The organism is Legionella drozanskii LLAP-1 (assembly GCF_001467585.1).
Classification (GTDB): domain Bacteria; phylum Pseudomonadota; class Gammaproteobacteria; order Legionellales; family Legionellaceae; genus Tatlockia; species Tatlockia drozanskii.
Window position 1 is genome coordinate 247355 of sequence record NZ_LNXY01000031.1, and the last position, 48568, is coordinate 295922.

Genomic DNA, 48568 nt, shown 5'->3' on the forward strand with positions numbered 1-48568 from the left:
AGAATTATTTACCAATACAAAAGCTAGAGAAAATGCGCCCCAATAAATCATCTGAAGAAAATTCCCCAGTAATTTCGCATAAGGCTTGATGGGCAAGGCGTAAATCTTCGGCAAGTAATTCACCGGCTCTTAACTCAGTGAGTTGTAATTGGCCGGCAAGCAAAAAAGCTTTCGCTTGATCCAAGGCTTGTAAATGACGTCGGCGGGCTAAGAACAGCCCCTCCGCTGGTTGATAACCGACTAGTTCTTTAATTTTTTCCTTTAAGGCCTCTAATCCTTGTCCTGATTTCGCAGAAAGGAAGACCTTATTTTCTTCGGTTGTTGGTTTTATATTGCTTACATCAATTTTATTAAAGATCTGAATAATAGGGACTGAGGGGGGTAGCGCAGTCTTAATTTCTTCACTTAACTCAGTGCAAACTGGGCTATTTACATCGATAACCATTAACAGACAATCAGCGCGGCTCACTTCTTGCCAAGCACGTTTGATACCTTCTTTTTCAACAAGATCGTCACTTTCTCTTAGACCGGCGGTATCAACGAGATGTAAAGGAATATCGTCGAGCAAAATATGTTCTCGCATTACATCCCTTGTCGTGCCAGCCACATCGGTCACAATTGCGACGTCGCGTCCCGCTAAACAATTGATTAAAGTAGATTTTCCGGCGTTAGGGCGACCAGCAATAACCACCGATAAACCTTCGCGTATAATTGCCCCCTGGCTGGCATTCGTACGAATATCACTTAGTTCCTGCAATACGTCATTTAACATAGCGGCGACTTTACCGTCACTTAGGAAATCAATTTCCTCTTCTGGAAAATCAATGGCAGCTTCAACAAATAATCGTAAATGAATAAGTTTTTCATTGAGTTCGTTGATTCTTTTGGAAAAGTCACCTTGAAGCGATCGGACTGCCATGCGTGCAGCGGTTTGAGAACTTGCATGAATTAGATCAGCGATTGCTTCGGCTTGGGTTAAATCGATCTTGTCATTAAGAAAAGCACGCTCTGAGAATTCGCCAGGTCTTGCTAACCGTGCACCTAAAATCACCGTTTCATTCAATAGATTATCTAAAACTACAGGTGCACCATGTCCCTGAAATTCAACCACATCTTCGCCGGTGAAAGAGTGTGGCGCTTTAAAATAAATCATTAGCCCATTATCAAGTATTTCATTCTGCGAATTAATAAAGGAACAATAAGTCGCTAATCGTGGGCTAAGAGTTTTATTGCCGTTAAGTAGTAGCGCGATGGGGTACGCTTTGGGACCAGAAAGTCGCACAATCCCCACTCCACCGCGACCGGGTGGAGTGGCAATTGCTACGATTGTATCATTTTGCATCATTTGCTGAAATTAGGGTTTTCTTCTTGGGGCGATCATCGCTGTACTTACGGGTAATGTACCATTGTTGCAAGATTGACAGCGCATTGTTGACTATCCAGTATAAAACCAATCCTGCTGGAAAATTCCAAAACAACGCGGTAAACAAGATAGGTAAAAACATCATGACTTTTGCCTGCATCGGATCAGGTGGTGCAGGGTTTAAACGCTGTTGAATCAACATCGTTGCGCCCATGATAATCGGTAAAATATGATAGGGATCAGCCACAGCTAAATCTTTTATCCAGAAAATAAAAGGAGCTTGTCTTAATTCCACACTTTCTAATAACACCCAATAAAGAGCAATGAATACAGGAATTTGAATCAGGATAGGTAGGCATCCACCTAAAGGATTGACCTTTTCCTGACGATACAGCTCCATGGTTGCCTGACTCATTTTAGCTTTGTCATCACCATGTCGTTCACGCAAGGCCTGCAATTTAGGTTGCAACTTACGCATACCTGCCATAGATTTATAGCTGGTAGCTGATAAACGATAGAAAGCCAGTTTAATCAACACAGTGACTAATACAATCGACCATCCCCAATTCCCAACGACTGAGTGAATTGCTTTCATTAACGAAAACAAGAGTGATGATAAGAACCAGAGCCAGCCGTAATCAACAGTCAAGTCAAGTCCTGGTGAAATTTCTTTTAATTGAGAAGTAATTTCAGGACCAACGTATAAACTTGAACCAATCTCTTTCTGTGCACCAGGTTCTATAGTGAGAGGTTGGCTAACAGCTCCAATTGTATAATCACCGTCAGCAGCTCGCGTATAGAATAAATTATGGCTATCGCTTTTTGGAATCCAGGCACTGACAAAATAATGTTGCTGCATAGCAATCCAGCCACCTTGCGCATTCACATCCAGATTTGCCTTAGTCATGTCCTTAAAATTAACTTTTTTGTAACGTTGTTGTCCGGGATTAGAGTAGGAAGCGCCGGTATAAGAACCAACATGGAAAATACTCGATTTATCTTCTTGTGGTGAAGTTCGCAACAACTGGGTATTCATATACCCTTTCCAAGGGGTTGTTCCTTGGTTATCGATTACATAGTTCACTTGAACCAAATAACTGCCTTTGGTGAAAGTAAATTCTTTTTTGACGGCTAAGCCCTCAGCTGTTTTACCGTTTAAAACCACTACTAACTTATCTTGACCCGGAGCCAATTGATATTGCTGTTGAGCAGAGGTAAAGCCAAAATCAACATGTTTTACCTGGTTATTATTAGTAAATAAACTAGAGTTCGCAACGTAACGTTCACCTGCTTGATTTTGTAAAAGGGTTATTGGCTTATCTTTTTCATCGACACTCACAGGATAATCAAGTAATTGCGTATTGATTATGTCGCCTTGCTGCAAATCGATGCTTAAATCAATCACATCGGTTTTCACGCGAATAGGCTGGGTGCTTGGGGAGTTCGTCAGTGAGGTGTTTTGTTCAGGAGCCACTTCTTGATTTGGTTGATTATTCGGAGTGTTAGTCAGATTGGGCAATAGGCTACCTTGATTAGCAGTCGCTGTTGTTTGACTTGTTAATTGGCGGGGAGTTGGCGGATAATCATGCTGCCAATTCATCCAGAGGGAATAGATAACCAGCGCCAAAGCTGCGTACAAAACTACACGTCGTATATCCATTAAAACTTCTCTTCGTTAGGTGATACTGGGTCATAGCCACCCCTAGCCCAAGGATGACATCGTAATAATCGGCCAACTGCTAGCCATAAGCCTTTGAAAATCCCAAACTGCTTGATTGCTGCAAGGGCATATTGCGAGCAACTTGGATAATAGCGGCAACAGGGTTTCATGATAGGGCTAATACAAAATTGATATAAAACAATAGGTATGCAAATCAGGCTGCGTATAAAGCGATTAATTTGTCCCATATTTTACCTAATCCGGCAATAATTGTCTTATTTTCTTTTTCTGCTAGACCGTGCCTTGCTAAAAATATCACGTCCATTGCAGGTAATCGAGTTGTACGAAAAGTTTCCCGTATTAAGCGCTTCATGCGATTCCTATCATGTGCTTTGGGTATCATTCTTTTCGATATTGCTAATCCTAGTCTGGCATTCCCCAAAGCATTTATACGGCAAAGTACAATAAACTCTGGGGTAACCAATTTTTTTGCTTGTGCAAAGACGTGATCATAGTCGCTTTTTTGTAGCAACCGCCGCGTTTTGTCAAAACAATCCACTTAAGCTGATAAACGCTTACGACCTTTTGCGCGACGACGCTTAAGAACTAAACGGCCACCGCGAGTTGCCATGCGTTGTCGAAAACCATGATCGCGTTTGCGCTTCAAGTTACTTGGTTGAAATGTGCGTTTCATGATGAACCTGTTGTTAATTAATTTTTAAGGTTGGCAATGATAGGAAACTTTACATCTGCTGTCAAATAAGCACGCATTAATTCTTGAAGTTTCTTTTTTGCTCAATTACGCTGGCCAATAATTATAACTTAGTTAAACTTTTTATTTTGTTCTTATTATATAGTTTTTGATTTCTGTTGATTGTTTTATAAAAACTAATAAAAACATGATTTTACAGTTTTTTAAATGTGTAGATAAACTCTGTTTAATGTCGTTGTTAAGATCTGTATAACTTAGACCTATTAAAAAATTGCCTAGTTATCCCTCTATTCATCCCCTACCTTTTCCCTGCTTATACATAGCTAACCAAATCAGGTAAGCTTCTTTTTTGCTCAATAAAGGTCGATATGTCTCTGGTAAAATGATTTAATTTTTTATTCTATCTGTGGATAACTCTGTTTTTTTATACCTGGCTCGGTATAATTGGTCCTTTATCGCTAAATTTGGGGTGGCATATAACTGCAAATTTAAGTCTAAGTTTGAGTGCTATTGCTTTATAGACTCATTCTTTGTCAATTTTAATGCATTTCCCTGTCATGCTTGAGAGCTATTTCATTAAGCATAAGTTCGGTAGTAATATAACTTTGATTTTTGTGGCGTGTTGCTAATTTTATTTTGGCCTTGTGTGAGGAGTTTTTGTGTTTGAAGATGTTTGGAATAAATGCCGAGAGCTTCTTGAGGAGGAATACTCGCCGCAACAATTCAATACCTGGTTACGTCCTTTGCAGGCTGAAATTCATGAGACTGGTCTTGTTTTATTAGCTCCTAATCGTTTTGTTGTCGACTGGGTAAAGCGCAATTTTTATTCCCGACTTAAAGAATTAATTAGCCAGATTGGTGGAGATGCTTGCACTTTATTAAGTATAAGTATTGGTACAAAAACAGCCGAGCCCGTTAGTGTGGATAGTCAACCTGCTAAAGTGACGACAAGCATTCCTAAATCCTCACCTAAAAATACGGCTGACTATAAAAATAGTTATCTTAATAAGAAGTTTGTTTTCGATAGCTTTGTTGAAGGAAATTCAAACCAACTTGCTCGTGCGGCATCTTGGCAGGTAGCTGAACGTCCGGGGGATGCTTATAACCCTTTATTTATTTATGGTGGAGTAGGGCTAGGAAAAACTCATTTAATGCATGCTATTGGGAATACGATTTTAAAGAACAATCCTGAAGCGAAGGTACTTTATCTTCATTCTGAGCGTTTTGTTGCCGATATGGTTAAAGCTTTGCAAACTAATTCAATTAATGAATTTAAACGTTTTTATCGGTCCTTGAATGCGCTTCTAATTGATGACATTCAGTTTTTTGCTGGTAAGGATCGATCTCAAGAAGAATTTTTCCATACTTTCAATGCCTTACTTGAAGGTCAACAACAAATTATTCTCACCAGTGATCGTTATCCCAAAGAAATTGAAGGCATGGAAGAGCGACTTAAATCTCGTTTTGGTTGGGGATTAACTGTAGCTGTTGAGCCGCCTGAATTGGAAACGCGTGTTGCTATATTAATTAGCAAAGCTGAGCAGTCTAACATTGATTTGCCTTATGAGGTCGCTTTTTTTATTGCCAAGCGCATACGCTCCAATGTTCGTGAATTAGAAGGGGCCTTGCGTAGAGTTATTGCGAATGCTCATTTTACAGGTAAACCGATAACTATTGATTTTGTTCAAGACGCTTTGCGTGATTTACTTGCTTTGCAAGACAAATTAATCACGATAGAAAATATTCAAAAGACTGTGGCGGAATATTATAAAGTAAAAGTGGCAGACTTGCTTTCTAAACGTCGTAGTCGTTCGATTGCCCGCCCTCGCCAGATGGCAATGGCTTTAGCAAAAGAGTTAACCAATCATAGTTTGCCTGAGATAGGTGATCATTTTGGTGGCCGAGATCATACAACCGTTCTCCATGCATGCCGAAAAGTTAAGGAGTTAATCCAGGATGACAATGATTTTGCTGAGGATTATAAAAACCTGATGCGTACTTTATCATCGTGATTTGAGACGGAATATGTTTGATCTAACACTTACAAAAGAGCAATTACTTAGCCCCTTGCTTACGGTTGCAGGAGCAGTGGATAAAAAACAATCATTGGCTATTTTGTCCAATATTCTACTCCGTTTTTCTGATAATCAGTTGGTATTAACTGCCACTGATTTGGAAATGGAGATTAGCGCACGAATTAATTGCGAAGCGAGCCAGAGCCCTAGCCAAATCACAATTCCCGCAAAAAAATTTATTGATATCATTCGCTCTCTCGATGACGAAGTCAGTCCGACAATCTCTATGAAATCTGGAATCGTTATTATCAAAGCCGGTCGGAGTCAATTTAAACTGGCAACCCTACCTGCTGATGATTTTCCCTCCTCTGAGACTGAGCTGCATGAAGTTGAATTCTCTCTTCCCCGAGTCGCACTTATTCACCTTTTGCAATCCACTCATTTTGCCATGTCTCAACATGATGTTAGGGTGTTTTTAAATGGATTGCTTATTGAGTTAGATGCGCAAACCATTACTTCGGTTGCTACGGATGGACATCGAATGGCCGTATGCAAGTTGCCTTGTGAACTTAATTTTCCTCATCAGCGATTTTTATTGCCCAAAAGAGGGGTGCAAGAAATTTTGCGTTTATTAAATAATGTTAATGATGAGAAAATCGATATCGCAGCAGGCAAAGCCTATTTTAAACTATCTACTCAGGAATATACCTTTCAGTCTCGATTGATCGACGCCCGTTTCCCACCTTATTCAAAAGCAATTCCCCGTAATCAAGATAAATTTGTTCTTATTGATAGGGATTTGCTTAAACGTTCTCTTTCACGCATCGTTATTCTGGCTCATGAAAAATCGCGAGCAGTGATGCTGCATATGCAATCGGGTGCCTTAACACTTATTGCCAACAATCAAGAACAAGAAGAGGCAACGGAAACTTTGGAAGCTCATACTGACGGTAATGAGTTAAAAATTGGTATTAATGCAAGTTACCTTCTTGATGTGTTGAATTTTGTTGGCGAAGGACTTGTTCGGTTATCAATGTCAACTACCGATAGTAGTATATTGGTTGAATCCTTACAGGATGAACTCTATCAATATATTATTATGCCTATGAAACTATGATTCTTGCTCAATTGCATATTCAAAATTTACGGAATATTCAATCCGAACGATTTAATCTTCATCCTCATATTAATATCATTGCAGGACCAAATGGCTCAGGAAAAACATCGTTTCTTGAGTCAATTTATTTATTAGGAACTGGACATTCATTTCGCACGCGAGAAATTACTCCTCTCGTTAGTCATAATACAGATAGTTTAGTTGTATTCGCTCGAACCAATGATGAGCAATCCATTAGCATTCAAAAGTCGATCTCTTCCCCAACACAGGTTCGATTAAACAATTATCCTTGCCAGAGTAGCAGTGAACTCGCCCATTTCCTTCCTTGCCAGGTTTTTTATCAGGATCTTTTTCAAATCATTGATGCGGGTCCCTCCACTCGTCGCAGTTTATTAGATTGGGGATTGTTTCACGTGGAACCTAGTTATCATCTTTTATGGAAAAATTATCGACGATCGGTAAAACAAAGAAATAGTTTACTTCGACAAAGAACCAAACAAGAAATGGTTAAACCATGGGATTTAACTCTAGAACAGTTAGCCAATAAACTTGACGTATTGCGAGCAGAATATTTTCGTAAATTAGATGAAGAATTTAAAAAAATTCTACCTAGATTAACCGATCTCGAATGTAGTTTAAGTTATTACAAGGGTTGGGATAGAAAAGGGACTAATAAATCCTTATCGCAGATTTTAGCTGATTCCTTCCCGACAGATTTATCAAGACAATTTACTCAGTATGGGGCACATCAGGCTGATATAATAATTGAATCCCAGGATTATCGAGTTAAGCAATTTTTATCACGTGGACAACAGAAGATCATACTCATTGCATTAAAACTAGCTCAAACAATTTTGATGTCGCAGCCATGTGTTTTTCTTTGCGATGATTTGTCATCAGAACTGGATAGTAATCATCTTTCTTCACTTTTTGAGTTAATTACAACAATAAAAGGCCAATTTTTTATAACGGCAATTGATATTAAATCATTGCCTCTGAATTTAGATTCGCAATCTTTTGTATCTTTTGCCCTGAGATAAGAAACAAGTGTTTCACGTGAAACACATGCTAAAGAAAAAATTGCTATTCGTTTAGGATAAATTCAAATGTCGGCAAACACAGAACAAAAATCAATCCTGTGTTCGCGACACAACAACCAACCAGTAGATAGGTTTACATCAATGGTATGTTCATCAATGATATGAAACATTTTCTACCATTTCTAACTCCAACTGTATAATAAAACTCCTAAATTTTTGCCAAACTAGAGACAGACTACTTTTAATTGACATGTCTCTATCGCAGAGATTAAAATGGCCTGATTTTTGTCAATATCAAGGTGTTTTAATGGGAACAGGCTCAATAAATATTGCCTTATCAGATATTGCCGCTGCCACTAAGCGTTACTCTCTATTAAGAATATTGGGGTGGCAGGATATCCGTCAGCGCTATAGACGTTCGGCCTTAGGACCTTTCTGGTTAACAATCAGTATGGGCATAATGATCGGCACCATTGGTGTCGTGTTTGGGCAAATTTTTAACTCTTCTCTCAGAGAATTTTTACCGTTTTTATCGATTGGTATTATCCTTTGGGGTTTTTTTTCTGCGATTATTACAGAAGGATGTACCGGATTTATAACAGCAGAAGGAATTATTAAACAACTCCCTCTTCCTTTATTTGTCCATATCTTGCGTATGATTTGGAGAAATGTGCTGATTTTAGGACATAATATTCTTATTTTTCCCTTAGTACTTTTAGTCGTAGGGAAACCTTTACACTTAGTTGCGCTGTTAAGCATTCCTGGATTTTTGCTGGCTTTAACAAATCTTATTTGGGTAGCTCTTCTTTTAGCGACTATTTGCACTAGGTATCGTGATTTTGCACAAATAATTTCGAGCATGCTACAAGTCATTTTCTATTTAACTCCAATTATGTGGATGCCAAATCTCTTACCTCCTGGTAAGAGTTATTATTTTTTAGAATTGAATCCTGTAAATCATTTATTTGAAATTATTCGTGCTCCATTACTCGGTCAGGCTCCTGCCTTAACGAATTGGATCGTATCAATAATTTTAGCGTTCGTCGGATGGAGTGCGACTCTAGTCATCTTTAGTCGTTATAAGCGCCGCATCGCCTACTGGTTATAAGAAAGAAAAGCTATGGCTTCTATTGAATTTAATAATGTTAGTGTTGATTTCCCTATTTACAATACTAATAGTCGATCGCTTAAAAAACGATTGATGCAGGTTGCAACGGGTGGTCAGTTGAATGCAACTGAACAGGGAGTTGTTGTTGTTCGCGCATTAGAAGGTTTAAATTTTACTTTGAATGATGGCGATCGTGTTGGACTAGTTGGTCATAATGGTGCTGGAAAAAGTACTCTACTTCGCCTACTAGGTGGGGTCTATGAGCCATCCAGCGGTAGCATTCTGACTAAAGGTGATATTGGTTCACTTATTGATATTTCTCTGGGTATTGATCATGAATCAACCGGTAGAGAAAATATTTATGTTCGTGGCGGTCTTCTGGGAATGACAAGAGCAGAGATTAATAAACATCTTACTGATATAATTGAATTTTCTGAATTGGGTAATTTCATTGATGTGCCGGTGCGTACCTATTCGACAGGGATGCATCTTCGCTTAGCGTTTGCTGTATCAACAATCCTACGTCCAGAAATTTTAGTAATGGATGAATGGCTTTCAGTCGGCGACGAAAATTTTAAACGCAAAGCAGAAAAGAGAATGGAAGAAGTTGTTCAAGCCACAAATATTCTTGTCGTTGCGAGTCACTCTCGTGAGCTGATTTTAAATCTATGCAATAGAGTGATTTGGCTTGAACATGGAAAAATTAAGATGGATACTGATCCCCAGTCAGCAGTGGAAGCTTATTTTGGCGTATAATCGTAATATTTTTTACATGGATAATAATGAACAAAGCATACCGAAAAAGGACTGAAATTGGCGTTGCGTTTTCATCAGGTTTAAACTGTTTACTAAGCAAAGAGATAGCTATTAACCATGAGCAACAAAATCCACTATCTTTAGGTGGATATCATGACCCTGAGACCTTTTTTTATCGCACAAAATTAAAAAAAATGCTGCGACCAATGATTCGGTCAATATACCGCAGTTTGAAGCAAATCATTAGACCAATTACTTTTAGAGTACATCATTATTTTACTGCAGAATTAAATCAAAGGTGTATGCACCTACAAAGCATGACGATTATTCTCCAGCAATCGCTCGAGACGATGAAGCAGGAGATGCAGCAAATATCAACCTTTATCAATGTGCAAAATAAACAAATACTTGCATCCCAATGTATAAAAAAAAGAAATGAATCCAGTTCACTAAATCGTAAAACTCAAGCAGAGATAGAAAGTTTTAGGGCTATTCTCATAAATAATCCCAATGTTGCACTTATTGTAGAATTTGATCAATCACATCTTAAGCGTACTAACCACAGTACAAAACAGTGGCTTAAAGCATTTGAAGATTTGAATTTATGTTATAAAGTCATTAACGAAAAAACAAAGGCTCTCGAAGATTGCTCTGTTTGGCAATTAGAAAATAGAGAATCGGCAAATCTTTTCTTTGCCCGTAAAAATTCAACTGCTTGGGAGAAAACAGCAGTATGAAAAAAGGTATTATTATCATAGGTGCTGGTGGTCATGCTAAAGTGTGCATTGAGTTATTGCGTTCGATGGGTGAAGAAGTTAGTTTTTGCATTGGGAACGATGGATCTGCCGATTTATGTTTAGATATACCTGTTTTACAGGGAGATAATCATCTGAACATTCTACATGAAGAAGGTTATTCACGAATATTTATTGCAATTGGTTCAAATTATTTAAGAGAACGTCTGGCAACTATGGCAATGAACGAGGGATATATATTAGTGAATGCGATTAGTCCTCAAGCTATTATTTCTCCCAGCGCTCGCCTTGGTTCAGGTGTAGCAATCATGGCTGGCGTGGTGATAAACGCAGAAGCAAATATTGCAGATTTGGCAATTATCAACACAGGAGCAACGGTAGATCATGATTGCCAAATAGCAAAGGCGGTACATATAGCTCCGCAATGCGCTTTAGCTGGCAACGTAAAAGTGGGAAGCCAAAGTTTTCTTGGTGTTGGCTCTAAGGTAATTCCCGAAATTGAAATCGGCGAAAAAGTTATTCTTGGTGCTGGAACTGTAGTTATTTCAAACATAATAAATGGGGCGACGGCTGTTGGAGTCCCTGCGCGTATTATTAATAAATCAGTAGTAGGAAAGGAATGTCATGCAACGAATATCAGTCGCACAGCCTAAACTAGCGGGGAATGAACGCAAGTACGTACTTGACTGTTTAGATTCAAATTGGATTTCATCAAATGGAAAATACATTGGCGCATTTCAAGAGTCGTTTGCTAAGTTTTGTAATGTTAAACATGCGATAGCCACTAACAATGGTACAACAGCATTACACCTGGCATTAGTGGCGCTCGATTTGCAACCTGGAGATGAGGTGATTATCCCCACTGTAACCTATATCGCCACAGCGAATGCTGTTCGCTACTGTGGGGCTACTCCTGTCTTGGTTGATGTTTGTGAAGAAACCATGAATATTAATCCAAATGAAATCGAGAAAAAAATTACTGCAAAAACTCGAGGCATCATTCCAGTCCATCTCTATGGTCACCCTGCCGATATGGAAGCAATTAATAAATTGGCAGATCAATATGGTTTATGGGTTGTCGAAGATGCTGCAGAAGCTCATGGTGCAGAAGTACTGGGTAGCAAAGTGGGTAGCTTAGGAACTTGTGCAGCCTTTAGTTTTTTTGGTAATAAAATTATTACTACCGGTGAAGGTGGTATGGTTACTACTAACAATGACGAGCTTGCTGATAAATTGAGACTATTTCGTGGGCAAGGCATGGATCCTAATCGCCGTTATTGGTTTCCAGTCATTGGCTACAACTATCGTATGACCAACATACAAGCAGCACTAGGCTTAGCACAAATGGAAACAATTGAACAGGCACTCTCGAGTAGAACTATTCTTGCTAGTTGGTATAACGACGCTTTACAGAACCTTAGTGACCAAATTGTGCTACCAATAGAACTTCCTTGGGCCAAGCATGTTTTTTGGATGTATACCATTTTCTTGAAAAAGGGTGGCGAATACGAACGAGATAGGTTAAGGCAACATATGGATGAAATGGGGATTGAAACGAGACCCGTGTTTTATCCTATGCATATACTGCCTCCCTATGCTGAAGATAAAGCATATCCAGTAGCCGATCTTTGGTCACTCCGAGGAATTAACCTGCCAATGCATCAAGATTTAACTCAAAATGATGTACAGCAAATTGTTAATGCTCTAGTAACTGCATTGAGATAAAAATAATGAAAATTGCATTATGTTCATCATTTGTTCCCTTTATTCAAGGAGGAGCTCGGAATATTGTTGATTGGCTTGAACCTGTCCTTAAAGAGGCTGGTCATCAAGTCGAACGTATTTACCTTCCTCAACTTGATGCCCCTGATTTACTCTTCCAACAAAAGATGGCTTATCGCTGGGTAGATCTAAGTTCCGCAGATCGAGTTATTTGTTTTCGCCCTCCGGCTCATTTTATTCCACATCCCAACAAAATATTATGGTTCATCCATCATATTCGCCCATACTATGATTTGTGGGACAGCCCATACCGAAGCTTCCCAAATAATAGTAAATACAGGGGTGTACGGGATGCATTACATCTAATGGATACTGCTGTATTTAAAGAAGCAAATAAAATTTTCACTAACTCAAAAGTAGTTTCCAATCGATTAAAAACTTTCAATCAAATGGATAGCGAAGTTTTATATCCTCCGGTATTTCAACCAGAACGATTTTATTGCAAAAACTATAATTCTGAAATTGTTTACTTTAGTCGCCTAGAACATCACAAACGACAACATTTACTCGTTGAAGCAATGCAATATACCAAAACCTCTGCTCGTTTACGTTTATGCGGCGTTAGCTCTACTCCTGACTACTTGGAGAGCTTAATTGAATTAATTGAAGAACTCGACTTACAAGATCGGATCATAATGGAAAATCGTTGGATCTCAGAAGAAGAAAAAATAGAAATTTTATCTAATTGCTTGGCGACAGCTTATTTGCCTGTCGATGAAGATTCTTACGGTTATCCGAGCCTGGAATCTAGTCTTGCTTCAAAACCAATTCTTACAACCTCAGATTCCGGTGGGGTACTCGAACTTATAAAAGATGGGGTCAATGGCTATATCACGGAACCCTCTCCTGAAGCTATAGCTGAGGCTATAGATAAACTCTATTTAGATCGAGATCATTCTAAGATACTAGGAAATAATGCCCGAATTCGCTTAGATGAACTTAATATTTCTTGGTCTCATGTGTTAGAAAGGTTGCTAGCATGAAAGTACTTATTGTCAATAATATGGCTCCCTTCATCTGGGGAGGAGCTGAAGAATTAGCAGTTCATTTACAAAAAAATTTAATCATAGCTGGGCATCAGGCTGAAGTTCTGCGTATTCCTTTTCAATGGGAGCCTGCGGCACGAATTCCATCGCAAATGCTTATGGCTAGGGCATTTGAATTGTGGAATGTGGATCATGTGATTGCTTTAAAGTTTCCTGCTTACCTGATTCGTCATCCTGAGAAAACTATATGGTTATTACACCAATATCGACAGGCCTACGATCTTCATGATGCAGGACAAACCAATATTTCAACAGACCAAGCAGGGGATGAGTTAAGAGCTTTAATTAAAGCGGCTGATGAAGAAACTTTCACTGAAAGTAGAAATATCTTCACTAACTCCGAAGTAACAAGACAGCGTCTACTCCATTACAATGGTATTAAGGCAGAAGTCCTTTATCCGCCTGTTAATGATCCAGAGATATTTACCAATAATGAAATAGGTGATTATATTTTTGCGGGAGGAAGAATAAATAACATGAAGCGGCAACATTTATTAGTTGAGGCTTTGAGTCACACGGATAGAGCTGTGAAATTACTTATTGCAGGTCCTCCTGATACGCCTGCTGATGCTGAACAACTTAAAGAAATGGTTGCAAGGTTAGGTTTAGAGGATAGAGTAAAGCTTGATTTGCGTTTTTTACCTCGAGCAACTTACGCTAAATATGTAAATGAATCGATGGCTGTGGCTTATTTACCCTTCGACGAAGATTCTTTGGGATATGTTGCTATGGAGGCTGCAATTGCGGGTAAGGCTTTGATCACAACTACTGATAGTGGTGGCGTTTTGGGTTTGGCTAAGCATGAGGAAACTGGATGGATCGCTGAGGCAAAACCCTCTTCTTTAGCAGAGGTCATGAGAACGGCAGTGAAGAGCATTCCACGTACTCGACAAATCGGACTTACAGCGAAAGAATTATGGTTGAGTCTTGGAATTAATTGGCCTCAAACAGTGGAGGCTCTATTGCAATGAAATTAATACTCTTTACTCCAGTCCTTAAATCTTCGGCGATTGGCCGCATGGCGAGCTTGATTTCACGTAAATTGATTTCCTTTGGGCACCAAGTCGTTGTAGTTCGGACAGAAGATGTGGGTTTCTATAATCATCCAATCCATGATTTTGGTACAGAGCCTATTTCTTGGTGTGATAATCATCAAGTAAATTTAATGTATGAATCCGCTGATGGAGTTATTTACCAGATTGGGGATAACCATACTTTCCACCAAGGTTGCTTGACTTGGCTACCGCATATACCTGGAGTGGTCTGCCTTCATGATTTTTTTCTAGGAAATCTATTTAATGGCTGGGCTCAATACTGTCGCGCTGAGGCAAAAAATATACTTAAAACTTGGTATGGATCGGCTGCCAGCGACAGTTATTTCCAATACCAAGACATTGATTCGTTCATTGAGGGAACAAGAAATTGCTATCCTATGACGGAGTGGCTCTGTTCTATGGCGCAAGCGGTGATTACTCATAGTAGCTGGCAGATTGATCGGGTCTTAAATTCTTGCTCAGGCCCTGTTCAGGTCGTACCGCTCGCCTATGATGCCCCTGATCTTAGTACCGAACAAATTGAAGCTGGTGAAGAGAAAAGCAAAAAATTTTCTATATTAACTGTTGGGCATGTTAATAAGAATAAACGAGCAGCGAGTGTAATTAAGGCAATTGGTGCAAATCGGGCACTTCGAAAAAAAATAACCTATCAACTCGTGGGAGAAATATCTCCTGCAACGAGAAAGGAATTAACACGCTTAGCAAAAAAACAAAAGGTAAAGCTCATCATTTCAGGTAATATTGACGATGCAACTTTAATACAAGCTATCCTCCAAGCAGATCTTGTAACTTGTTTACGCTGGCCTGCCCTTGAAGCTGCTTCAGCCTCTACTATTGAAGCTTTGTTATATGGTAAAGCAACAATTGTAACCGACACTGGTTTTTATAGTGAAATTCCGAATGAATACACTATAAAAATTAACCCAAATAATGAAATCGCTGAAATCGCTGCTGTATTAGAGAAACTTGAAAAAAATCCAGAGTTTTTCAAAGAATTAGGTATGCGAGCAAAAGCATGGGCAAGGGAAACCTTCACAGCTGATAATTATGCACTCAAACTAGTCGAATTAACACTTGCAACAACCAGAACCAACGTTGTGGCTAATGCCGTCAATTATTTTGCCGAGATAATGTACGATTGGGGTGCTAAAACGGAATTATTAGGCAAAGAATACATCATGAAGCCGCTCGCAATTTTTGATGAAATCTCGTGAATCCTGCCATTCGTAACCAGATGAATCATATAAAAGAAACCTGATTAGTGCTATACTGTTTTATTTGGTTAGCCACTAGGCAAAGAGGATTCTCATGAGCGTAGACGCTAGTTATGATTCGTCGAACATCAAAGTTTTAAAAGGCTTGGATGCAGTTAGAAAGCGTCCTGGAATGTATATTGGTGATACGGATGACGGCACTGGTTTGCATCATATGGTCTTTGAAGTTGTAGATAACTCCATTGACGAAGCGCTTGCTGGATACTGTCATGAAGTTAAAGTCACTATTCATAGCGATGAATCTATAACTGTTAAAGATGATGGTCGTGGAATACCCGTCGATATTCATAAGGAAGAAGGTCGATCCGCTGCAGAAGTCATTATGACGATTTTGCATGCAGGTGGAAAATTCGATGACAACTCTTATAAAGTTTCGGGTGGTTTACATGGTGTAGGTGTGTCGGTTGTGAATGCCCTCTCTGAAGAGTTACATTTATCCATTCGTCGCAATGGTAAAATGCATGAGCAACATTATCGCAATGGTGTTCCTGATGCGCCTTTGGCGATTACCGGTGACGCGAATAGCACTGGAACTCAGGTCTGGTTTAAGCCTAGTGGCAATACTTTTACTAACATTGAGTTTCACTATGACATTCTTGCAAAACGATTACGTGAACTTTCCTTCCTAAACTCAGGGGTCTGCATTCATTTATATGATGAGCGTAGCCAAAAACAAGATACTTTCCGCTATGAGGGCGGTATACAAGCGTTTGTTCAGCATTTAAATCGCAACAAAACACCAATTATGCCCCTTGTTTTTTCATTTAATAGTGAAAAAGATAATATTACTGTGGACTTGTCCCTACAATGGAATGATTCATTTCAGGAAACAATCTTTTGTTTCACTAATAATATTCCTCAACGGGATGGAGGGACTCACTTAGCTGGGTTTAGAGCCGCCTTGACTCGTACACTAAATACCTACATCGAAAATGAAGGTTATGCGAAAAAAGCTAAAATTGCTACGACAGGTGATGATGCTCGAGAAGGCTTAACGGCGGTATTGTCTGTTAAAGTGCCGGATCCTAAATTCTCTTCTCAAACGAAAGATAAGCTTGTTTCTTCCGAGGTTAAAGCGGCTGTTGAGTCTTTGGTTGCTGAAAAATTAAATGATTTCTTGTTAGAAAATCCCGCAATTGCAAAATCGATTGTAGGGAAAATTATTGATGCCGCTCGCGCTAGGGAAGCGGCTCGCAAAGCGAGAGAAATGACGCGGCGCAAGGGCGCATTAGATATTGCGGGATTGCCCGGTAAACTGGCCGACTGCCAAGAGAAAGATCCAGCGCTTTCCGAACTCTATATCGTAGAGGGCGATTCTGCGGGTGGTTCGGCAAAACAAGGACGTGATCGAAAATTCCAAGCTATTCTGCCTTTGAAAGGTAAAATTCTCAATGTGGAAAAGGCACGCTTTGATAAGATGCTTTCTTCACAAGAAGTGGCCACCTTAATAACTGCTTTGGGTTGTGGTATTGGACCTGATGAATACAATCCGGATAAAATACGCTACCACCGCATCATAATAATGACCGATGCTGATGTGGATGGTTCGCATATTCGCACCCTACTGCTCACTTTTTTCTATCGACAAACACCAGAACTGATTGAGCGTGGCTATATCTATATTGCTCAGCCGCCACTTTATAAAGTGAAGCGTGGCAAACAAGAACAGTATGTCAAGGATGATGAAGCGCTTTATGAGTATCTAACACAAAGTGCCATGGAGGGTGCGGAATTTTTTCCAACTAAAGAGGCACCAGCAATTTCTGCTGTTGCTTTAGAAGAGCTAGTTCTCCATTATCGGCGTGTTGAAAAGATAATTAAGCGCCATTCTAGACGTTATAATGGTGAAATTCTACGACGAATCAGTTACTTACCTCAATTGCAAAGCGAGGATTTTAAAAACCAAGATCTAATCCATAATTGGGCGAAACAATTGCATCAGAGTCTTCAGCAAGTAGGTGGCAAAAATCAACATCACCAAGTAGACGTAATACATAATGAAGAAAATGAGAACTATCTTCCCCGCGTAGTGATAAGACAACACGGTTCTGAGCATTCAATTTTGCTAAACATGGAGTTTTTCCTCTCTAAAGATTACAAAGAGCTAATCAATTTAGGTGGAAAATTATCGACGCTTCTGGATGAGGGGGCTGTGGTTAAGCGAGGCGATAAAACTCAGACTGTTGACTCGTTTGAGCAAGCACTCGAATGGCTGATGGACGAGGCAAAGCGTGGCCAAACCATTCAACGTTATAAAGGTCTTGGAGAGATGAATCCAGAGCAATTGTGGGAAACTACAATGGATCCAGAAGTTAGAAGGATGCTACAGGTGAATATTGAGGATGCGGTGGCCGCTGATGAAATATTTACCACTCTTATGGGTGATAACGTTGAACCACGTAGAGAATTTATTGAGAGCAATGCTCTGGAAGCAGAAAACATTGACGTTTAATAGCGAAGGCCATTCTAAAGGATCAGAATGGCCTCTTTCTAGATGCTCTAGTAGATAATCCTTGTCACAACTGTCAGAAATGAGTTAAAAGTTCGATTCCGAAATTTAGGCTTAGTACAACAACTCTGCTCTATTATCATCATTAAGTTAAGCACTTATTTTCATCCACATCTGGTTTAACCGGATGACGAAAAATCATCTTAACTTAATGGCAATGAAGGTTGAGAATAGCTGAGTTCATCAATAGAATTAATAAGCATTTTTTTAGGAAGATTCAAGAACCTGAGAATTGCTAGGCCGCAAGGATACAATTTATAAAAAACCTTTAAGACAGTTGCTACTATCTATTAGGTCTGTTTCTGAGTGGGGATGAGGATTCACTTCCAAATAGGGCCGCGTCCTTGCGGCGGAGCACATCCTTTGTGCTTGTCCCTTAGTATGACGTCCTGTCAGACAATCCGTGTCATCCTTTATGTTATAAGTATATCTGGTTCTTGCTAGTTGTCATTGCAGGATCGGATGTACAATATGTAAGAGATTTCTCAAATAAATAGAGGCATTGTCTCTATATTGGTCATATCATATTTGTCAGGGAACCGTAATTAGTCCTCGCCAGTGCCACCAAAACCAAGACGATGATAAATTCCACTTGCTTCGGTCGTAAAGCTTTCGATGCTGGGTTGTTCAAAAAAACGACGAACTGATGATTGATAATGATCCATATTCGTACCTGGCCTTTGATTTTCCCGTGCCTCAGGACGAACTTGATGAGCGGGTAGGTCTACGTAAATAATCCCGCTATCCGCTGGATTTCCGTGGTTGTTTTCTTCCCCTGCAAAGAATAAAACGACCCGTTTAGCTCCCCAGTAAGGGAAAAAACCAGCCAAAGCAATAAACAATAACGGGGCAATGATTGTCACAGCTAGCCCAACAGCAATTAAAGAAAAAGGCAATAAAGGAATGCTGACTAAGGCGGAAAGTGCTACCCGTTTTAATACATCTAAGGTAAAGGCTGTAAATCCTTCATACTTTAAGGAGGGCGTGTTAAACCAGTCTGACAGTTTGTTAACAATAATGGATGCGGCATAGAAAGCAAGATAACCAATAAGAAGAGGAGAGACAAGAGCAAGGGCAGTGAGCAGGAAGCCCACAGTAACTCCACTAGTAATAATTCCTAATGGTAAAAATGCTACAGCTAAAGATCCAGTTACTAATTTTCTAGACATAGTCAAACAAAGTTATTCACGGAGTTTGCACAATATAATATCATAATGTTAAGCATTTGTAGATAATTACTGGAAAAGAAATAGCAGACCGGGTTAATAGTGATTTAATAATAAACAGCTGGGGCTTAAAATTGTATTTTTGTTTAAATATTTGAAACAAAGTATAAAGTTTTTCATTTCACAGACGATTACATTTATGAAGCAGTTGCCTGAATAAAATAATAATAAGGAGTAGGCAATGACTAAAAATCATTTATTGCAAGATCCATTTCTAAACGAATTGCGTAAAGAAAAAATTCCCGTGTCTGTGTTTTTGGTCAATGGGATCAAATTACATGGCGTGGTTGATTCTTTCGATCAATACGTGGTGATGCTAAAAAACTCTGTAACACAAATGGTTTATAAGCATGCAATTTCCACTGTAGTTCCTTCACGCATGGTTAAGTTGCCTACTGGTGAGGAGGAAGGAAATGTGGCAGACTAGCAACATATTTGGTTAAGGGAAACGTCGTCTTGTTTGAACGTCCACAAAGTGGCGAGCGCGCCATACTAGTACAATTGGCGCTTCCTGGTGTTGATGCCGAGAAGGCATTGGCTGAATTTAAGGAGTTAGCCCTTTCCGCACAAGCTGAAGTACTTGCTTGTGTAGTGGGTGCTCGTGCCACTCCAGAGGCAAAATATTATGTAGGTATTGGAAAAGCCGAAGAAATCCAGCAACTTGTTGAAGAGCATAATGCAGAACTTGTTTTAGTCAATCACGAACTATCCCCCTCCCAAGAACGAAATTTGGAACGCTTACTTCAATGTCGTGTAATTGGTCGAAGCGGGCTGATTCTTGATATTTTTGCGCAGAGAGCAAGAACTTTTGAGGGAAAACTTCAGGTTGAGTTAGCACAATTACAACATATATCTACTCGTTTAATTCGCGGATGGACCCATTTGGAACGTCAAAAAGGCGGCATTGGTCTACGAGGTCCCGGTGAAACGCAGCTTGAAACCGACCGTCGCCTCCTCCGGGAGCGCATTAAATCTATTAACAAACGCTTAGAAAAAGTAAGACACAGTCGTGATCAAAACCGTCGCGCAAGACAAAAAGCGGAAATGCTTACTGTATCGCTGGTGGGGTATACAAACGCAGGCAAATCAACTTTATTTAACGCCTTAACTGGTGAGCATATTTATGTCGCGGATCAATTATTTGCTACTTTAGATCCCACGATGCGTAAAGTAGAGCTACCAGGCGCTGGCGCTGTTATTTTAGCCGATACGGTAGGTTTCATTCGCGACTTGCCCCATCAATTGGTTGAGGCCTTTCGAGCCACGCTTGAAGAAACGGCAGAAGCAGATTTATTACTGCACGTCATTGATATTTCAGATCCCAATTGGCGAGAAATGGTTTTTGCGGTGCAACAGGTGTTAGCAGAAATTGGCGTGTCTGAGATTCCTATCATTCAAGTTTTTAATAAGATAGATGTGCAGGAAAATTGGCTTCCCAAAATTGATCAACAGGAAGATGGATGCAAAGTATGGGTATCGGCTAAAAGCGGTGCTGGCCTTGATTTACTTAGCGAAGCAATTGCTACTCAATTACATGGTAAAATTTGTGAAGAAAACGTATTTCTTAAACCGTCTGAAGCAAAATTACGCGCAAAACTTTATCAATTAGATGCCGTTCTTCAGGAAATGCCTTCCGAAGAAGGCGGCTGGCATTTAAAAGTTAAATTGACGCAAGCCCAAAAAATGCGATTATTTCCTACAGAAAATGAGAGCGCAGAAAAAAACGCTTAGAAAAAGTAATTCACTGCAATTGTAGATGTAACAAACTTGGCAGCATGAGGTCCAGTCACCGAAAACCAAACGCCGCCAATAATCCCTAAATTTGAATTAAAATTGAATTCAAGCGCAGGCGCTAACGAGGCAGAATCAGATCCTGGTCCGCCAATATTCAATATCGCACCTCCAGGCGTGAAACCTGGATTTCCATTAAATACTGAGCCATCACTGTGTGCGTATAATGCTTCAAAAACAGGTACCCAATTCTGAGTGAGTTGATATTCACAGGCTAGGTCGACTGCATAACTGTTTCCAAGATGCACAGATCCTTCAGTCACATCACTGCCACCAAAAGCATTAACACCTTGAACATTTGAGCTTCCAGGAAATGCGCCTACTACGCTTAAGCGAGAGCGCAAATAGTGACCATTTTGAAATTGCCAGAGCTTTTGGAAATTTAAACCCACTGAAGTGATATAAGCACCTAGTCCTGTTTGATCAGTTCCTAATTTTCTAGGATCTAAATTTTCAAATCGTCCTGTTGGAAAAACTTCTTGAACAACGAGACGAAGATCAGGCAGCCATCCATTCTCTTTTTGCTTAAGTAGCTGGATCCCAACTCCTAAACTATAGTCGGCAATATCAGTTGAATGTCTAAGTTGACTAATCCAGCTGTAATCGTAAGGTAAGGCCATTTGCAAGTCTAAAAAATCGGTAACACCTGCCGTTAATATGGGCGTTATTTCAATATTCTTAAAATTCTGCGGATAGGTCGTATAAAATGCGTAAGGCTCAAAATTAAAATGACCGGTGGGAATGGTTTTGCCTGCTGGAGCGAGTAATGGGCCTGTCCACCATGGACCGGCGATTGCCAGCTTGGTAAAGAATAGTAATAACAAGACTCGCCAATACATAAATGAAGCCATCTAAAAATTGAAAAATAGCATTTTAAACTTTTTTTACATTTATGGAATTGATTTTGTAACAATTTGCATTAAATTTTTCCCAAACTTGTATTTCTTGCTACTGGCTTGATTTTGATAGGAATATTTTCAATCAGCTCGGCCAAATATTAACAACTATCACATTAACCCGTAGTTGCTTTATTCAAGCTTTTCAGCGTTTGCTCTCCATATAAGGCACCTTTAAATTGGCCTTTCGGGTTAAAAACAAAGGTTGCAGGTACCCCGCGAATGTCACCTATTTTTAGGTCACGCGCCGGATTATATCGCAGACTAGGGTAGTTAATATGGTATTTTCTAACGAGGGCAATTTGCTGCGTTAAGGAAGGTGAGTCATAGTTCACTGCAAATAAAGCGACCCTATCACTGTTTATTTTATAGAAGCGATTTAACTCAGCAATTTCATCGAGACAAGGTTGACACCAATTTGCCCAATAGTTAATAAGTACCCATTTGCCTTTTAGGCTATCGAAGGGAATACTTTGCCCTCTGATGTCTTTTAAAATAGCATTTGAACTATAGCTATTACTTATTATTAGCAAGCAAAATAACGAAGAAAGAATTAATTTTAAGCGCTGCATATTACCTCCTCTTGAGCAAGTTGAAAGCATTCTAGCATAGTTTTAGCCTGCGATTTTAAGTTGTTAGTCAAAATGCCTATTTTCATCTATGATTGGATTACTCGTTTTTAATAGGGTTCGTCTCTGATGAAAGAAATTCATGTTGAAAAACAAGTAATTGGAACCTTAGTCCGTGAGGGTGCGGGAGTAAAAGTTCAACGTTACATAGGCGCAGAAAGAAAAGATCCGTTTGAGCCTATTTTGTTATTTGACTTTTTTGATAGCAAAAATGAGATGGACTACATTGCAGGTTTTCCTAATCACCCTCACCGTGGTTTTGAGACGATAACTTATCTTTTAAAGGGACAAATTGCTCATCGAGATAACCAAGGACATGAAGGGGTAATTGGTCCTGGTGATGTACAATGGATGACTGCCGGACGAGGAATTGTTCATTCGGAAATGCCACAAAAAAGTGAAGAAGGCATAACAGGTCTTCAGCTTTGGCTAAATTTGCCTGCGGCCAATAAGATGGATGCTCCTCATTATCATGAATATACGGCTAGCCAATTACCTATTGAACGGCAAGATTCTGGGGTACAAATAAAAGTAATAGCCGGGAAAACGGACAAAGGAACTCAATCTCCTATAACGGGTATTGCAACTAATCCAATTTTCTTAGACCTACGCTTGCCAGAGCAGCAAATCATACAACAACATCTTCCTAGCGATCATCAAGCCCTTGTTTTTGTTCTATCCGGCGAGATAAAAATTCAAAAAGAAACGGTTAAACGGCACCATTTAGCTATTTTAAGTCCAGGCGAGCTATTGGTCTTACAAGGGCTCACGAAGGATACACATTGCTTATTAATTGCCGCGAAGAAACTCAAGGAGCCTATTGCACGATTAGGACCGTTTGTGATGAATACGGAAGAAGAAATCATGCAGGCTTTAGATGATTTTCGTAATAATCGTTTTTAAATTCAGGAGAACTCGATGACTAAAGTGTTAGTTCTGTACTATTCCAGTTATGGGCATGTGGAAATAATGGCGGAAGAGATTGTTAAAGGCGCTTCAGAAGTAGAAGGTGTGACAGTAACCTTAAAACGTGTGCCCGAAACCATGCCAGAAGAAATTGCCAAGAAGGCCGGAGTTAAATTAAATCAAAAAGCGGATCTTGCAACGCCAAAAGAGCTTGCTGAGTATGATGCTATTATTTTTGGAACACCAACTCGCTTTGGTAATATGGCGGCACAAATGCGTAACTTCCTCGACCAAACAGGCGGCATGTGGGTGAAGGGCGAGTTAATTGGAAAAGTGGCCAGTGTGTTTGTTTCTACCGGAACTGGAGGAGGCAATGAATCCACCATTTTATCATTTTGGAATACTCTAATACATCACGGAATGATTTTGGTTGGCGTCCCTTATTCTGAAAAAGGATTAACCACCCTCACGGAATTACATGGCGGCTCACCGTATGGTGCAGGCACAATTGCTGGTTCGGATGGCAGCCGTATGCCAAGCGCTCTTGAACGACAAATAGCCCGCTTTCAGGGTAAGCATGTGGCAGAAATAACAAAACGCTTTTGTCAGTAATTTTCGGACTGTTCCTCGCAAAGAAATGGTATCGTTTAGCGAATCCCGCGGCTTTGACCACCGATCTGGATCCCTGCTCGTGGAGGGTCTAGATTCAATTAATTCTGTCACTATCCCCTCCTTTTTGCACCAAATTAAAGCACCCTGTTATTTGCTGAGCAAAGCAAATGCTGTATAATCGATAAGACCATTTTTTACTCGCATTCAAAGGGAATGGATTGCGGTTTGGTCACAAGGATATAAAAAGAATATTGACTCAAGCTACTTCGCAATGCTTAGCGGCAACAACCGATGAGAATCTAATGACAATTAATTTGATAATTTATGGAATAGTAATTTTGAGTTTGATTTGTGTTGCCGCTATGGTTTATCGACTGAGACAACAGCCGTCCGTACAATTATCTCCTTTAGATTATGTAAAGCTCGGTGTGAGCGGTATTCTGGCTTTTATTGCAGATACGCTTGGCGTAGGCAGTTTTGCAGTGAATGTTGCTTTGGCTAAATTGCTTAACACTTTTCCTGATGATGAACTCCCCGCAGTTAACAATGGAGCACAAGTTATCCCTGGGGTCTTTGAATCCTTTTTTTTCATGCAATTAATTGATGTTGACTTGCTCACTTTAATCACACTGGTGTCTGGAACCTGCGTGGGTGGTTTAATTGGTGGTGCCGTAGTCAGTCGCTTAAGTAAACAAGCCATTCGCTTAGCTATGATGTGCTGTTTTGCTGCAATTATTGTCTTATTAATCTGTCACCAATTGCGCCTAGTACCCATCGGTGGTGATCTCGTCGAATTGCATTCTTGGAAATTGGTTATTGGCTTTTTCGCCATGATAGTTTGTGGGGGATTAACTTCCGTCGGTATTGGTCTATTCGTCATGGTGCAGGCGGTATTATTTTTAATGAATGTATCACCACTGGTGGCTTTTCCTATCATGACTACAGCCGGTGCGATGCAGCAACCGCTGACTACTTTAGTGTTTGTGCAACAAAATAAAATCCCTCTGAAAAAAACCTTAATTCTAAGTCTCTTTGGCTGTGTCGGTGTTTTTATCACTATACAGTTATTCACGCAGATCACGGTGACTTGGTTACATTCTTTATTGCTTCTTATTTTAATATACAATTTCATCGCGATTAGCCGTGCTTATTTCCATACGAAGTCAAAGCATTATGCGCACACCTCCATTCCTCCATTAGCTGCTGTTGATTAATGTCTTAGTAATATAATCTGGCAAAATGCTAAAATTAAAAGTACTGTGTTTTTTTATAGATTGCGGTTATGGTAGCAATCTTTTTGAAAGGCTAATTCGATGGAAGAGATAGAAGAAAAAAGTAAATCACAAAAAAAACGCGATGCAGAGGCTCTAAAGAAAATAGGCGTCGAGATGATTGCATTGAGCGAAACAAAGCTGGATACCTTGCCTCTGTCTCCTCATTTGCGGCAAGCCATTATTGATGCCAAATCAATCAAGAGCCATGGCGCGACTCGACGTCAAGCTCAACTCATTGGAAAATTGATGAGATCTACAGAATCTGAGGCCATTTTAGAGGCTTATGAAGCGCTTTTGGCAGAAGATAGTGCAAAAACAGCGGCCTTTCATGAGTTAGAACAATGGCGTGACAAGTTAATTCATGGGGGTAAAGAAGCGCTGACTGAATTTGTAGCTGAGTATCAACCTGAAGAGGTACAGCAGCTTCGGCAATTAGTCAAAAAAGCGGTGGATGAACAAAGCAGTGGAAAAAATATAGGGGCCAGTAAAGCACTGTTTCGCTTTTTAAGGAGTTGTGTATTATGAATCACTCTCTTCATTCTCTCTTTATTAGCTGTCCCAAGGGGCTTGAGTACCTTTTAGAAGAAGAGATGAAAGCCATCGGTTTACATGTGACTCGAGTGAGCCCCCAAGGCGTATATGGTGAGGCTGATTTGGTCGGGATTTATAATATTTGTTTATGGACTCGCCTAGCAAATCGCATTCAACTCATCTTATTTAGCGGCGATGCGCATAATGAGCAAACTCTTTATCAATTATGCAATCAATTTCCTTGGCAAACCGTTTTTATGGCGGAGAAAACAATCGCTATCGAATTTCACGGTTCATCAGCTCATATTCGCAACTCAATGTTTGGTGCTCAGGTCGTCAAAGATGGGATCGTTGATCATTTTCGACAGTTTAAAGGCACTCGACCCACAGTCGATCGCGGAAAACCAGATATTCGCTTACATGCTCATCTAAAAGATGAGATTGTTACGGTGAGCCTCGATTTGACGGGTTACAGTTTACATCAAAGGGGCTATCGAACTCAGGCCGGTGAGGCACCGTTAAAAGAAAACATAGCAGCTGCCATGCTATTACGGGCTAAATGGCCACAACTTGCAGCCGCCGGTTATGCATTTCATGATCCTTTTTGTGGTGCAGGGACTTTAGTCATCGAAGCGGCCATGATGGCTGGACATATTGCTCCGGGATTATTGCGTCACGATCAAGCGATTATTCACTGGACACAACATCAGCCTTCTTTATGGGAAAAAGTGAGAGCGCATGCTTTGCAACAAGTGAAGCCTAGATCGGTAAAACTGCGTGGAACAGATAATAATCCAAAGCTCATAAGCATTGCACAAGCGAATGCTGAGCGCGCTGGGGTATTACCTTTAGTGGAGTTTTCTGCCTTGGCAGTCAAAGACTGCAGGCCGACTAACGATAAAGGATTAGTCGTATCTAATCCGCCCTATGGCGAGCGTTTGGGTGATGCAACCCAACTTGTTCCTGTCTATCAGCAATTAGGCTCTACGCTACATACTTATTATCAAGGCTGGCAGGCAGCGGTTTTAACTTCTAATCCTATGCTCGCAAAAGCCTTAGGTTTACGAGCGAGTAAACAATACACCTTATTCAATGGTGCCATAGAATGTAAATTATATTGCATGACCCTGAACACGGAGAATCAATTAAAGGGTCAGGATTCGGTATCTTTATCGCCCGGGGCAGAAATGCTTTTTAATCGCTTGCATAAAAACTTTAGTCATCTACAAAAATGGGCGAAACGAAATCAGATTCATTGCTATCGAGTTTATGATGCTGACTTGCCTGAATACGCTTATGCTGTCGATATTTATAATGATTACGCGGTTCTTCAAGAATATGTAGCTCCAGCGGATATTCCCCTTCATAAAACACAAAAGCGTAGTTTAGAAGTGATTCAAGCGGTGCCAAAAGCGTTGGGTATTTCACCAGAAAAATTGGTGATTAAGCAAAGAAAGCAGCAAAAAGGATCTAATCAATACCAAAAGATGAATCAAACTAAACATACGATGACAGTTGTTGAAGGCCGAGCAAAACTAAAAGTTAATTTGTATGACTATCTCGATACTGGATTGTTTTTAGATCATAGGCCGATAAGAATGCGTTTTGCGCAACTAGCACCGGGCACTCGTTTTCTCAATTGTTTTTGTTACACAGCAACTGCAAGTGTGCAAGCGGCTTTGGCAGGAGCGATAACAACCAGTGTTGATTTATCGAAAACCTATTTAGATTGGGCCGAAGACAATTTTAGGTTGAATCACCTGGATTTATCGACGCATCAATTCCTGCAATTTGATTGCCTCGAGTGGTTAAAAATTACCCGCGATCGTTTCGATGTCATTTTTCTTGACCCGCCGAGTTTTTCAAATTCAAAACGAATGTCACAAACTCTGGACATACAGCGTGATCATGAAACTCTAATTGAGCTCGCGATGCGTATTTTGAATCCAAAAGGCGTATTGTACTTTTCAACTAATTTTAGACAATTCAAATTATCTCCAGAAGTTAACGAGAAATATGAGGTTAAAGATATTAGTGCGGAAACGATTGATTTGGATTTCAAGCGCAATCAGCGTATTCATCATTGTTATATGATTTTTTGCAAACCACTATGAAATAGATGGCTCTGGCGTTGTTGCATCTAGCTTGAGCCAAGGTCCATAGTCGTCAAGCTATGATGATTTATCTGCCGCGAAAAACAGGATTCAATTAGGTCCGACCCGGATAGACGGTAACAAAAATGACCGGATACATAGGTAACAGTTAAACTAATCTCATGCTCTTGAAAGGAGTGTGAGATGCTTTGGAAAGAGACTGTACCTATAAAAGAAAAAATAAAGTTTGTATCTAATTATCTGGAGAAGAACTTTGATATTTTTGTTGAGCTATGCTCGTTTTATGGAATCAGTAGAAAAACGGGTTATAAGTATGTGAAGCAATTTGAAGAATCAGGCAATCTAAATTTCAGGGTCATTCAATTATTTGAATTTGTCGGACCATTGGACATCACCCCCCAAGAAAGCAGCCTTAAAAAAATAAAAATTAATGGGCGGCCAATAGAAAAATAAAGTTTTTTTATTAGATCTCTGTTTTTATTGCGCCTTAGAACCAACTTGCAATTGCAAATATTTTGATCACGATGCACAATATACCTCACTAAAAATAGCAGTTAAGGTTAACAATGAACGAGAAGAAAGAAAAAACTTATGGTGATATCTTCAAAATAAACTATCAATCGGATCCTTTCGCAAGCAGAGCTATTTTTGCAAAAAAAGCAAAGTATCCATGCATTCCGGTGGATGAGATTTTAGAGAAGTCAGGAATCGTCACCCCCAAATTTACCACTCAAAGAGCATTAATACGTGAATTAGATTCGGAAGAAACAAATGGCTGGTGTCACGGCTTGTCTTTAGAATGGCTAAGAATGCCATTGCAGTTTTTTGAGGCTACTAGCCTAGTTATAAAAGGCAATCATTATTCTCCCCCAGCTGAGGTGAGAAAAAAAGTAGATAAATTATATGATGACATTATGACAGGCCAATACCCCAGTGATTATTTATCAGGTGTAGGACAACAAGACATTGATGTAATTTTGGGCGTTTCAACAAAAAAATGCTTTGATGAACATGGTAATGGATACACTCTTAATGAGTGGAAAAAGATTTTACAAGAGTTGGTGGATGACGGTTATGACAGGCTAAGCATCACCGCTTTTACAAAGAAAAGCCATACTGTCGCGATAATTATCGATACTGACAAAACCTATACCTTCGATCCTAATGATGTTTCAGAAGACAATTATGAACACTCCAAATTTACCCCTCTTCAGATGATCTATTGGATTCAAAAGGCGTTTTATTCGAAATTTGGGTTGAAAGTAGATCGCTATATGCTTATGAATTTAGCCATTACAGCGTTTAAATCGCCTGATTTTTTGCAAAGCCAGCGTGTTCTTCAGGATCTGCCTGCTCTCACAACTGAAGATACCGCATCGGAAACAACTCCGCAACAAGATGCAAGTCCTCCTCAAACACTTAAACGTAAGCGTAGTGTATTTGAAAACACTGACCTTTTTTTTGGATTCGATCCTACAGTGAAACTGGACAATACAAAAAGCCATGAAGAATTGAGCGAAACCGACGCTCTTAAGCAAGATGCAAGTCTTCCCAAAACACTTAAACGTAACCGTAGTGTATTTGAAAATCCTGACCTTTTTTTTAATTTCGATCCTACAGTGAAACTGGACAACACATTAAGCATTGAAGAATGGAGCAAAACCGACGCTCACTCTATCAAATAGAGACGATTTGAACCACTAAATTTTAATTCAATAAAAGCACATTCTAATTGCTATATACTCACGCCGAGTATAAATTACGCCCTTTTGATATTAACTAAATCCTTATTTGTTTGAGCTTAGTGCTCAAACAAATAGTTGAGGTGCAAATTGCTAGTAAAAAAGAAAAATGAAAAATTTAAAAAAGAGTTCCCAAAGGATTTTAACCGTATTGTTGAGTTTTATTTGAATCTAAAATACCCTGGGAAGAAAGAGTCTGAATCCGCAGCAAAGTATCAGTTCGGTCATTTCTTTTATGATGAAGAGACGTTAAAAAAACTGGTAAGTGAAAAGAATAATTTGGTCAAAAGTTGTTTTTCCTATCTCCTTTCTGTATTACAAAATGAATGGCCACAGAGTCTTGAAAAGGAGCTTGGTGATAAGAATTTACCTAATGACTTTATAAGAATTTTAGTCCCAGAACTAAAAAAATTAAAGGTCGCAGAAGGTAGGCTGGTTTTGTCAGTCCCTAATCCCAGTAATATTAACTACCGTCAGATAGTTAATTACGATGGGTTTGAACCTTCCGAAAAAGAAGCGGGTCAAGCCTTAGCTAGGCCTAATGATCCTCCCTTATTTCCTGAGACCAGTTACAAGGCGCTCGATCAAGCAACGCCTATTGATCTTAAGGACCTGGTAAATAGACTTTATAGCAAATATGTTGATATAGGTCGTTTCGAAGACGATCCAAGGCTCCACATTCCTATAAAGGAACTTGATGCTTTATTTGAGAGCAGGAATTCCTATTGGCTTATGGAGTTAGTGAAGAGTCTTACTCTGATGCAAGATCTCCAGATGGCTTATATTTTAGGGAACTTAGATGAGTATGCGAGTAAACTTGAAGGCGGTAAAGCACACCCTGGTTGTGAAACAATTATCAACAGAACTTACCCTGATTTTATTAATTGTTTCAAAGCACATAAAAAAAATTTCTATGTGCTTCAAAGTGTAATAAGGGGAATGCACTCCCGTTTTGATTTAAACACGATTATGGAACCTAATTTATTTGATGAAATGATTCGTGACGTTCATCGAGCTTATAAGGCTTATCTTTTTGATTTTGAACGATACATTAATGACCTTTGGGCTAGTGCACCATCGAAGGGTAAAGATAATATCAGTGATTATTTATCGGTATTAATAGATCAAATGCTACTGATTAACCTGCACGAAATAACACAGGGTCCCCGTACCTGCGCTAGTCTGAAATCTATATTACATCAACGTGAAGAGGACTTCGAATCCAATGTCTTTGCAATAATTACTGAAGGTCGTGATTTAAAAACACTAAGGCTAAATCTTGTACGACAAAACGGTGACTCGAATTACCCATTATTCCTTAGATTAACAAAACTCGTTAGCAATGGTTATCAAGGTATCCTTAAACTTAAACAGAAAATTACTGGGATCGATCAGTCAAGTCTTGCTGCCTTACCAAGTAGGTCCAATAAAACCGCCGAAAAAAAACCTAGTGTGCTGCGAGAAAAAAAAGAAAAGCAAAAAAAGCTGTCAAAAGCGAGTAATAATCAACAGAAATCGAAGCAATCAAACCACGGGTCAAAAGGTTCTACCAAAGGAAATTCAAGAAAAGGACGTCAATCGAAAGAAACTAATTTGCCTTTATCGTCCTGGGTTGCAACAGAAAAAGATCAGACTGAACAATGGGCTATAAGCCAATCCAAAAATAGACCTACTGAGGCTAAGGAGTTAAAAAGCTATGCTCAGCGGAAAATGAAAGCAGGGAAATTTGCAGAAGCAATTGAATGTTTTCAGCAGCTGATTGAAAGATATGATCAACAAACCACCTGTGATCAGCAAACCTACTTTTTGGCTTTGTTTGAACTTGCAAGCTGTTATGAGCAATCTGGTCAGTATGAGAAAGCCTTAAAACTTTTAATTTCTTTCCCTGCCGAATGGAAACGGAACTACCCTTATATGCTGACACTGGGGCAAGTCTATATGGCACTGGGTGATGGGCAAAAAGCTGGTTCTGTTTTTCATAGCATGTCGATTGTTTGGAAAGATAATAACTTAGTCTTACAAGCTGTAGCAAAATGTCATCAAATGATGAGAGAGTATGCTATCGCACTTTCTCTTTTTAGATGGCTTTACGATCATAACCCTAATTTGCTTAATACGCTTGACTTGGCTTGTTGCTATGCAAAAATTGGAAAATCAAAGCAAGGTTTAATGCTGCTTGATAATCTCGATAAAAAAGTACAAGACAGTAGCTTAGTCCTTGCGGCGCGTGTCTATTGTTATAATAAAGCTGAAAAATACCAGCAAGTTTTGGATTTGTTAAATGCATACGCCAAAACGACGGATGTAAAAAAGGATAAAAATTATTTTGTAAAATATGTATCTTGTCTGATAAATATGGATAAGTTCAACGAAGCTGCTGCAATGTTAGCGCGAATTCCTGGTGCAGACTGGAAAAATGACAAAAAAGTTGCACAACTTAAATCCAAATATCATCAAGCCAAGAAAGAGTATTCTGTTGCCATTAATGAGCTAGAAAAATTAGACGCGATTTGGCCAAATGATTTTCAGACTCTTTATGCTCTTTGTGTGTGTTATAGAAAAACAAATCAGCCTAAACTGGCAATACAAAGTGCTGAGCGCCTTATCCAATGTTTCCCCTACAGCATCCATGGGCATTTACATCTCATTTTTGCTAAAATAATGATACCTCAATATGGTAGAGAGGCTATCCTAAGTGAGTACCAGCAGCTGAAAGAAAGCTATCAGTTTCGAGATTGCCTGGATCTTTATTACTGCGAGTGTATGTATCTCTTACAACAAAAGAATCCAAATTCTTACGATCTCTCTTTGGCAGAAGAAAAAATACGTCTTGCCATTGGCAAATTTCCCCATGAACAAAAATTATATGTTTTATTAATCGATGTTCTCCTAAAACAAGGCTTTTTAGAGGAAGTGAGTACGGAGCTTAAAAAGGCGCTCGATCAATTTCCAGACAATGCCTCGCTTTATGAGAAAAAAATAAAATATTTGAAAATGTCTGGTCAAACAACGGAAGCTCGAGCATTAAAAGACGACTCATTGCGTCTATTTGACGGTAATCCAAAGTTCGCTAATTTATTTAAAGCAGCCTTAAATCGAACAAAAGTGTTGGTGGAGATGGAGCCGGAAAAAGCGGTTGTTAGACCAAAACTCGTAGAAAAAATGCGGGTGAAGTTACCGCCAACTGTATTAAAGGCTTTTCAAGAGTTAAAAAAGATTCCAGGGAATCATTTTCTCACTAATCATTTTCTCACTGGTAGTACCGCATTTAAACTGGTAAAAGCTCACTTAACAGATAAAGAAGTTGATGAATCTCAATTAAGCGATTTAGATTTCACCAGCGATGCCCAACCTGAGGAACTTAGTAAAATAGCTGAACTTAGACAACATAAACATAGAAAAAATGTTTATAGCTTGCGTGGAGGGGTAGGCCATCGGGCTACTTCTGTTGATCTAGAGATACACAAGGATGCTTCGAGCCCAAATCAGGAAGCCTGGATGTTATCTAATGCTAAAAAACGACATTTTAAAGTGGCCGCCTTGTTGATCGAAGAAGATGATGGCTATGGTGTTGTTCATGAAATGCTGGAAGGGACGATTGATGATATTGAAAAGGATATCTTAGATACAGCTTGCTATTATCCTCCAATACTCTTTGAATTTGATCCAACTTGTGTATTAGGAGCAATCAAATATCTAACAGTATATGGTTTTAAGCCAACAGAAATAGTGCATCAAGCGTTACTAGAATGGAATCCCACCAACCTGAAAGCCCATTACCCTCATCTCCTTGCTCTGTTAATTGATTATTTTGAATCAAATCCCACCACAGTACTGCCCTACCTTAGGAATTTACATGAGTATGGAATTTTGGCCAAAATCTTCAATAATGAGTTTCAGCAACCGTTGGTCGTATTACAAGAATATGATCCAGATAATCTCCGCGACGATTTTCTGATAAGATTTAAGATGGCTTTAGAAAGAGAATATCAATCGGTCTGTTCTATTGGCTTTAATACGATGCCAGGAGAGGTACCCATTGATGTTGATGATTTAGAACCCATTGTGGAAGACTGCGTTCAAGAGGAATTCACATCAGAACCGGCTGATTTAACGAGACGGCCATCACTATGTGCATTTTTTCAACCGGCACCAGCAAAGAGTGTAGATAGTCCAACAAGATCTAATATCCTAGGTTGATAGCAACATCCAGGAAAGATCGCGGCGTGTTTCAACGCCATGATCTGTGCAATGGAACTGCATAAAAACAGGTTGGATTACGCCTTTGGGGAGCAGCGGGACAGTCCAACCCACTTAAGACTAAAAATCAGATTAATTGCTGTATTCAATGTAATATATAATTACAAAAAAAGAATTATTAGCACTACATTTATTGAACTTTTATCCCAGAAGATTTTATAAATCTTTAATAACTGTAATTTGTTCTGCTCCTAATGCTTCATAAGCCCTTACAAGGTTATCTAACACAAGGTTTTCTACTTCCCTCTGTAATTCCCTCAATTGTTTGGTCCTCCTCTTTAAGATAAAATGGACACTGTATAAACATACTATTTCGAAATGGTTTTGCTTTGGTTAACATTCAAATAATCCTAATGTGGAAGCAAATGAATAATAAATTATTCCTTGCTAGGTTACTTTCTGCCGTTTCTTTGATTAAAGAGGTGCAGCAATCAATAATGAATTAAGCACAGCAAAAAAATAATACTGAATCTGCAGCCTATTGATGTAAACAAGGTTATATACTCGTGACAAAATTTGAATTTTTTAAAAGAGTGCCACCTGAAATATTGGAGCATATCTATTCTCAATTGGACAGGCCTGAGCATTTTTTAAATGCATGGGAAACTTGCAATAAAGATCAGCAAAGAGCGATAGAAGGAGCTTTGTTTGGAAAAAAAGGTATCGCCTTTTACCCAATCCAATTCAAACTGTTAGCAAAGCTTAAGAATTTGGCTGCTGCAAACGATAAAACTGAAAGGGATTATCTAAATCAATTAGCTCGGAAATTCGGAACTCAATTAACACATCCTGAATTAAGTTTTGGCCATAAAATACAGGGTTTAAAATTGATTGCGGCAATCAACAATGTATCATTGCCATTATTGGACCCCGCCCCGACAGCCGCTCAACTAAGGCAACCCGATAATAATCTTGTACTTACGGCATTAGAGAATTTAGCCAAGTTAGCGCCCTTATTCGATATAAAAACACTGCCCGACCTTGTTAAACAGGTTCAACAAAAACTTGAGGATGAAGATGAAAATGTTCGCGCAGCCGCATTAACCTCTCTGGTAAGGCTTGCCCCGTTGGCTGGAAAGGAAACACTGGTCTCTATTGTCGAACAGATTCAACAAAAATTAAAACAGGGTAATGGTAAACTCTATTACGAGCATACGACTGTTCGCGTAGCCGCATTAACCTTTCTGACAAGGCTTGCCCCACTCTTGGGGAAAAAAACACAGGAGTCCATTTTCAAACAGGTTGAAAGAAACCTAAATGACAGGTATTTGCCTGTTCGTAAGGCCTCATTAATCTCTCTGGTAAAGCTTGCACCGCTTATGGAGAAAGAAACACAGGACTCTGTTCTCAAACTGGTTAGCGGAAAACTCGATCACCAGTATTGGATGATTCGTGTAGCCGCATTACCCTCTCTGGCAAGACTTGCCCCACTCATGGAGAAAGAAACCCAGGACTCCATTGTCAAACAGGTTGAAGGAAAACTAGATGATCAGAATGAGATTGTTCGTAAAGTGGCATTGATCTCTCTGGCAAGACTTGCCCCGCTCATGGGGAAAGAAACTCAGGACTCCATTGTCAAACAGGTTGAAAGAAAACTAGATGACCTGCATGATGTTGTTCGCGCAGCCGCAGTAACCTCTCTGGCAAGACTTGCCCCGCTCATGGGGAAAGAAACACAAGACTGCATTATCGAACAAGTTGAAGGAAAACTAGATGACCCGCATGATATTGTTCGCGCAGCCGCAGAAACCTCTCTGGCAAGACTTGCCCCGCTTATGAAGAAAGAAACACAAGACTACATTGTCGAACAGGTTGAAGGAAAACTAGATGATCAGCATGAAAATGTTCGCGTAGCCGCATTTACCTCTCTCGCAAAGCTTGCCCCGCTCTTGGGGAAGGAAAAACTGGCCTCAATTGTCGAACAGTTTAAACAAAAACTTAATGATAACAACAAGGATGTTCGCCAGGCAATCTGTGAGCTTATGATGTGTTATCTCTTTGATTTGAATAACCATTCAATTGGATCCTCGGTTCACGATTCAAAGGATAGCGAAAAAATCGTCCTGCAAGAATTCACCACAGAAAGCCTATTAGTTCAAACTCTATCTCATTGGGTGAGCCAAATTAAACTTGCAGCTACGTCATTGAACACAAATGAGGATGTGGAACCAGAACCAATTGAAGATAAAAAAGGAATGGTCTGTTAAATAAAAGTAAATATGGATAAAAGGAGTGCTAATAAATCCGGAATTCCTCGCCTCACAAATTTCCAATTTATAGAACCGAGCTTGCTACTTTCAATCAAGGCTTTTTCCAATCAATGTCTTGCATGATGCAGCCACACGGTAGGGCTTCTTTGGCTTAAGGAAAATACAAGGAATTAAATGATATCATTGTGTAATGAGGTGACTAATGGGGTAATACTTTTTCTCGAAAGATATTTGCCAACTCCTATTAGCGCCCCATCTCCATGATTCTTAAAAATCAATTGGTTAAATTATTTTAATACTCTCTTAATCTTTATTCTTTGCTATAGAACATTTTTGAAAGGCTATTTTGGTAATAATCCTTGGAGAATTGAATTGAAAAGAAACAGAAATGCACAAGATTGCTATGATACAAGCCTACGTATCAGAGAAAGATTTCCTGACCCGCAAGATAGAGAGTATTACCGTCGCGGTGGCGAAGCAGGAAGAAAAGCGGCTAAATGGGGATGGACTAAATCAGAGCATTTCAATAACAAGCCTGAGCCCTACAAGTTGGGCTATGACGAGAAATATATTCAAATACGTGCAGAATTGAGTCAAGAAGACATTGAAGTGATCAGAGAAGCTAAAGCTTCTCGAAGGAAAAGAACTAAACTTCTGGAGCCAAGTTATGCAGCAGGGTCAGAACCCCCCAAAGCGCTGGAATCATCCTTTCCATTGGTTCGCTCTCAACCTTATCACTTAGTAGCACAAGAGGATGGCTCTTTTCAAGAGTCAGAAAGCTTACGCATTTCGCCACAAAATGTCACTTCGATTATTTCCGAGTATCCTTATTCTCCTGGATTTTTTAATAATGAAAATTACTCAGAAATAAATGATTTAAAGACCCATACAGGCAATAATCTAGAAGAGGAAGCAGACTTATTAGAAATATTAAACGAGTTTGATGCTCAAAATAAGGTGCTAGCGGATTCGTCGAAGCTTTCGGCTCCCCGTGAACACAGCTTGTTTTCTTCAGCGATACAAAAGAGTTCCAAACTTGAGGAAAAGGGAGCAGCCAACAACAGTGAATTTTCTATTAATTAAAAAAAGTATTTATAATCACTGGATGTGAGGCGGTTGTTATTATGATATGTTGTCAAGCCTAGACTCAACTAGGCTGACAAATTTGTCTTTGAATTATACAAGGTTTAAAGAGCAGGGAAAAAAAATCGCAGTGGTATTAAATGACTACGAAAAGAATGATAGTTTTCTTGCCCGTGTTTTTACTGGTCACTGATGAAGACATCATTGTTACAAAGTGAATTTAATAGCCAAATCAATTGAACAAAACTTAGTAAAAAACTTTTGTTTCACCCAGGTTGAAATTTTGGTTATAGATTCCCTGATTGCTGCTACTTGATCACTGTAACGTTAATTAATTTAACCTTACTAAATCATGGCTATCAATAACCCTCAAATGTCCTGCGTTCTTGAGATGAAGACCCCATCCTAAACATTTAGTTTTTTTAATTAACAGGTTAAACCAACAGAGTAAATCAGGCTCGCTTGAATTGTAGACCCCGACGTAAGCCTTTTATAACAGCAAAATGGTTTATAATTAATCCTAAATAATCAATCAATCGTGAGAATAGGCATGATTAAGCGCCTTTTAAAAAAATTGAATGAGATGATCGTTCCTCTGCGATTGAGCATGCTCTTTCTTTTTATTTCTCTTTTTGTCGTTACTATCTTATTAATCATCCTGGTAACTACACTGCGCTATACCGAGGCTTTATCGAGTGTAGCTCATGAGCATATGAAAAATACTTCTTTAATCGTATTAAATAAATTGTATCGAAACCTCTTACCAGCTCGAATACATTGTCAATTTGCGGCCCATCTGATAGAAGAAAACTTGACTCACGCACCTGTCCCTGCATCTCACATTATCAACCTAACCATGGGTATTGTTAAAATGATGCCTTTAGCTAATGGTGCCTACTGGGCGGATGAAAAAGGTAATTTTATTTATGCTAGAAAGGAGTCTAATGGCACTATTACTTCCGAAATCTATCAACATGGTGAGGGTGTATTTACAAGAACAATCATCAAACGTGATATTCAAGGTAAAGTTATAAGCCAATATTTGTCAAACGATTTAAGCTATGACCCTCGTACACGTCCTTGGTACCAGCAGGTAAAAGCAGAGAAGGGAACAGTATGGACACAAATTTATAAATTTGCTTTTCAACCTACTGATGGATTAACAGTAAGTGCTCCTGTATTTAAAAATGGACAATTTTTTGGTGCTTTTGGTGTTGATATTGTTTTAAGTAATTTGTCGCAATTTATTAAACGAATTCAAAAAATAACCCCTAATAGTTTTTTATTTATCATTAATAAAAATGGGAAATTAATTGCCTCTTCAGATGCCTCATCTTTTGTTCAATTAACAAGTGCTAATAATAAATCAAAGGGAATTAATTCGGATTTGATGCAATTAATTGATCAAACGGGCAAAGAATACAAGCAAAGGGGCGAGAATAAATTACGTACATTTTCTTATCCCTATAAAGATCACACTTATATAGTTACTTATGCACCCAGCATAGTTTTTGCTAATCATGACTGGCTTGTTGGCATTATATCTCCTCGAATTGATTTTATTAGCAATTTAAGAAAAATGCATTCAATAACCGTGTACCTAAGCCTAGCTATTTTAGCATTAGGGATATTTTTGGTGTCTAGTTTAGTCAGTCATATAGTCAAGCCTCTTAAGCAATTGGTCGCAGAAACTGAACATATCAAAGAATTTGATTTAGATCATAAAATTTTAATTCACTCCAAAATAAAAGAAGTAATTCAATTAAGAAACTCTATAGATTCAATGAAATTGGGACTTAAACTATTCCAAAAATATATCCCTAAGGTTCTAGTAAGACAGTTAATAGAATCAGGTGAAGATGTTAGAACAGGCGGTGTTAAAAAAACGTTGACTGTTTTCTTTTCGGATATTGAAAATTTCACCACGATTGCTGAAAAAATGGATCCTAACGAGTTAATACATCGGATGGGAGTCTATTTTGAAGAATTGTCAAAAATTATTATTGATGAAAAAGGTACAATAGATAAATACATTGGTGATGCGATTATGGCATTTTGGGGTGCCCCTTTGCCTAATAAAAGCCCTAACCATCATGCGGCAAGGGCTGCTTTGCGTTGTCAAAAAAAATTAAATGAGTTAAATAACATTTGGGAACAAAAGGGAAATAAGACTCTTGTCACTCGTATTGGTATCCATATGGGTGACGCAATTGTAGGTAATCTTGGCTCCTCTGAACGACTAAATTATACCGCTTTAGGTGATACCATTAATATTGCTAGCCGGCTTGAAAGCATTAATAAAAATTACGGAACGAAGATCATTGTAAGTGATACTGTTTATGAAGAAATAAAGGATCAATTTGTTTTAAGATTGATAGATTGTGTCATCGTTAAGGGTCGTACGCAAAGCTTTTACATTTACGAGCTTTTAACGGACGATATTCAACAACTTGAGTTTGATCTCAATGCTTATAGCGCTGCCTTTGAGCAAGGATTTTTGTTCTATAAACAACAATCATGGAATGAGGCTATTGTCCATTTTAAACGCGGTTTAGAAATTTATCCCGCTGACTTCATTGCGCCTATATTCATAGAGCGCTGCCAACGATTTAAATCCAATCCACCAAAGTCTAATTGGATTGGTATTAGCTAATAATCACAGGCTATCCAATTTGTCGTTCTGTGCTATTTCGGCCTTAAGACTAAAATCAGATCTATCCAGGCATAAATGTAAAATATTTTTCAGTTGTGGATTATATATTCAAGAGTTTACAAGATTCTCATCTTCGGCAAAAACAATTACGAGGTGAAATTGATAATAAAACAATGATGAGTCCGTAAATAAAACTTATTTATATAGGTTGATTAGTCTTTTAAACATTTATTCAATAGTGTCAAGTGCCATCAACGAATGCTGGTCTATGGATTTTATGCATGCTGAATTAGAAGATGGCCGTGCGTACCAATTATTTAATGTCATTGATGAATCAGAATAGCAATTACCTTGATTCAGTTAAATTTAAATATGAAATCCAAAATAAAAAATCATCCTATTGAAGATGGTATTAATATGTTTAGTCATGGACAATGGCTTAAAGCTTCGGCACTAGTTAATTCAGATTCTCTTGAGGAAGCAGGGAAATATCGCTAATTATCTACAAGGAAATAGTTTAAGAGGTCAAGAGGGTTATATTTGGCTTATCTAATAGTGAATATATGAAGCGAGCTTTTAAGAATGAACCTTTATTAAATGATTTTAAAAAGAAAACAAAGAGATCTTTTTAAATACAGTAGGGTTGCCAACAAGATGTTAGTATTATTGACTGTGATAAATGTAGCCTTATTTATTTAGGATACTTAGCTCTAAAATTACACTCTTTTTGATCAAGACGACAAACCCAGTCACCAGGTTGCTCACCTGTTTCCCAATTTTTATCATAATGCGTCACATCATGATTTTTAATTTGAAAATCACCAATTTTTACAAACGAATCGTTAAGCAAGGTATAATTACACGTTACAACATTAAAAAATGAAGATTCAGTCGCATAATTCCAAGAGGTTATTTTTGCTTGTTCCCCTAGTTGGCAAGGTTTGCCGTTGACGTCTTCACTCATTAACGTCCACTGCCTATACCTAAGACCACTACAATATTTTTTATCACTAGTATCGAGCAAAACTTGCCAAGAATTATTAATACATCGTGCTTGAAAATTAATCTGAGGACAGATGGCGTAAGAGTCTCCATACAAAGCTAGTAATAATAGGGAGATAAAGTTAATTAAACGTTTTTTGTTTATCATGGGCTAGCTTATTTGGCGAGCAAGATGGGCTATTTTAATTCAAAAAAACCTGGTTATCAAGCATAAGAGTAATGATTAATTCATGAAACCAGATTTTAAAAGTAAGGAATTCTATGAACAATCCATCGTCATTCAAGTGGCGCGATTTTCATGGGTAAGTGATACTTTGGTGTGTATGGTGGTATTGTAAATATGCGATTAGTTATAGAGATCTGGAAGAAATGATGACGGAGCGTGGGTTGACGATTGACCATAGGACAGTTTATCGCTGGGTTCAGCATTATGCACCAGAGGGCACCGTCAACTTAACTTTGAGCTAAACTGACCTTAATTTACTTAGAGCTTAAGATGCTATGAAAGAAGCCAAAAAGAGATCGACATCCTGTAGAGCTCATCATCATTGCGGTGTGGAGTTATCATCGTTTTAATGACAGTTACCAGATCGCTTATTATATCGTGAGGTCGAAGTGAGCTAAGAAACGGTACGCCGGTGGTGCATCAAGTTTGGTTCTCATTTTAAGGCCGTGATTAAAAAGCGCGAGCCTAGGACCTCGGATAAATGGCATTTTGATGAACAACAACTTCGAATTAATCGTGAATCCTATTATTTATGGCGTGCGGTGGATAACGAAGGTTATGAGCTGGAAGTGTTTTTGCAAAAGCAACGTAACAAAATAGTATTCATACGCTTCCTATCTAAGATTCGGCCGGGTTTCTGACGAAAAGGACCGTTTGATGTTCAGTTTATTACCAATAGTTATATTTGGTCGGGTCATGATAGGCCAATACCAGTGTATTGACCTATTTGACTCCATCTAATTTAATTCAGTTTCAGCAAATATCTTCATTGCCTTAACTATAAACCCAAGTAATTCAGGATGATGACCCTCAAAAAATTTCTTAAATTCTGGGGTTTGATATATCTGGCTTAAACCAATATAACTCTCTCTTGTTGGCGTCCAGCTGCGTTTGATCCACGCATAATGCCTGCGAACCAAAGTTTGAACTTCATTTGATGAAGGCTTCAACTTCTTTTGGATCGCCACGACAAAAGCCTTATTTATTTCCTCTCCTTCTTGTAAGAAATCAGCCTTGTCCTTCTCATTCCATTGTTTGGTTTTTTCTTTGCACTCGTTCATAAACTCCTGGCTAACTATTCCCTTTTTAACCATGTCTTTTTCATACTGTTTTTGTTTTTCAGAATCAAATCCATAATAAAATTCTTCATTTTTCATTTCTATTTCCCCTCTTAAATGTGCAATTGTTTTGTCAATGGTCTTGATAAGATTTTGTGTCCGCTCAAGATCTTGTAGAAGGATATTTTTATGTGATTTTAATGCCTCGATCCTATTAAAATCATCACAGCTAACAATCCTCTGTATATCACTTAGAGGAAAACCAAGTTCACGGAAAATAAAATTTGCTGTAACATCAGAAGTTGCTCTTCTTCGTAATATCGATAATTATTTTCGCCGTAGTAACCTGGCTTTAATAAACCAATTTCATCGTAAAAACGAAGGGTACGAGAACTAACTCCTGAGAGCTTAGCTAATTTTTTTACCGTGTATGACATTTCTAATGTTCCTCTAACTGACAAATTGCACGATAAGGGATTACGTAACGTTAAGGTCAACAGTTTTTTATAAATTAGGGTTTTTCCGCATATCTGGCCAAAACTGGCAATGATATTTTAAAAGGGATAAAGATTGTAGTACTGATAAGTGTCCAAACCTTTGTTAAGAATGGAAATTTTTTCATTACGAGGTCATTATTAACGACGAGATAAATGCCACTTTATAAAAATGGCACTATTCCTGTGAAAAAATAGCTGAACAATTAGATATTTCTAAACAACTTTGTATTTGTACCTGCGATCTAGAAATGTTCAAATAGGATAAAAATTATTTTTATCCTTACCTGATATGAAATCATAGGGGAGCTTCTTTACTATGCAAAAAGTTAACATTAAGAACAAATTTGATTTATTTAATGAATACTGGTCACCAAAGATAGTAGGTGATCTGAATCATTCTCATGTAAAGCTGGCAAAATTCAAAGGTGAGTTTGTATGGCATAAACATGATAACGAAGATGAGCTTTTTTTTATCATTAAGGGAAACCTTTTAATAAAATTTAGAGATCAGGATGTTGAATTAAAAGAAGGTGAATTTATTATAATTCCGAAAGGAGTTGAGCATTTGCCAATAGCAGAAAATGAGGTTCATGTCATGTTAATTGAACCCAAAGCAACATTGAATACGGGAGATGCCACAAGCAATCTTACAAAAAAAGATTTGGACCGAATTTAATTGTTTGCTTATTTTGATTGATTAAATTGCCGAGAACACAGAACGCCCACTTTTGGGGGTTCTTCCACAGGCCCCCAAATAGGGACAAGTCTATAATGCAAGGCTTTCCTTGGGCTAATTCATCCACTTGTTCTGGATTAACCTACAGGTGCACTCCTGAGCTAAATTTGTCCATGCTATTATTATGAATGAGGAATGATCCTAGGGATGTCATATGCACTATAAAATTACAGAACAATTTGCGCGAGGCGAAGAAAAACCAATTGCTGAATTTTGTGAATTGGATGATGCACAAATTTTTGTAACAAAAAAAATATCTAACGATGAGATGCAACATAAAAAAATTATTTATAGACTCTATGATGATTCTCAATTACTGAAAAAATTTAACCCGGAGAATATTTCTGTTGGCTATGCCCGGTATGCTGAGGAAGATTTGGATTTCACTAACACCATCCTTTTTTTATTCAACGTGATGATTCAAACTGGGGATTCTCTGGAAAGAAAAAATATCGCCAATTTTAATGATGAAAATGATGCGAATCTATTCATTATTGGAAAATGTGACACCGATAGCACCGTTCATGATAACGATCTCTTTTGTATATTTAAAGGGAAAATCTTAATGAAGAATTTAAACAAAAGGATCATTGCCAATCAAAAAATAGCCTCTGAGGGCTCCTCAGCCAACCAGTCAGGTGCAACTTTTCGCCCAACACCAATTCCTACCAGACCTACGCCACCGGGTGGGCCAAGCGATTGTTGGGTTGAAAAAGACGATGATGATTAATAGGGGTCGTGCAGAAGAACTTCCAAAAAGTGGGATTTCAAGTTTAGCCAAATATTATGCGCAATATCATGTAGGGTTTACTTCGGACGAGACTGATTTCCAAAAACGTTGCTTCAAATGTTTTTCCATCGCATCAACCATCGATCTAATATCAATATTGCCGTTACTTTTCTTAAAACTGTATTTGCCCGTGAAGGCAATGTGCGCCCAAGCAATGGGTGATATTCGAAGAAAATCAGATCAAATCCAGGCATAAATGTAAAATATAATTACAGAAAATTTATTATTTGAACTACCCTAATTGAAATTATATTCCAGATAATTTTTTCATGATATATAACCACTTGTTTTTAATAATTTTTATTCCTTAAGTGAGTTGGCTGTTCCGCTGCTCCCCTTAAGACCGCCAGTAGTGACATTTAAAGAGTCATAAATGATTAATCCTACGCGTATATTGCTTCTCGATAACTGGCTTGAGCAATTTCATCCTCCCATAATCTAACTATGATTTGGCTGTTAGCGGGAAATTCAAAATGATTATCAAATTTTTGCCAGAGGATTTTAGAAAAAAGTTCAAGACTGGGATTTTGGTTTATAAATTCAGGAAGATCGTTTAATATCTTGTCTTGGAAATAGGAGATTAATTGATCGATGTATGCTCTTACTTCAACTATATCGATTAGAAAATTGTATTGATCAAGATGTTTATTCTCAATTTCCAACTCAAATCTATAGTGGTGAGAATGTGTTAGATTTTCGCAACCAAAGTCTTTCCCAATTAAGAAATGTTGGGCAATGAAATTTTTCCTCAACATTAAACAATGCATCATTACACCTTATAGTTTAGAGTGATAAATAACGTATCATTTGGATTAGAATCCAGTAATTGATAGGCTTTATTCGCATCACTAATATGAAAGTTATGAGAAATGAAACGCGATGGTTTTATTTTCTCCAACATTTTAAAGACAATCTCAAATCGGCGTTCCTTAGTCCATCTACCTTGAAGTTCAGATGCAATAGTGCTGACTTGGCTTGCGATAAGTTTAATCCTATTTCGATGAAAACGGCCTCCTAAATCAATAGAACAGGGCTTTCTGCCATACCAAGAGCCCAGAACGATGCGTCCTTCATAAGCAGCAAATGAAATTGCAGTGTTAAGTGCAGCAGGATTGCCTGACAATTCATAAATAAGATCTATTTGGTTTTGTTTTATTTTTTTAAGATAACTGCTCAATTGCAAATCAAGATCAGATTGGCTGGCATCAAAAGTAAATTCTGCTCCCAATTGCATACCCAAACTTCTCCTTTTTTCATATAAATCAATCCCGAGAAGGCTGGTTAACGGAAATTGCTGAAGTAAATCCATGGTAAGAAGACCAACAATCCCAAGCCCTAAAATAAGCACATTTTCTCCGATTAAAGGCGCACCATCTAATATCAAATTTGTTGCTGTTTCCATATTAGGTATAAATAAAGCGTCATGGGGAGATATATGCTCTGGTAACACGATAATTTGTTGTTCCTTTGCACAAAAATAACTTTCATGAGGATTAAATACAAACACCAATTTGTTTAATAAATGGTTTAATTTTCTATTACCGGTTTCAATTACTTTACCTACAGAACAATAACCGTATTTAAATGGGTAATCCAATTGATGGTTGAGGGATGGAATTATTTCATCAATGCTCAGGTCGTGTGGCATTAAACCGCGATAAAAAAGCATTTCTGTTCCTGAGCTTATGCCGGACATGATATTTTGAATCAATAGTTCATCTGTTTTAGGCTGGGGAATAGACTCTTCCAAGATCGATACTTGATTTGGTTTATTAAAATAAAGTACATGGTTTTTCAAGATAGATTCCTTTCGATATCAGCCCTAATAATAATATCATTACCTAGCTTATATTGAAGTACATTCTTTAATTGAGGGAAGCCAAAATTCTCCTTTATTTCTTTTGATAAAACTGAAATTCCACCAACAAAAATCGGAGCCACCGTGATGATTACTTTATCAACAAGATTTTCATTAATAAAATTAGTTATAATGGTTCTTCCTCCTTCCACCATTACTGTTTTAATACCGATACTAAGTAGTTCCTCTAAAGCTTTATTTAAATCAACTTGACCATCACATATTGAGTCAACTAAAACAATCTTAGCATTCATCTCGGTAAGTAATTTTAGCTTTTCACGATCAGCTCGTTCTGTTGTGAAAATTATAGGAGGACTTGAATTTTTTAATACTCGTGCGGTTAATGGAATGCGAAGTGTACTATCTAAAATAACAACTTGAGGATTTTTCCCTTGATAGTGACGAACGGTTAGAAGCGGGTCATCCGAAATAACAGTACCTACTCCAACCAATATTGCGTCATTCTCAGAACGTAATTTGTGCGTCAGCACCAAGGATTCTTGCGAACTTAACATGAGCCTTTTTTTCCGATGACATGAGATGGACCCATCCAGGCTTTGTGCATAAGCCAATGTCACCATGGGTCTATTTTTTACGGAAGTGGAGCACTTTTCATGCAACTCTTTAAGCTCTTCCTCCTCGAAAAAATGTGCCATTTTTTGTTTTTTAGTTAACAAATAAAAGGCATTATGCGAATGAATAATGCCTTTTATAGGAACTCTTGAGATAACGTTGAAATGATATTGATTTAGCGCTTCTATTTTTTTAGGGTTATTGGTAAGCAAACGCAGGGATTTGATTTGTAACTCATTTAAAATATGTGCTGCCACTTCATAAGAGCGTGCATCATCTTCATGGCCTAATGCTAAATTAGCATCAACGGTATCTTTTCCTTGGTCCTGCAAATTATAGGTGCGTAATTTGTCAATAAGGCCAATTCCTCGTCCTTCTTGCCGGAGGTAAATAATGATGCCGCGACCTTCATTAGCAATTTGACTCATACTCAATTGTAGTTGTTCCCCGCAATCACAACGCAATGATCCCAAAATATCGCCAGTCATACACTCTGAATGAATTCGGACTAAAATATCATCGGTATTGTGGACAGCCCCATAGGTAAGTAAAAGATGCTCCTTATTATCTCGATTCGTAGTAAATAAAGAAAGTTCAAAAGAACCATATTTTGAAGGAATGGAGGCAGAAACTTCTTTTTTAATGATGAGTAGATTTTCCATAGCCTAATCCTTAGACGGAATCACTGAATTACTCCAATGCTCATACAATTATAGTTCATAAAAAAAATGTAGCGAATTTATTGGGAAAGTCCAATAACAGGAATAACTCATTGTTTTTTATGGTTACTCGACAATACTGTCAATTCTAAAACAAGCTGGAAGCGGCATCCTGGTTTAGAGATTTATCGTGAACACCTCAATACAGCGCTATTTTATAAATGGCGCATAATTATATTATGAAAAAAATGATAACAATTGAATTTCCTGGGTTTCTTTTCGCAAGGGGTAGCTCAAGCATATTAGGTCTGATTATTTGAATTAATCAGACCTAATGATATTCCATGGCGGTCATGGACTACCTATTCCTCATAGGGTTAAATCTCTATATGGCGCCGAATTTCAATTTTTAGTTGGCATAATCAGCGGTAACCCACCCTTCTCATTATTTCCAATAATGATAATTTTAGTGTTTGGCGATTTAGCTAAAGATTCTGTAGCCTCTATTCCTTTCCATGCCAATAAATTTTGGTCTATTCCGCGCTTAACAATTTCTTGGAACTGTTGAATACCTTCGGCTTCAATTTTCTTACGCTCTGCTTCCAGTTTTTCTCGCTGCAGCCTAAATTTCATCCCTTCAGCTTCTTGTTGTTGAGCTTGTTTATTTTCAATTGCTCGGCGGATTGATTCGGGAGGCAATATTTCCTTAAGCATTATCGACTCAATAATCACTCCTCTTGATTCTAATTCTTGTATTAATGATTTTTGAATATTAGCAGCTATTTCGTTTCTGTCTCCTGAGAAGAACTGATCTGCATTATAATTACTTGTTATCTGGCGAATGCTTGAGCGGATGTGAGGTTCTATTAGTTTATCGAAGTAATCAACGCCTACGCTATTATAAATATCACCAATTTTAGATTTATTGAGGTGGTAGTTAACCGAGGTTTTAAGAGTCAGATTAAGCATTTCTTTGCTTGGTATCACACCTTCTTCGTCAGCTTTTTGCGTACGTAAATCGAACTTAACTACCCGAGTGAATGGGTTTTT

Annotated in this window: 43 protein-coding genes and 2 pseudogenes; 31 read left to right on the forward strand and 14 right to left on the reverse strand. The window is 38.4% G+C overall.

The genetic code is table 11. The annotated features are described in order from the left end of the window. Positions 1–4 precede the first annotated feature (4 nt). Genes mnmE through rpmH form a run of 5 tightly spaced genes read right to left on the reverse strand, consistent with a single transcriptional unit; the run spans position 5 to position 3717 of the window. On the reverse strand, positions 5–1342 hold the full coding sequence (mnmE, locus tag Ldro_RS14545) for a tRNA uridine-5-carboxymethylaminomethyl(34) synthesis GTPase MnmE (RefSeq protein ID WP_058497143.1): 1338 nt from the start codon (positions 1340–1342) through the stop codon (positions 5–7). Further along, the gene (yidC, locus tag Ldro_RS14550; protein WP_058497144.1) at positions 1332–3023 is read right to left on the reverse strand and encodes a membrane protein insertase YidC; all 1692 of its coding nucleotides are present in this window, start codon (positions 3021–3023) and stop codon (positions 1332–1334) included. The genes mnmE and yidC overlap by 11 nt, the downstream gene beginning before the upstream one ends. After that, positions 3023–3271 (reverse strand): membrane protein insertion efficiency factor YidD, encoded by a 249-nt coding sequence (gene yidD, locus Ldro_RS14555; protein ID WP_058497145.1) that lies wholly within the window; start codon positions 3269–3271, stop codon positions 3023–3025. The genes yidC and yidD overlap by 1 nt, the downstream gene beginning before the upstream one ends. Further along, on the reverse strand, positions 3238–3582 hold the full coding sequence (rnpA, locus tag Ldro_RS14560; protein ID WP_058497146.1) for a ribonuclease P protein component: 345 nt from the start codon (positions 3580–3582) through the stop codon (positions 3238–3240). Before rnpA ends, yidD begins: the two co-directional genes overlap by 34 nt. Then, positions 3583–3717, reverse strand: a complete 135-nt coding sequence (gene rpmH, locus Ldro_RS14565) for a 50S ribosomal protein L34 (protein WP_019215662.1) — start codon at positions 3715–3717, stop codon at positions 3583–3585. A gap of 677 nt (positions 3718–4394) precedes the next feature. On the opposite strand from rpmH, the gene dnaA reads away from it, so the two are divergent. The 12 genes from dnaA (at position 4395) to gyrB (ending at position 18135) form a co-directional block, all read left to right on the forward strand. Beyond that, positions 4395–5747 carry a chromosomal replication initiator protein DnaA gene (gene dnaA / locus Ldro_RS14570; RefSeq protein ID WP_058497147.1) on the forward strand — a complete coding sequence of 451 codons (1353 nt, stop codon included), beginning with the start codon at positions 4395–4397 and terminating at the stop codon, positions 5745–5747. Between the two features lie 13 nt (positions 5748–5760). After that, on the forward strand, positions 5761–6867 hold the full coding sequence (gene dnaN, locus Ldro_RS14575) for a DNA polymerase III subunit beta (RefSeq protein WP_058497148.1): 1107 nt from the start codon (positions 5761–5763) through the stop codon (positions 6865–6867). After that, on the forward strand, positions 6864–7907 hold the full coding sequence (gene recF / locus Ldro_RS14580; RefSeq protein ID WP_058497149.1) for a DNA replication/repair protein RecF: 1044 nt from the start codon (positions 6864–6866) through the stop codon (positions 7905–7907). Before dnaN ends, recF begins: the two co-directional genes overlap by 4 nt. 307 nt (positions 7908–8214) lie before the next feature. Continuing rightward, on the forward strand, positions 8215–9015 hold the full coding sequence (locus Ldro_RS14585) for an ABC transporter permease (protein ID WP_058497150.1): 801 nt from the start codon (positions 8215–8217) through the stop codon (positions 9013–9015). A 12-nt stretch (positions 9016–9027) separates the two neighbouring features. Continuing rightward, positions 9028–9771 (forward strand): ABC transporter ATP-binding protein, encoded by a 744-nt coding sequence (locus tag Ldro_RS14590; protein WP_058497151.1) that lies wholly within the window; start codon positions 9028–9030, stop codon positions 9769–9771. Between the two features lie 26 nt (positions 9772–9797). Further along, positions 9798–10508: a hypothetical protein gene (locus tag Ldro_RS14595; RefSeq protein WP_058497152.1), complete on the forward strand. Its 711-nt coding sequence runs from the start codon at positions 9798–9800 to the stop codon at positions 10506–10508. After that, a complete protein-coding gene (locus Ldro_RS14600; RefSeq protein WP_058497153.1) occupies positions 10505–11179 on the forward strand; it encodes an acetyltransferase in 675 nt (224 codons plus the stop codon). Before Ldro_RS14595 ends, Ldro_RS14600 begins: the two co-directional genes overlap by 4 nt. Then, positions 11151–12251: a DegT/DnrJ/EryC1/StrS family aminotransferase gene (locus tag Ldro_RS14605; RefSeq protein ID WP_058497154.1), complete on the forward strand. Its 1101-nt coding sequence runs from the start codon at positions 11151–11153 to the stop codon at positions 12249–12251. Before Ldro_RS14600 ends, Ldro_RS14605 begins: the two co-directional genes overlap by 29 nt. Before the next feature lie 5 nt (positions 12252–12256). Next, complete coding sequence (locus tag Ldro_RS14610; protein WP_058497155.1) at positions 12257–13291, forward strand: glycosyltransferase family 4 protein; 1035 nt, start codon at positions 12257–12259, stop codon at positions 13289–13291. Next, positions 13288–14325, forward strand: a complete 1038-nt coding sequence (locus Ldro_RS14615; protein ID WP_058497156.1) for a glycosyltransferase family 4 protein — start codon at positions 13288–13290, stop codon at positions 14323–14325. Before Ldro_RS14610 ends, Ldro_RS14615 begins: the two co-directional genes overlap by 4 nt. Further along, entirely contained in the window at positions 14322–15623 is a 1302-nt protein-coding gene (locus Ldro_RS14620; RefSeq protein WP_058497157.1) for a glycosyltransferase family 4 protein, read from the forward strand. Before Ldro_RS14615 ends, Ldro_RS14620 begins: the two co-directional genes overlap by 4 nt. 94 nt (positions 15624–15717) lie before the next feature. Further along, positions 15718–18135 carry a DNA topoisomerase (ATP-hydrolyzing) subunit B gene (gyrB, locus tag Ldro_RS14625; RefSeq protein ID WP_058497158.1) on the forward strand — a complete coding sequence of 806 codons (2418 nt, stop codon included), beginning with the start codon at positions 15718–15720 and terminating at the stop codon, positions 18133–18135. Positions 18136–18737: 602 nt separating this feature from the next. On the opposite strand, the gene Ldro_RS14630 is transcribed toward gyrB, so the two are convergent. Next, on the reverse strand, positions 18738–19361 hold the full coding sequence (locus Ldro_RS14630; RefSeq protein WP_058497159.1) for a hypothetical protein: 624 nt from the start codon (positions 19359–19361) through the stop codon (positions 18738–18740). A 238-nt stretch (positions 19362–19599) separates the two neighbouring features. On the opposite strand from Ldro_RS14630, the gene hfq reads away from it, so the two are divergent. Next, entirely contained in the window at positions 19600–19845 is a 246-nt protein-coding gene (hfq, locus tag Ldro_RS14635; protein WP_058497160.1) for an RNA chaperone Hfq, read from the forward strand. Positions 19846–19874: 29 nt separating this feature from the next. Beyond that, complete coding sequence (gene hflX, locus Ldro_RS14640; RefSeq protein ID WP_058497161.1) at positions 19875–21149, forward strand: ribosome rescue GTPase HflX; 1275 nt, start codon at positions 19875–19877, stop codon at positions 21147–21149. Here hflX and Ldro_RS14645 read toward each other — a convergent pair. After that, a complete protein-coding gene (locus tag Ldro_RS14645) occupies positions 21146–22048 on the reverse strand; it encodes a hypothetical protein (RefSeq protein ID WP_193786655.1) in 903 nt (300 codons plus the stop codon). The genes hflX and Ldro_RS14645 overlap by 4 nt on opposite strands. Positions 22049–22221: 173 nt before the next feature. Beyond that, on the reverse strand, positions 22222–22677 hold the full coding sequence (locus Ldro_RS14650; protein WP_058497163.1) for a TlpA disulfide reductase family protein: 456 nt from the start codon (positions 22675–22677) through the stop codon (positions 22222–22224). Between the two features lie 126 nt (positions 22678–22803). On the opposite strand from Ldro_RS14650, the gene Ldro_RS14655 reads away from it, so the two are divergent. The 12 genes from Ldro_RS14655 (at position 22804) to Ldro_RS16910 (ending at position 40617) form a co-directional block, all read left to right on the forward strand. Then, on the forward strand, positions 22804–23637 hold the full coding sequence (locus Ldro_RS14655) for a pirin family protein (protein WP_058497164.1): 834 nt from the start codon (positions 22804–22806) through the stop codon (positions 23635–23637). Positions 23638–23652: 15 nt separating this feature from the next. Continuing rightward, on the forward strand, positions 23653–24252 hold the full coding sequence (gene wrbA, locus Ldro_RS14660; RefSeq protein ID WP_058497165.1) for an NAD(P)H:quinone oxidoreductase: 600 nt from the start codon (positions 23653–23655) through the stop codon (positions 24250–24252). A gap of 302 nt (positions 24253–24554) precedes the next feature. Continuing rightward, positions 24555–25466 carry a sulfite exporter TauE/SafE family protein gene (locus Ldro_RS14665; RefSeq protein ID WP_058497231.1) on the forward strand — a complete coding sequence of 304 codons (912 nt, stop codon included), beginning with the start codon at positions 24555–24557 and terminating at the stop codon, positions 25464–25466. A 99-nt stretch (positions 25467–25565) separates the two neighbouring features. Further along, positions 25566–26051 (forward strand): ribosome biogenesis factor YjgA, encoded by a 486-nt coding sequence (gene yjgA, locus Ldro_RS14670; protein ID WP_058497166.1) that lies wholly within the window; start codon positions 25566–25568, stop codon positions 26049–26051. After that, positions 26048–28171 (forward strand): bifunctional 23S rRNA (guanine(2069)-N(7))-methyltransferase RlmK/23S rRNA (guanine(2445)-N(2))-methyltransferase RlmL, encoded by a 2124-nt coding sequence (gene rlmKL, locus Ldro_RS14675; RefSeq protein WP_058497167.1) that lies wholly within the window; start codon positions 26048–26050, stop codon positions 28169–28171. Before yjgA ends, rlmKL begins: the two co-directional genes overlap by 4 nt. Positions 28172–28354: 183 nt before the next feature. Next, entirely contained in the window at positions 28355–28624 is a 270-nt protein-coding gene (locus Ldro_RS14680; RefSeq protein WP_058497168.1) for a helix-turn-helix domain-containing protein, read from the forward strand. Between the two features lie 113 nt (positions 28625–28737). Next, positions 28738–29856 carry a YopT-type cysteine protease domain-containing protein gene (locus tag Ldro_RS14685; protein ID WP_058497169.1) on the forward strand — a complete coding sequence of 373 codons (1119 nt, stop codon included), beginning with the start codon at positions 28738–28740 and terminating at the stop codon, positions 29854–29856. A 147-nt stretch (positions 29857–30003) separates the two neighbouring features. Beyond that, complete coding sequence (locus Ldro_RS14690; protein WP_058497170.1) at positions 30004–34113, forward strand: tetratricopeptide repeat protein; 4110 nt, start codon at positions 30004–30006, stop codon at positions 34111–34113. 566 nt (positions 34114–34679) lie between these two features. Then, complete coding sequence (locus Ldro_RS14695; protein WP_058497171.1) at positions 34680–36380, forward strand: hypothetical protein; 1701 nt, start codon at positions 34680–34682, stop codon at positions 36378–36380. Between the two features lie 375 nt (positions 36381–36755). Further along, a complete protein-coding gene (locus Ldro_RS14700) occupies positions 36756–37466 on the forward strand; it encodes a hypothetical protein (protein ID WP_131764282.1) in 711 nt (236 codons plus the stop codon). A gap of 550 nt (positions 37467–38016) precedes the next feature. Next, positions 38017–40119 carry an adenylate/guanylate cyclase domain-containing protein gene (locus Ldro_RS14705; protein WP_058497173.1) on the forward strand — a complete coding sequence of 701 codons (2103 nt, stop codon included), beginning with the start codon at positions 38017–38019 and terminating at the stop codon, positions 40117–40119. 372 nt (positions 40120–40491) lie between these two features. Continuing rightward, complete coding sequence (locus tag Ldro_RS16910) at positions 40492–40617, forward strand: hypothetical protein (RefSeq protein ID WP_274519120.1); 126 nt, start codon at positions 40492–40494, stop codon at positions 40615–40617. A gap of 193 nt (positions 40618–40810) precedes the next feature. Here the strand turns inward: Ldro_RS16910 and Ldro_RS16400 are convergent, their stop codons facing one another. Then, on the reverse strand, positions 40811–41269 hold the full coding sequence (locus Ldro_RS16400; RefSeq protein ID WP_131764281.1) for a hypothetical protein: 459 nt from the start codon (positions 41267–41269) through the stop codon (positions 40811–40813). Between the two features lie 158 nt (positions 41270–41427). Between Ldro_RS16400 and Ldro_RS16145 the strand changes: the two are divergent. Both Ldro_RS16145 and Ldro_RS17035 read left to right on the forward strand, forming a co-directional pair. After that, positions 41428–41562, forward strand: a pseudogene (locus tag Ldro_RS16145) (IS6 family transposase); the annotation flags it as partial. A 231-nt stretch (positions 41563–41793) separates the two neighbouring features. Then, the gene (locus tag Ldro_RS17035) at positions 41794–41988 is read left to right on the forward strand and encodes a DDE-type integrase/transposase/recombinase (RefSeq protein WP_058497175.1); all 195 of its coding nucleotides are present in this window, start codon (positions 41794–41796) and stop codon (positions 41986–41988) included. A 96-nt stretch (positions 41989–42084) separates the two neighbouring features. On the opposite strand, the pseudogene Ldro_RS14720 reads toward Ldro_RS17035, so the two are convergent. Next, a pseudogene (locus Ldro_RS14720) lies at positions 42085–42842 on the reverse strand (MerR family transcriptional regulator). A gap of 376 nt (positions 42843–43218) precedes the next feature. Here Ldro_RS14720 and Ldro_RS14725 point away from each other — a divergent pair. From Ldro_RS14725 to Ldro_RS14735, 3 genes are all read left to right on the forward strand, one after another. Then, on the forward strand, positions 43219–43578 hold the full coding sequence (locus tag Ldro_RS14725) for a cupin domain-containing protein (protein WP_058497176.1): 360 nt from the start codon (positions 43219–43221) through the stop codon (positions 43576–43578). Positions 43579–43792: 214 nt separating this feature from the next. Beyond that, positions 43793–44368, forward strand: coding sequence for a hypothetical protein (locus Ldro_RS14730; RefSeq protein ID WP_058497177.1), 576 nt, complete (start codon positions 43793–43795; stop codon positions 44366–44368). Further along, positions 44358–44624: a hypothetical protein gene (locus Ldro_RS14735; RefSeq protein WP_131764280.1), complete on the forward strand. Its 267-nt coding sequence runs from the start codon at positions 44358–44360 to the stop codon at positions 44622–44624. Before Ldro_RS14730 ends, Ldro_RS14735 begins: the two co-directional genes overlap by 11 nt. A 187-nt stretch (positions 44625–44811) precedes the next feature. Here Ldro_RS14735 and Ldro_RS14740 read toward each other — a convergent pair whose 3' ends face one another. From Ldro_RS14740 to Ldro_RS14755, 4 genes are all read right to left on the reverse strand, one after another. Further along, the gene (locus Ldro_RS14740) at positions 44812–45183 is read right to left on the reverse strand and encodes a 6-pyruvoyl trahydropterin synthase family protein (RefSeq protein WP_238584031.1); all 372 of its coding nucleotides are present in this window, start codon (positions 45181–45183) and stop codon (positions 44812–44814) included. Between the two features lie 14 nt (positions 45184–45197). Continuing rightward, entirely contained in the window at positions 45198–46226 is a 1029-nt protein-coding gene (locus Ldro_RS14745) for a zinc-dependent alcohol dehydrogenase (protein ID WP_058497180.1), read from the reverse strand. Then, the gene (gene ribA / locus Ldro_RS14750; protein ID WP_058497181.1) at positions 46223–47521 is read right to left on the reverse strand and encodes a GTP cyclohydrolase II; all 1299 of its coding nucleotides are present in this window, start codon (positions 47519–47521) and stop codon (positions 46223–46225) included. Before ribA ends, Ldro_RS14745 begins: the two co-directional genes overlap by 4 nt. A gap of 399 nt (positions 47522–47920) precedes the next feature. Next, on the reverse strand, positions 47921–48568 hold a 648-nt coding region (locus Ldro_RS14755; RefSeq protein ID WP_193786656.1), incomplete at its 5' end, for a prohibitin family protein.

Coding starts and splice junctions, on each gene's coding strand:
- recF (WP_058497149.1), top strand. CDS start 6,864: ATGATTCTTGCTCAATTGCATATTCAAAATTTACGGAATATTCAATCC.
- yidD (WP_058497145.1), bottom strand. CDS start 3,271: ATGGGACAAATTAATCGCTTTATACGCAGCCTGATTTGCATACCTATT.
- Ldro_RS14655 (WP_058497164.1), top strand. CDS start 22,804: ATGAAAGAAATTCATGTTGAAAAACAAGTAATTGGAACCTTAGTCCGT.
- Ldro_RS14685 (WP_058497169.1), top strand. CDS start 28,738: ATGAACGAGAAGAAAGAAAAAACTTATGGTGATATCTTCAAAATAAAC.
- Ldro_RS14730 (WP_058497177.1), top strand. CDS start 43,793: ATGCACTATAAAATTACAGAACAATTTGCGCGAGGCGAAGAAAAACCA.
- dnaN (WP_058497148.1), top strand. CDS start 5,761: ATGTTTGATCTAACACTTACAAAAGAGCAATTACTTAGCCCCTTGCTT.
- Ldro_RS14630 (WP_058497159.1), bottom strand. CDS start 19,361: ATGTCTAGAAAATTAGTAACTGGATCTTTAGCTGTAGCATTTTTACCA.
- Ldro_RS14600 (WP_058497153.1), top strand. CDS start 10,505: ATGAAAAAAGGTATTATTATCATAGGTGCTGGTGGTCATGCTAAAGTG.
- gyrB (WP_058497158.1), top strand. CDS start 15,718: ATGAGCGTAGACGCTAGTTATGATTCGTCGAACATCAAAGTTTTAAAA.
- Ldro_RS16400 (WP_131764281.1), bottom strand. CDS start 41,269: ATGATAAACAAAAAACGTTTAATTAACTTTATCTCCCTATTATTACTA.
- Ldro_RS14680 (WP_058497168.1), top strand. CDS start 28,355: ATGCTTTGGAAAGAGACTGTACCTATAAAAGAAAAAATAAAGTTTGTA.
- wrbA (WP_058497165.1), top strand. CDS start 23,653: ATGACTAAAGTGTTAGTTCTGTACTATTCCAGTTATGGGCATGTGGAA.
- yidC (WP_058497144.1), bottom strand. CDS start 3,023: ATGGATATACGACGTGTAGTTTTGTACGCAGCTTTGGCGCTGGTTATC.
- ribA (WP_058497181.1), bottom strand. CDS start 47,521: ATGGAAAATCTACTCATCATTAAAAAAGAAGTTTCTGCCTCCATTCCT.
- rpmH (WP_019215662.1), bottom strand. CDS start 3,717: ATGAAACGCACATTTCAACCAAGTAACTTGAAGCGCAAACGCGATCAT.
- Ldro_RS14620 (WP_058497157.1), top strand. CDS start 14,322: ATGAAATTAATACTCTTTACTCCAGTCCTTAAATCTTCGGCGATTGGC.
- rlmKL (WP_058497167.1), top strand. CDS start 26,048: ATGAATCACTCTCTTCATTCTCTCTTTATTAGCTGTCCCAAGGGGCTT.
- Ldro_RS14735 (WP_131764280.1), top strand. CDS start 44,358: ATGATGATTAATAGGGGTCGTGCAGAAGAACTTCCAAAAAGTGGGATT.
- Ldro_RS14610 (WP_058497155.1), top strand. CDS start 12,257: ATGAAAATTGCATTATGTTCATCATTTGTTCCCTTTATTCAAGGAGGA.
- Ldro_RS14605 (WP_058497154.1), top strand. CDS start 11,151: ATGCAACGAATATCAGTCGCACAGCCTAAACTAGCGGGGAATGAACGC.
- Ldro_RS14585 (WP_058497150.1), top strand. CDS start 8,215: ATGGGAACAGGCTCAATAAATATTGCCTTATCAGATATTGCCGCTGCC.
- Ldro_RS14590 (WP_058497151.1), top strand. CDS start 9,028: ATGGCTTCTATTGAATTTAATAATGTTAGTGTTGATTTCCCTATTTAC.
- Ldro_RS14725 (WP_058497176.1), top strand. CDS start 43,219: ATGCAAAAAGTTAACATTAAGAACAAATTTGATTTATTTAATGAATAC.
- Ldro_RS14595 (WP_058497152.1), top strand. CDS start 9,798: ATGAACAAAGCATACCGAAAAAGGACTGAAATTGGCGTTGCGTTTTCA.
- Ldro_RS14740 (WP_238584031.1), bottom strand. CDS start 45,183: ATGTTGAGGAAAAATTTCATTGCCCAACATTTCTTAATTGGGAAAGAC.
- Ldro_RS14705 (WP_058497173.1), top strand. CDS start 38,017: ATGATTAAGCGCCTTTTAAAAAAATTGAATGAGATGATCGTTCCTCTG.
- yjgA (WP_058497166.1), top strand. CDS start 25,566: ATGGAAGAGATAGAAGAAAAAAGTAAATCACAAAAAAAACGCGATGCA.
- Ldro_RS14615 (WP_058497156.1), top strand. CDS start 13,288: ATGAAAGTACTTATTGTCAATAATATGGCTCCCTTCATCTGGGGAGGA.
- hfq (WP_058497160.1), top strand. CDS start 19,600: ATGACTAAAAATCATTTATTGCAAGATCCATTTCTAAACGAATTGCGT.
- Ldro_RS14645 (WP_193786655.1), bottom strand. CDS start 22,048: ATGTATTGGCGAGTCTTGTTATTACTATTCTTTACCAAGCTGGCAATC.
- Ldro_RS16910 (WP_274519120.1), top strand. CDS start 40,492: ATGAAATCCAAAATAAAAAATCATCCTATTGAAGATGGTATTAATATG.
- Ldro_RS14650 (WP_058497163.1), bottom strand. CDS start 22,677: ATGCAGCGCTTAAAATTAATTCTTTCTTCGTTATTTTGCTTGCTAATA.
- Ldro_RS14665 (WP_058497231.1), top strand. CDS start 24,555: ATGACAATTAATTTGATAATTTATGGAATAGTAATTTTGAGTTTGATT.
- mnmE (WP_058497143.1), bottom strand. CDS start 1,342: ATGCAAAATGATACAATCGTAGCAATTGCCACTCCACCCGGTCGCGGT.